Genomic DNA, 43,879 nt, shown 5'->3' with positions numbered 1-43,879 from the left:
GTCGTGGTGGCGGGGTCCGTGGTGGTGCCGGTCATGCGCGTGCCGCCCCGTAGACCTCGTAGGCCCCCGCGACTCCGCCGCCCACCGGCACGGAGGCGCCCGCGCGGCGCAGCACCGCCTCCAGCGCCGCCAGGGTGGTCAGCACCGCGTCCGTCCGGGCGTTGTAGCCCATCGTGCCGATGCGCCAGACCTTCCCGTGCAGCGGCCCGAAGGACGTGCCGATCTCGATGCCGAAGTCGGCGAGCATCTCCCCGCGCACCGCGTCACCGTTCACGCCCTGCGGGATGCGCACCGCGACGACGTTCGTCATCTTGTGCCCGACGTCGCCGAACACCTCGAGATCGAGGCCGCGGACTCCGGCGAGCATCGCCGACCCGTGCAGCGCGTGGCGGGCGACCGTCTCGTCCAGGCCCTCCTCGACGACGATGCGGGCGCACTCGCGCGCGCCGTAGAGCATCGTGGTCGCCTCGGTGTGGTGGTTGAGGCGGCGCGGCCCCCAGTAGTCGAAGATCATGCCGAGGTCGAAGTAGTTGGAGCGGACGCGGCGGGCGCTGACAGTGTCGCCCTCGTCGCGGATCCCCGCCTCGATGCTTTTGCGCGACTCGATCACCGCGACGGCCTTCTCCGAGAAGGTGACGGGAGCCGATCCGGACGGGCCGCCCAGGCACTTCTGGAGCCCCGCGGTGACCGCGTCGAGCCCGAGCTCGTCGGTCGCGAAGGCGTTGCCCGCGACGGAGGCGGTGACGTCGGTGTAGAAGAGGGCGCCGTGCTTCTCGCAGAGGGCGCCGAGCTCCTCCAGCGGCTGCGCCATGGTGGTCGACGTGTCGCCGTGGACCACGGCCAGCATCTTCGGCTTCACCCGGGCCAGGGCCTCGGCGATCGCCGAGACGGGGAAGACCTGCCCCCACTCGGCCTCGATCACGTGCACCTCCGCGCCGCAGCGCTCCGCGATCTCCCGGAGGAGGTGCCCGAACCGCCCGAAGACCGGCACGAGCACGCGGTCGCCCGGCTCCAGCATCGAGACCAGCGCCGCCTCGATGCCCGCACGGCTCGTGCCGTCGACGAGCATCGTCTTCTCGTTGCGGGTGCGGAACACCTGCCGGTACAGCTCCTGCGTCTCCGTCATCGTCGCCGTCATGAACGGGTCGTACTGCCCGACCAGCTGCGCCGACATCGCACGCAGGACGCGCGGATCCGCGTTGATCGGGCCCGGCCCCATCAGCAGGCGAGGCGGCGGATCGACGGGGAGGAACGGTGCGGGCGCGGTCATGGGCCACCTCTTCACGAGCGGGAGAGAAACAGTCGTTTCACCCGCAGAGCCTATGCGACGGACGTTTCGCCGGTGTTTCGCGGTGTGGCGGGGGTCGTCGGGGAGGGTCGCGAGACGCTGGTCGGCAGGAGGGCCGTGATGGAGGGAAGGGCCTCCGGACGGTGATCGAGGACCGGATCGTCGCCCTCACCTAGGCGTCGATCGCGATCATCTTCGGTGTGGTGTTCATCACTCAGAGCGAGCGGATCTCTGCGCGGGCCCGAGATCAGCTGCGGAAGCACGGGCAACGGGCCCGGCCTTCGGGGCAGTCGCCGTTCCTGACGGCCGCGGGCGGAGCTCTCCTCGTCGTCATCGGCGTCCTCGTGGTCCTGCTGACGGCGACGTCGGTCCTGTGCGGATCGTCCTGATCCGGTTGATCGGAGCCGGCTCGACGTCCGCTGGTGCGGCGAGCCTCCTCCACAGGGCCGTCCGGCGAGCGGGTTCTCCCGATCGGACGCAGCTGCGGCCCGCGTGTCGGTGGTCGCTGGTTCAATACGGGTATGACGGATGGGATGCGGCAGGGACTCGAGGAGGTCCGCGCCCTCGGCGACCGCGCGGCGCTGCTCGCCCGCTCGGCGGCTCCGCTCCACCTCGCCTCCGCCGAGGCGCTGCACGAGGCGTACACGGCTGCTCTGCGTCGCCCGGAGGCGTTCGCGCGCGGCGGGTCTCCCGCCGAGTCGCGCGACCTCGTGGAGCGCTCCGTCCGGGCCGAGCTCGCCGTCGCACTCGCCGTGTCCGAGCGTGTGGCCGCGCGCGAGCTCGAGCACGCCCGCCTGCTGGTCGACCACCTGCCCTGCACGCGCGCCGCGCTGGCCGAGGCGCGCGTGCGCTGGGAGGCGGGGCAGATCATCTGCGGAGTCGCGGCCACCCTGCCGCCGGCCTCCCTCCCGGAGTTCGACGAGCGCGCCGCGGGACTGGCCGCCTCGATGACGCCGACCCAGCTGCGGCGACGCCTGACCCGGCTGCGGGACGAGCTCCACGAGAGTCCTCTGGCCGACCGACACGCTCGCGCTCGGGAGGACCGGTCGGTCCGGGTCTCGCCCGAGCAGGACGGCATGGCCACGCTCTGCGCGACCCTCCCCGCTCCGGCCGCTTTCGGTGCGCTCGCGCGGCTCGACCGGATCGCCCGCGCCCTCCGCGACGGGAGCGGTGCAGCGGAGGAGCGCACGCTCGCGCAGCTGCGGGCCGACGCCCTGGTCGACCTGCTCTGCGACGGCGACGTGTCCGGCACGGCGCCGGGCGACGAGCGTCCGCGCACGTCCGCTCGCGGCATCCGGGCCGAGGTACGTCTGACCCTCGCCGCGAGCACCGCGGCCGGGCAGGACGAGACCCCCGCGGAACTGGACGGCTACGGCCTCATCCCGGCCGGCGTCGCGCGCGAGCTCCTCGGAGCCGACTCGGCCGTCACCCCGGTGCTCACCCATCCGAGCACGGGCGCCGTGGTCTCCGTCGGAGGCACGCACCGCCTCCCTCCCCCGCGGATGCGCCTCGCCCTCCAGCTGCGCGACCGGACATGCCGCTTCCCCGGCTGCACCCGGCCCGCGGCGACCGCCGAGGCCGACCACACGCTCGAGTGGCGTCACGGAGGCGCCACCGCCCTCGACAACCTGGCGTCGCTCTGCGTCGCCCACCACCACGTCCGCCACGGCGACCGCTGGACCTACACGCTCCACCCCGACGGATCGGCCGACTGGACCACCCCCACGGGCCGCCGCGTGGTCACCCGTCCACCCGATCCGCCCGCGCCGCCAGCCCCGCCGCAGCGCAGGCCGAGCTTCAGCGATGCGCCGCCCCCGTTCTGACGGCGGAAGGAGCCGCGCTCCTGCGGGCGTGCTCCAGCGGGCGTGCTCCAGCGGGCGTGCTCCAGCAGGCGTGCTCGCGCCGCGCGGGTCCGAGCCGGCGGCCTGTCTCAGCCGATGGCCGAGCCGTGGAAGCCGGTCGTCCGACGCGCCCGCCGACGAACCGGTCCACCGAGCCCGCACTCGCTGCACCCGGGCCCGTTCCACCCTCCGGGCTCGGCGCCCGTGCTCACCGCTGAGATCGCACCCGAGGACAGCGATCACCGCAGCGACTCGGGCGCGACGGCGCAGCTTCCGCCTCGGATCCACGACGAGGGACGGAGCGACGGAGGGACGGAGCGAGAGAGCGAGAGAGAAAGAGAGCGAGAGAGAAAGAGAAAGGGGCGGAGAGCGGGAGAACGGGTCACGGCGTCCGCCCCGATTCACGACGAGGGAGAGGACGAGCTCGGGGCGTGGCCCCCTCAGAGCGTGCCGGCCAGCTCCAGCAGCGCGAGATCCGACCCCCGCGGTCCCACCAGGCAGAGCCCCACCGGAGCGCCGCCGACACTCGACCGCGGCACCGACAGCGCCGGATACCCGCCGATCCCGGCGACACAGGTCAGGCCGAGCGTCGCCGTCCGCGCCGCGTCGATCGCCTCGGCCGACGCATCGAGGGCCGGCGCCACCGACGACGTCGACGGCAGGAGGAGCACCCGCCCCTCGAGCGCACGGTCGAGCGCCTCCCGGAACCCCGCGACCCGCGCCCGTGCGGCCGCCTCCGTCTGCTCGTCGACGAGCGAGGCCGCGTCGAAGCGCGCCTGCACGTCCGCCGCCAGCACTCCCGGATGCGCCGCGACCCACGAGCCGCTCGACCGCCACGCCTCCGCCGCCTGCACGAGCCGGAACGCCTCGAGCATCTCCGCCACGGGGGGCAGCTCGACCTCCTCGGTGCTCATCCTCCCGACGGCCGATCCGAACGCCGCCCGGACGGCCGCGTCCACTCCGCCCAGCAGTGCCGGCGCCACCGCGAGACTCCGCACCGGCGGGCCGGACGGCAGGCAGACCTCGGCCACCCGCCTCAGCGTGCCGAGGTCCCGCGTCAGCCACCCGACGGTGTCGAAGCTCGGCGCCAGCGGCAGCAGCCCCTCGACGGGCACTGCACCGTGGGTCGTCCTCAGCCCCCACAGGCCCTGGTAGGAGGCGGGTACCCGGATCGATCCCGCGGTGTCGGTCGCCAGCCCGACGGCTGCCTGCCCGAGCGACACGGCGGTCGCCGGTCCGCTCGACGATCCGCCCGGGATCGCTCCGGGCACGGCCGGATTGGGCGGCGTCCCGTAGCCGGAGTTCCGGCCGGCGATGCTGTAGGCGAACTCATCGGTCTGAGCGATCCCGCGCACCGACGCTCCCGCTGCGAGCAGCTGCGCGACGGCCGGAGCGGTCGCCGCCTCGATCGGCGCGGAAGCGAGGCGGGCCGGCACTCCCGCGCCGATCCGCTGGCCCTCGATCGCGAAGAGGTCCTTGACCGCGACGTCCAGTCCGTCGAGGGTCCCGGAGCCGGCGGCCGGCACGAGCGGCGCGCCGACGGCCCGCCAGACACGGGGGTCCAGCGCGGGCGAGGGCGCCTGCACCTGCGCGGCGCGCACCCTCCAGGTCCCGCCCTCGCGCGACCACAGCTGCGTGACGAGCCCGCGCCCGCCACGGGCCGGAGCGTTCACGCTGACCACGAGCGCCGTGTCCGCATCGACCGCCCGCACATGCAGCTCGACCAGCTCCCGCACCGGCGCCCCGCCGCGACGACCCCGGAAGCCGGTGATGACCGCGTGGCCGACGAGCAGTCCGGAGGCGTCGCCCCGGAGCGTCGTCGGCGCGTCCACGAACGCGTCGGCGAGCGCCGCGACGTCGTCAGCCCCGAGCGCCGCCTCGTACGCCAGAACCGCGTCCACCAGCCCGTCCGGCAGGTCACCCTCGAGCGTCGTCACCCGCGGGTCAGTCATCGAAGTCGGCCGTCCGGACGCGGGCGTGCACGCCCTTCACCAGGTCGACGACCTGCGAGATGTCGAAGTCGGTCGCCGCGCTGAGGTAGGCGTAGGCGTGAGCCGGGTCCATCCCGTAGCGGGCCGCCAGCAGCGCGATGGCCGCGCGGACGCACTTCTGCACGGCGACGTCCAGGTCCTCGTCCATCCCGGTGGGCACGAGGAACTCGCCGGTCTCCCCCATCGGCCCGAGCAGCTCCCCGAACGCCGCGATCGCCTCGGCACGCGGGACGACCTCCAGGCGCACCCGGACGCGCAGGCTCGCCTCCATCGCCGTCAGCGCCACCTCGCCGTCGCCCTGCGCGAAGTGGGGATCGCCGACGTACGCGAGCGCGCCCGGGACCTGCACGGGAAGGTAGAGGCTGGTTCCGGCGGTCAGCAGTGCGATGTCGATGTTGCCCCCGTGCGCACCGGGCGGCACGGAGTGCGGGCGCTCCTCCCCTGCGACGGCGACGCCCATGATCCCGAGGAACGGCCGGAGCGGGAACCGGGCGGCCCGCTCCCCTCCCGGCACCAGCGGGATCCCGCCGCGGAGACCGCCCTGCGCGTCCTCGTCGACGCGCGCGAAGACGCTGAACGGCCCCTCCTGCAGCGGGTACTCGCCCGGCAGCGCCCCGCGGCCGTGCCGGTTCGAGACGACTCCGTACGGCACGCGCGGCTCGGCCTCGAGGAGGGTCATCCGGAGCAGGTCCCCCGGCAGCGCTCCCCGGACGGCGATCGGCCCCGTGACCACGTGCGGCCCGTCCGTCTCGCCGTCGCGGAACGGCCCGTCCGCGGCGAGCGCGACCGCGTCGCGCAGCACCCCCTCCGGAGCGACACCGTGGCGGCCGAAGAAGGCGACCGGATCGCGGCCCTGATCCTCCAGCACGCCCTCGTGGCTGAGCGTGTCGACGACGACCTCGGCCCCCGAGTCGACGGTGAGCACGGGGGCGTCCGCCGCGCACGGCAGGCGCCCCCACAGCACCGAACCCGGCTCGGCCGGCAGGTAGTCCACCCCCGGCGGCACTCCCTCACCGGGCTGCACCGCCCACTCCGTCCACCGCATGCGCGTCCGCCTCCCGCGCGGCCCGTCCGCGCCGTCCGACCCTAACCGCGCCGTGTTTCGAGCATGTGCACGCGTGTGCCACGATTCTCCAGACCCGCCCCCGACGACAGGACTCCCGTGTTCCGACGCCTGCGCACCCGCTCCGAGGGCGCGACCCTCGGCCTGATGCTCGCCCTCACCTTCTCGACCGGCATCATCGACGCCGTCGGGTACCTCGGGCTCGACCGCGTCTTCGCCGGCAACATGACCGGCAACGTCGTCATCCTCGGCATGGCCCTCTCCGGCGCGGCCGACCTGCCCGTGGTCGGGCCCCTGATCGCGCTGGGCGCCTTCATGATCGGCGCCGTGATCGGCGGCCGGGTGCTCCGCCCGGTGAAGAAGGGCTGGACCTCGCGCTCGACCTGGCTCTTCGCGGTGGTCGGCATCCTGCTCGGCGTCCTGGCGATCGTGCTCGCGGTCGTGCCCGAGCACCCCGAGCCGCTCGCCTTCACCGTCACCGGCGCGCTGGGCGGGGCGATGGGCCTCCAGGCCGCGACCGCCCGCCACCTCGCCGTCAAGGACGTCACGACGGTCGTCGTCACCTCGACGATCACGGGCCTCGCTGCGGACTCCCGCCTGGCGGGAGGCTCCGGTCAGCCGTGGTTCCGCCGCGCGGCCGCGATCGTCCTGATCGCCGCGGGTGCCGGAGTCGGCGCGCTCGCCCTGCTGGTCGGACTCTGGCTCGGCCTGGCGATCGCCGCCGTCATCACGCTCGTCGCGACGCTGCTGGGCGAGCTCGTCGTCCACTCCCGGTACGCTCCGGCGCCCGCCGACGCCGCCGCCTGAGGCGGCGCCTTCCGGTGCCTCAGCGCGGCAGCTGCTGGCAGTGCGGGCAGAGGTGCGAGGAGCGGTTCATGAACGGCACCCGCACGATCGCCTCGCCGCACCGGGCGCACGGCTTCCCCGTCTGCCCGTAGGCGTGCAGGCTGTGCGAGAAGTAGCCGGAGGCGCCGTTCACGTTCACGTACTGCGCATCGAAGCTGGTGCCGCCCTCGGCCAGCGCCCGCTCGAGCACCGAGCGGACCTCGGCGAAGAGGCGGCGGATGCGCGCCTCGCCGAGCGACGAGCTCGGCCGCTCCGGGTGCAGCTCCGCCGCCCACAGCGACTCGTCCGCGTAGATGTTCCCGATGCCGCTCACGAGCGTCTGGTCGAGCAGCGCCCGCTTGATCCCGCTGCTCCTCCTCGCCAGCGACGCGACGACCGAGCCCAGGTCGAAGGAGGGGTCGAGCGGATCGCGGGCGATGTGCGCGACCTGCGAGGGCACGGCGCGCAGCCAGCCGCCTCCGCGGGCCTCCACGCCCGCGTAGCCGCCCGGCGCTCCGTCCGGGGTCGGCACCAGAGCGTCGACCGCCATCGAGCCGAAGATCCGCTGGTCGACGAAGTGCAGGGCGAGCTCGCCGTGCTCGGGGTGCTCGATCCCGATCCGGATGCGCGCCAGCCGCGGCAGCGCCGCATCCGCCGTGCGCAGCAGCACCTGGCCGCTCATGCCGAGGTGCACCAGCAGCGCCTCGTCGCGGCCGGCGGGCAGCCAGAGGAACTTGCCTCGCCGCACCGCCGCTTCCAGCGTGCGCCCGACGAGCAGGCGCTCGAAGGTCCCGTGCGGATGCACGTGCCGCTTCAGCGAGCGCTCGTCGACGATCTCGACGCCGGTCACCAGGGAGCCGGTGACCGCGGGAGCGAGGCCCGCCCGCACCACCTCGACCTCGGGCAGCTCGGGCACGGTCAGTCCGAGACCGCGGGAGCGGCGGGTGCGCCGGGGGCCGCCAGACGCGTCCACGCGTCGAGCGCGGCGGCCATCTCGGCCGCCTTCTTGCTCGTCCCCTCGCCGCGGGCGGTGACGAGTCCGCCGACGATCACGGTGGCGACGAACACCTTGTTGTGGTCGGGGCCGGTGGCGGCGATCTCGTAGCGCGGGGCCGGCGCACCGCGCTCGGCGGCCGCCTCCTGGAGGCTCGTCTTCGGGTCCATCGAGACGCCGAAGCGGAGCGGATCGGCCCGCAGAGGGGCGATCAGGCGCAACACCAGGTCGCGGGCCGCGTCGGGGCCGGTGCCCAGGTAGACGGCGCCGATGATGGCCTCGACGGTGTCGGCGAGGATCGACGCCTTGTCGCGGCCGCCGGTCAGCTCCTCGCCGCGTCCGAGGCGGAGGAACTCGCCCAGGCCGATGCCGCGGGCGATCTCGGCGAGCGCGACGGTCGAGACCAGGCTCGCCCGGCGCTTGGCCAGGTCGCCCTCGCTGAGGGCGGGGTACTCGGTGTAGAGCATGACGGTCACGGCCTGCCCGAGGATCGAGTCGCCGAGGAACTCGAGGCGCTCGTTGTGCGGGATGCCGCCGTGCTCGAAAGCGAACGACCGGTGCGTCAGGGCGAGCTCGAAGAGCTCACCGTCGAGGCTCACGCCGAGCGTGGCCTCCAGACGCGACCGGTCGTCGCTGGAGGGTCGTGCGGAGGTCTGGTTCACCATGGACCGCGGTCCGTTCGTCGAGGGGCGGTGCGCCCCGCGCCGTGCGGACCAGGAGCGGGATCAGACGTCGGCGACCTTGCGGCCCTTGTACTCGAGGAACAGCGCGGTGCCCGCGGAGTCCTCGACGACCTTGGCGCGGTGGGGAAGGCTGTAGACGACCTTGCCGTTCTCGATGGTCTTGACGAGGGTGGGGACCTCGGCCTTCCACTGCGAACGACGGGCGTGGGTGTTCGCGCGGGACTTCTTCCTCTTGGGAACAGCCATGATTCTCTCTTCTCTACCTCTAGTCGGATTCGGTGCGGGCGGTCGCGCCCTCACCGCTGTCTGCGGAAGCTCTGTCGGTGGAAGCTCCGGGCGCTGCGGCCCCGCCGTCCCCCTCGCTCAACCCTGCGAGCGCGGCCCACCGGGAGTCGCGCGGCGCCTCGGGTTCGGGCGTGGAGGAATCGGCCAGCCGCTCCCCCGTGACGGGGTCGAGGCCCGGACAGTCCGGCCGGCAGACCGGCTGGAACGGCAGCGACAGAACCACCGCATCCCTGACCAGAGGTTCAAGATCCACGTGGTCGTCGTGAACCTCATAGTCGAAAGCTTCGTCAGAAGAGTACGCGAAAAGTTCCTGGAACTCGACATCGACAGGCAGGGAGATGTCGGTCAGGCACCGGCTGCACTCGCCGTCGGCCCTCGCCGACACCTCGACACTGGCCAGGATCCCCTCGTGCACGGACTCGAGCCGGACGTCGAGATCGACGGCCGATCCCTTGCGGACCGCGACGATCCCCTCGCCGAACTGCTCCGGCGCCTCGAGCTCGAGGCGGTGCTCGCGCATCTCGCCCGGTCGCCTCACGAGGTCGCGCACGTTCACGGTGAACGGCGTCTTCTTGAAAGTAGTCACGACGGTCCAGCCTACCCCTCCCGGCCCCCTCCGGGGCCGGAGGGGCCGGGAGAAGCCGGGAGGGGCGGAGTCCGGGCTCAGGCGCCGCCGGCCTCCAGCGTCACGTCGATCGGCGCGTAGTCGGCACCGCTCGTGTCCACTCCCTCGTCGGCGAGCTCCGCGAGCGCCTTCTCGACGTACTCGTTCGAATAGGCGGTGGCGGGCGGGTCCGCGCTGATGATCGTCGCCCCCGTCTCGTTCTCCGTCTCCTTCGCGATGTCGACCGTCTGCTGCCACGCGGCCTCGTCGATCATCCCGACGCCGCTCGTCGAGGGCCAGATCAGCTTGTTGACCTCGTTGGTCATCCAGAGCTGGTGGCTGGTGCCGAGCGTGGATCCGGCCGCGGTGACGATGTCGGCCGCCGCCTGCGGGTCGTCCTTCGCGAAGATCCAGCCCTTGATCGAGGCCTTGATGAAGGCGACCGTCTGCTCGGCGTACGCGTCGTCGTCGGCGAGCCTGCCCGCGTCCGCCCAGATCGCGTCCTGGAGCATCGCGGTGCCCACGTCGTTCCAGCTGATGACGTTCAGATCGTCCGGCTGGTACAGCTCGCCTGTGGCGGGATTCACGGTCTCCAGGACCTGGGCGTACTCGTTGTAGGTCATCGCCTGGGCCGCGTCGATGTCGCCCGCGAGGAAGCCGTTCATGTCGAACTGCTGCTGCACCAGCGAGATGTCGTCGAGGGAGACGCCGTCCTTCTGCATGCCGGCGAACAGCTCCCACTCGTTGCCGTAGCCCCAGCTGCCCACGCTCTTCCCGGCCAGGTCGGCCGGCGAGGTGATCCCCTTGTCCTTGAAGGAGATCTGCGTGGTGGCGCTGCGCTCGAAGATCTGCGCGACGTCGGTGATCCCGGCCCCCTGCTCGATCGAGCCGAGGACCTTGGGCACCCAGGAGATCGCGTAGTCCGCGTCGCCCGAGGCGAGCACGTCCTGGGGGACGATGTCGCCGCCTCCCTCGGCGATCGTCACGTCGAGGCCCTCGTCCTCGTAGTAGCCCTGGTCGAGCGCGGCGTAGTACCCGGCGAACTGCGCCTGGGCCACCCACTGCAGCTGCAGGGTGACCGGCGTGAGGCCGCCGGAGCCGGAATCCGACCCCGGGTCGGAGCCGCCGGAGGCGCTGCAGCCGGTGAGCGCGAGGCCCACGGCCGCGAAGGCGGCGGTCGTCGTCAGGGTGATGCGGGTGCGTCTGGTCACGGGTCCTCCTGGTGCGGTCTGCGGGGTCGCCGGTGCGGCGCGCCCCGTGGTGCGGCGGTGCAGGTGGTGCTGTGGTGCAGGTGGTGCTGTGGTGCAGGTGGCGCTGTGGTGCAGGTGGCGCTGATGATGCGGGCGGTGCGGATGGTGCGTCGGGTGGAGTCGGGAATCGGGAATCGGGAGGATCGAGGAGGGTGAGGGGACGCGCGGCGCCGCGCTCAGCGCAGCCGGCTGCGGCGCAGCGCGAACGCCTCGAGCGCGGCCGTCACGCAGTAGAACGCGAGGCCGACGAGCACAGCGCCCAGGACGTAGGCGTAGGCGAGCGCGTAGTCGCTGCCCGAGGCCGCCGTCGTGATCGACTTGCCGAGCCCGCCCACGGGTCCGCCGAAGTACTCGGCGACCAGCGCCGAGATCACCGCGAGCGAGGAGGCGATGCGGAGCCCCGTGAAGACGTAGGGCACTGCTCCCGGCAGCGTGATCGTGCGGGCGGTCTGCCAGGGGGTCGCCGCGTAGGCCTTCAGCAGGTCGCGGTGCACCGGAGCGGCCTGCCGCAGCCCGCGCAGCGTCGTCACGTACACCGGCACGAACACGGCGAGCGCCGCGACGAGCTGCCTCGCGGTCTCGGCGTTCGCTCCGAACATCGTGTAGAGCACCGGAGCGAGGGCGACGATCGGCACGACGGCGGCCGCGGCCACGATCGGCGCGACCAGTCCGTCGAAGACCCGCGCGAGCGCCGAGAGCCCGGCGACCACGACCGCCAGCACCGCGCCGACCAGCAGGCCGACCAGCGCGTTGCGGCCGGTCACCGCGCTGCCCTCGGCGACGGAGCCGAGGTTCGCGGCGAACTCCCGTCCGATCGCCAGCGGCGACGGGAGCACGAACGGCTGGATCGCCAGAGCGGTGACCCCGGCCTGCCAGAGCAGGACCGCGGCGATCCCGAGCACGAGCGGCGCGAGCACGCTGCGCGCCAGCGCCGTCGTGCTCACCGGTTCTCCACTCCGCGCGGCACGGCGGCGGGATCCCCGTGCAGCAGCTCGCGCACGGCGCTCACGTCGCGGAAGAACGCCGTGTCCTCCCTGACCGCCGCGTCGCGCTCGGATGCTCCGGGGAGTCCGACCGGGAGGACGTCGCGGATCCTGCCCGGCCGCGGCGACATCACCACGACGCGGTCCGAGAGGAACACCGCCTCCGGGATCGAATGGGTGACGAAGACGACGGCGGCGCCGGTCTCGCGCCGGATCCGCAGCAGCTCCGTCTGCATCCGCTCGCGGGTCATCTCGTCGAGCGCCCCGAACGGCTCGTCCATGAGGAGCAGGCGCGGGCTCTCGGCGAGCGCCCGCGCGATGGCGACGCGCTGCTGCATCCCACCGGAGAGCTGGTCAGGGTAGGAGTCGGCGAAGTCGCCGAGCCCGACCAGCGCCAGCAGCTCGTCGACGCGCGAGCGCCGGGCGGTCGCGGCGACGCCGTGCAGCTCCAGCGGCAGGGCGATGTTCGCCCGGATCGTGCGCCACGGCAGGAGGCCCGCCTGCTGGAACGCGATCCCGTAGTCCTGGTCGAGCCTCGCCTGCCGGGCCGTCTTGCCGAACACGGCGATCGAGCCGGAGTCCGGCTCGTCGAGGTCGGCGATCAGCCGCAGCAGCGTCGACTTGCCGCAGCCGGACGGGCCGATCAGCGAGACGAACTCCCCCGCGGCCACCTCGAGCGAGACGTCCTGGAGCGCCGTGACGCTCGCGGCGCGAGCGGTGGTGAAGGTCCTCGTGACGGAGTCGACGACGACCGCGGATCCTGCAGGGCTCATGCGGGCTGCTCCCCTCGGCAGTACGGACGGAGGAGGGTGCCGAGCAGAGCGACGGCGCCGGCGGCCGCGAGGCCCACCAGCACCGCCCCGAGGATCGGCGCCCAGGGCTTGGCGGGGTCGCCTCCGGCAGCGGAGGCGAACTCGATGATCATGCGGCCGATCCCGCCGCGCAGGCCGATCGAGACCTCGGCGACGATCGTGCCGACGACGGCGCTGACCGCTCCGAGCCGGAGGGCCGGCAGCAGGTAGGGCACGCTCGCCGGCAGCCTCAGGCGCACCAGCGTCTTCCACCAGCCGACGCCGTAGACGTGCATCAGCTCGACCTGGTGGGCCGTCGGCGAGCCGAGCCCGCGGAGCGCCCCGATCGAGACGGGGAAGAACGCGAGGTAGGAGGCGATCAGGGCCACCGACATCCAGTTCTCCCAGGTCACCGGTCCGAGCTCGAGCTGCGACCCCCAGCGCCGCACCAGTGGGGCGATCGCGATCAGGGGCACCGTCTGGCTCAGCACGATCCAGGGCAGCACCGCCGACTCCGCCGTGCGGAACCGCTGCATCAGGAGAGCCAGGAGCAGCCCCACGACCGTGCCGACGACCCAGCCGACCGCGGCGATCCCGAGCGAGAAGGCGCTCGCCCCCAGGACGGCCGACCAGAGCGCCGGGGCGTTCCGCGCTCCGGTGACCGGCTCGCCGAGCCGGGCCGCGATCTCCCAGAGGTGGGGCATCGCGATGGCGCTCGTGCGCGGGAGCACCGTGACTCCTCCGACGACCACCCCGGCCTCGGGCCCGAGCGCCTTCCAGCCCTCCCACACGAGCGCGAGCAGGAGGAGCCCGCCGGCGCCGAGCACGAGCCCGCGCGCGAGGGCCGGTCTCATGCGCGGGCCACGATGTGCTCGCGCAGCTCCGGGATGACCCGCTCGCCGTACACGCGCAGCGTCTCCTCCTTGTTGTCGTGCTGGAGGTATCCCGCGAACTGCGTCACGCCGATGTCGGCGAGCGCCCGGAGCTTCTCGATGTGCTCGTCCGCCGTGCCCAGCACGCAGAAGCGCTCCACGATCTCGTCCGGCACGAAGGCGGTGTGGCTGTTGCCCGCGCGGCCGTGCTCGTTGTAGTCGTAGCCCTCGCGCCCGGCGATGTAGTCCGTCAGCGCCTGCGGCACCGCTCCGGAGGAGCCGTAGCGGCCCACGATGTCGGCCACGTGGTTGCCGACCATCCCGCCGAACCAGCGGCACTGGTCGCGCATGTGCTCCCGGTCGGTGCCGATGTACATCGGCGCCGCGACGCAGAACTGCAGCGACTCGGGATCCCGGCCGGCGTTCGCCGCCGCCTCCTTGACGGCGCCGATCATCCAGCGCGCGATGTCCACGTCGGCCAGCTGCAGGATGAAGCCGTCGCCGACCTCGCCCGCGAGCTTCAGGGCGAGCGGGCCGTAGGCGGCCACCCACATCTCCAGGGACGAGCCCCGGCTCCACGGGAACTGCAGCGTCTGGCCGTTGTACTCGACCGGACGGCTGTTGGCGAGCTCGCGGATGACGTGGATCGACTCCCGCAGCGTCTTGAGCGTCGTCGGAGCTCCTCCGGTCACCCTCACCGCCGAGTCGCCGCGTCCGATCCCGCACACCGTGCGGTTCCCGTACATCTCGTTGAGCGTCGCGTGCAGCGAGGCGATGACCGTCCAGTCGCGCGTGGCGGGGTTGGTGACCATCGGGCCGACCGTGATCCGGTGCGTCCTCTCGAGGATCTGCGAGTAGATCACGTAGGGCTCCTGCCAGAGAAGGTGCGAGTCGAAGGTCCACGCGTAGTCGAAGCCGTGCGTCTCCGCGAGGACGGCGAGCGCGACGGTGCGCGAGGCGGGCGGGTTGGTCTGGAGGACGACTCCGAAGTCCATGGGGTTCCTTCTGCTCGATCAGGTGCTGGCTCGGATCGGGTGCCGGCTCAGATCAGGTACTGGCTCAGACCGCGCGGGATGTACGCCCCGTCGCCCTTCGTGCCGACGTAGGAGCCGTCGTCGACGACGACCCTGCCGCGGGAGATCACCGTGTCGACGTGGCCGTCGATCTCGAAGCCCTCCCAGGCCGAGTAGTCCATGTTCATGTGGTGGCTTCGGCCCTCGCCGATCCCGATCGAGGTGTGCCCGCTCGGGTCGTAGACGACGACGTCGCCGTCGGCCCCGGGCTGGATGACGCCCTTCCTCCCGTACATCCCGAACATCCGCGCCGGGGTGGTCGAGGTGAGCTCGACCCAGCGCGGCAGGGAGATCTGCCCCGACACCACGCCCTGGTACATCAGGTCGATCCGGTGCTCCACCGAGCCGATGCCGTTGGGGATCTTCGAGAAGTCGCCGATCCCCATGTCCTTCTGGCCCTTCATGCAGAAGGGGCAGTGGTCGGTCGAGACCATCTGGATGTCGTTGGTGCGCAGCGACTGCCACATGTGGTGCTGATGCCCCTCCGCCTTCGAGCGCAGCGGCGTGGAGCACACCCACTTCGCACCCTCGAAGCCCGGAGCGCCGAGCTGCTCCTCGAGCGAGAGGTAGAGGTACTGCGGGCAGGTCTCCCCGAAGACGTTCATGCCGCGGTCGCGGGCCTGGGCGATCTGCTCCACCGCCTGCTTCGCGGAGACGTGCACCACGTACAGCGGCGCGCCGGTGAGGTCGGCGATCATGATCGCCCGGTGCGTCGCCTCCTCCTCCGCCTGCCAGGGGCGAGAGGTGCCGTGGAAGTACGGCGCGGTGTTCCCGGCGGCGAGGGTCTGCTTCACCAGTTCGTCGATGAGGGCGCCGTTCTCGGCGTGCATCATCATCATCGCGCCGTTCTCCGCGCCCTTCTGGAACGCCCGGAGGATCTGCCCGTCGTCCGAGAGGAACACGCCCTTGTAGGCCATGAACAGCTTGAAGCTGGTCACCCCCTCGCGCATCAGCTCGTCCATCGCGACGAGCGAGGAGTCCTGCACGTCCGAGAGGATCTGGTGGAAGCCGTAGTCGATCGCGCAGTTGCCGGCCGCCTTCTCCTGCCACGCCTGGAACCGGTCGACGACGCTCTCGCCCGGGTACTGCACCACGAAGTCGACGATCGACGTCGTGCCGCCCCAGGCCGCGGCGCGCGTGCCGGTCTCGAAGGTGTCCGAGGCGGAGGTGCCGCCGAACGGCATCTCCATGTGCGTGTGCGCGTCGATCCCGCCCGGGATCACGTACTTGCCGCTCGCGTCGATCACCCGGTCGACGTGGGCCGCCAGATCGAAGCCCAGCAGCGTGGAGCCGGGGGCGAGGACGGCGGCGATGGTCTCGCCGTCGATCAGGACGTCTGCGGCTCCGGTGCCGGTCGCGTTGACGACCGTCCCGCCGGTGATGAGGGTCTTCATCGGTCTTCCCCGTCTCGGTCTGCGGTCACGGCTTCGGAATGCTGGTGTACGACTCCGGCCGGCGGTCCCGGTAGAACTGCCAGTCGTCGCGCATCTCCTGCACCATGTCCATCTCGAGGTCGCGGATCAGGATCTCCTCGGCCTCGCCCGAGCCCCGCTCGCCGACGAACTCCCCCCGCGGATCGATGATCTGGCTGGTGCCGTAGAAGTCGACCGCGAGGTCGCCGTACTCGTTGTCCTCCCGGCCGACGCGGTTGGGCTGCAGCACGAAGTAGCCGTTCGCCACCGCGGCCGCCGGGCCCTCGACCTCCCAGAGGCGGTTCGACAGGCCGGGCTTGGTGGCGTTGGGGTTGAAGACGAGGTGGGCGCCGTTCAGGCCCAGCTCCCGCCAGCCCTCCGGGAAGTGGCGGTCGTAGCAGATGTGGACGCCGACCTTGCCGACCGCGGTGTCGAAGACCGGGAAGCCGAGGTTCCCGGGCCGGAAGTAGAACTTCTCCCAGAAGCGGTCCAGGTGCGGGATGTGGTGCTTGCGGTACTTGCCGAGGATCGTCCCGTCGGCGTCGACCACGACCGCGGTGTTGTAGTAGACGCCGGTCTGCTCCTCCTCGTAGATCGGGAGGATCATCACCACGCCCAGCTCCTTCGCGAGGGCCGCGAAGCGCTGCACGATCGGCCCGTCGGCGGGCTCGGCGTAGCGGTAGTACTTCTTGTCCTGGGTGATGCCGAAGTACGGGCCGTAGAACAGCTCCTGGAAGCAGACGATCTGCGCGCCGTCGGCTGCGGCGTCCCGGGCCATCCGCTCGTGCTTGTCGAGCATCGACTCCTTGTCGCCGGTCCAGGTCGTCTGGGTGATCGCTGCGCGGACGATGGTCATCGGTACCTCCATGCTCGGGCGTCCCTGTCCGGCTCCGGTGTGCTCCGCCGGGCGGTGCGGAGCCGGGGACGTGGACCCACTGTGGTCCCCGCCGGGCCCGAAGGCAATGACGGACCGTCCGGCTCCGGGGACAGGGCTTCATCGTCGGGGTTCGACGTTTCCCCGGTGTTTCCGGCGCGGATCCGCAGCATTAAGGCTCGCCGGGGGAGGAATCCGTCGGTGCCGCTAGCGTGGGCGGATGCGCATCACGATCCTGGCCGGAGGCGTCGGCGGCGCCCGCTTCACCTCGGCGGTCCGCGAGCACCTCCGCGATCTCGAGGCCGCCGGCGGCGAGGCGAGCGAGATCACCGTCGTCGTCAACACCGGCGACGACATGTGGCTCACCGGCCTCAAGGTCTGCCCCGACCTCGACTCGATCACCTACGCGCTCGGCGGAGTGAACGACACGGAGCGCGGCTGGGGGCGGGCCGGCGAGAGCGAGCGGGTCTCGGCCGAGCTCACCGCCTTCGGTGTCGGCTGGCCGTGGTTCACCCTGGGCGACCTCGACCTCGGCACCCACATCGCCCGCAGCTCGATGCTGCGCGACGGCCTCACCCTCTCGGAGGCGACCGCCCGGATCACCGCCCGCTGGCCGCTGGGGGTCCGCCTGCTGCCGATGTCGGACCAGGACGTCGAGACCCACGTCGAGGTCGAGTTCCCCGGCGAGGGCGTGCGGCTCCTCCACTTCGAGGAGTGGTGGGTGCGGCTGCGCGCGTCCGCGCCCGCCCGCCGGTTCGTCCAGCAGGGGGTGGAGAGCGCCCGCCCCGCCCCGGGCGTGCTGGAGGCGATCGCCGACACCGACGCGGTGCTCGTCGCCCCCTCCAATCCCGTCGTCTCGATCGGCACGATCCTCGGCGTCCCCGGGATCGCGGACGCCCTCCGCCGGACCTCCGCACCCGTCGTGGGCGTCTCCCCCGTCATCGGAGGCGCGGTGGTGCGCGGCATGGCCGACGCCTGCCTCGCCGCGATCGGCGTCGAGACCTCCGCCGAGGCCGTCGGCCGGCACTACGGAGCCCGGAGCGGGGGCGGCCTCCTCGACGCCTGGCTCGTCGGCGAGGAGGACGCGGACGCGGTCCCGGCGCTCGAGTCGGCGGGGCTCCGCGCCCGCTCCGTGCCGCTCTGGCTGACCGGCCGGGACGCCTCCGTGCGGCTCGCCGCCGACGCTCTCGCCGCCGCGCGGGGCTGAGCGGAGCCTCCTCCCGGGGCCGCGCACCGCGTGTCGCAGCGCGGATGCGGTCACGCCTCCCACGGGGCGCCCCGTTCCCTTGTACGGTCGGAGGCGGACGAACTCCCCGATTCACCCCCGCATCGGATCCGGAGCCCCTCGGTCGCGCGCCCGACCGCGTCCTCACCACGTCTCCGAGCCCTGCGGAACCGCGTGCCGTCCCGTCAGGAGGACACCATGGAGCCCAGCTCGAGGATCAGCACCGAGCGGATCGAGCCCGACATCGTGGTGATCCGCCCCGTCGGCCGGCTCGACCTGTCCACGGCGTGGGAGCTCGAAGCGGTCCTCCAGCGCGCGCTCGAGGCGGGAGAGGTCCGCGTGGTCGTCGACCTGGCGGCCGTCGAGTTCCTCGACTCGTCCGGGCTCGGCGTCCTCGTCGCCGGACTCAAGGAGGCGCGGAAGGCGGGCGGCGAGCTGCGCGTGGCCGCCGCCGGCGAGCAGCCCGCCATGGTGCTCGGCCTGTCCAACCTCGACCGCCTGCTCGGGAGCGCCGAGACCGTCGAGGAGGCCTACCGTGCCTGAGCGCTCCTTCGTCGTGCGCACGCCGCCCGAGGACGGCGTCACCGCCGTCCACGAGGCGCTCGAGGAGCTGTGGCTCGAGGAGCCGGGCGTCGCGCCGGTCGACCGGATGTCGTTCGAGACCGCGCTGGTCGAGCTGACCTCGAACATCGTCCAGCACGCCCGGTCGTACCGGCACATCATCTGCCTGGTCGAGATCCGCGTCGACGCGACCGAGCTGCGCGCCTCGCTCAACGACTCCGCCGAGGAGGCGCCCGCCGAGGTCGCCGACCCCCGCGACATGCCGGACGAGTGGGACGAGGCAGGCCGCGGGATCCCGTTCATCCACGCCCTCGTCACCGAGTTCTCCTACCGCCGTGTCGACGGGCAGAACCTCTGGGAACTCGCCCGGACCCGCACGTGAGCGAGCCGACCGAGCGCGCCCGCCTCGCCGCGATCGCCGAGCTCGGGATCGGCCTGAGCACCCCCCAGGAGCGCTTCGACAGGATCACCCGCATCGCCCGCCGGCTCCTGCGCGTCCCCCTCGCCGAGATCAACATCCTCGAGGAGTCGACGCAGTTCACGAAGTCGCCCCAGCGCTCGGCTCGGGCGAGCAGGATGCTGCGCGCCGACTCGATGTGCGACGTCACGGTCCAGCAGGGCGACATCCTCGTCGTCGAGGACGCCACCGCCGATCCGCGGTTCGCCGACCGCGGAGTCGTCACCGGATCCCCTCACGTGCGCTTCTACGCGGGCCGCCCGCTCGTCGTGGGGGACGGCCTCCGCGTCGGCACGATCTGCATCATCGACAGCGAGGTGCGCGGCTTCTCGGAGGAGGAGCGCGAGATCCTCGAGGACCTCGGCCGGTGGGCCGAGCGGGAGCTGCGCGAGATCGCCTTCTCCGGACGCGCGAGCGAGACGCAGGAGCGGCTCCGGCCCCAGCGCCTCGACCTCGGCGAGTGGAGCCTCGACTCGCTGACCACGCCGCTGCACGACGTCGCCGGCGACTACACGGCGTGGCGTCGCAGCGGGGACGACCTCTCCCTCGAGCTGGTCGACGTGATGGGCAAGGGGGTGTCGGCGGCGATCGTCGCCTCCGCGATCCGCTCCGCGTTCCAGGCGCGGCCGGAGCTCCCTCCCGCGGCAGCCGTCGAGGCCGTCAACCGCCAGCTCCTGCCCGATCTGACAGCGACCGGGATGTTCGCGACCGCGCTGATCGCCCGGGTCGACCTCGCGAGCGGCGCCGTCGCGTTCGTGGACAGCGGCCACGGCCTCACCCTCCTGCTGCGCGCCGACGGCACCACGGAGCGGCTCGCCTCCACCGGCGTCCCGCTCGGCATCGCCGCCGACGTCTCCTGGGAGGAGGAGCAGCGCGTGCTCGCCCCCGGCGACGCGCTCTTCTCCTGCAGCGACGGCCTGCTCGACGTCTTCGGCGGGCGCCTCGACGCGCTCGACCGTCTCGCCGAGCTGGTGCGGAGCAACGACGACCCCGCTCTCTTCGAGCGTCTGCATGCTCTCGCAGACGACGCGCACGACGATGTGACAGCGTTGGTGCTGCGGCGCTCCGCAGCGCCCGCCCCCTCCTGATCCTGATCGAAAGGACCTCCCCCATGCCTGGTGCACTCGTCCTCGCCGGCGGCGGCCTCGCCGGAATCGCCTGGGAGCTCGGCGTCCTCCGCGGCCTCGCAGACGCCTCCCCCGAGGCGGCCCGCCTCCTGCTCGATCCGTCGACGACCTTCATCGGCACCTCCGCGGGCTCCGCGGTCGCCGCGCAGCTGAGCACCGGCACCGGCCTCGACGAGTCGTACGAGGCCCAGCTCCAGGAGGAGTCCCCCGAGATCGGAGCGGACGTCGACGGTGAGCGCCTCCAGGCCCTCTTCGCCGCGGCCGTCGAGGGCGCGACCTCGCCCCAGGACGCGCGGCGCCGCATCGGCACCCTCGCGCTCGAGGCCGAGACGCTCCCCGAGGACACGCGCCGGGCCGTCATCTCGGCCCGCGTGGGCGACGCCGACTGGCCCGAGCAGCGTCTGCTCATCACCGCGGTCGACACGGCCACCGGTGAGCTGCGCGTGTTCGACCGCGAGAGCGGTGTCGGCCTCGTCGACGCGATCTCCGCCAGCTGCGCCGTCCCCGGGGTCTGGCCTCCCGTCAGCATCGACGGCGTCCGCTACATGGACGGCGGCGTGCGCTCCGGCAGCAACGCCGACCTCGCCGCGGGAGCCGACTGGGTCCTGATCGTCACTCCGCTGCCCGGAGTCGGCACGCCCGGCGCGGGCCTGATCCCGACCGGCGAGCTCGACGCCCTCGCGGACTCGCGGGTCGAGGTGGTCTACGCCGACGAGGAGTCGGTGCGCGCCTTCGGCCCGAACTCGCTCGACCCGGCCGTCCGCGCCGCCTCCGCCCGCGCCGGACGTGCTCAGGGCGCCCGTCTCGCCTCGCGGATCGCCGCGCTGGTCGGCGCCGAGTAGCCGGTCTCAGCGCCGCACGCTGTAGCGCGTGAAGACCGTGCCGTCGGCGAAGCGGTGCTCCTCGCGCAGGTCGAGGCGCGCGTGGAACCCGCACGGGAGGAAGTGGGTCCCGCCGCCCACCGCCACCGGCACCGTGTAGACCTGCACCTCGTCGACGATCCCGGCGAGCAGCGCGTGCCGGGCGAGGGTCGGCCCGCCGATCGAGACGTCGTGGTCGGCGGCGCTGACCTGCGCGGCGACGACGACCGGGTCGAACCCGCCCTCGACGCGGGTGCGGCGGGTCTCGGCCGACTCCAGTGTCGTCGAGTACACGACCTTGTCGGCCGCCCGCCACATCTCCTGGAAGTCGCGGATGAACGCGAACTCCTCCGCGAGGGCCCAGGTCTGCTCCCACGCGCGCATGACCTCGTACATGCGCCGCCCGTACAGGTACGTGCGCACCCGCCCCTCGCGCTCCGTGATGAAGCGGTGCACGGCGGGTCGCGGCTCCGCCCAGGCGAATCCGCCGTCCGCGTCGTTCACGTAGCCGTCGAGCGACGCGATCGAGCTGTAGATGAGCGCGCCCACGTCGGCCTCTCTCCGTAGCCGGCTTCGGGACCGCCCACGGGCGCGACCGTAGGCCTCCCGCCTCCGTCCGGCAATGTCCGCCGGGTCCTCTGGCGCGGATCGACGGACCGATGCCGCTCCCGACGACGCTCCCGGCGGTCGGCGCCCCCTCCCGGACCGCGTACCGTGGTCGTGCCGCAGGGAGCGGCCGTGAAGGGTTCGGGATGAAGATCAGCCAGCTGCGCCACTTCGTGGCGGTCGCCGAGGAGCTGCACTTCGTGCGCGCTGCCGAGCGCCTCGGCATCTCGCGGCAGAAGCTCGACTCCTCCGTCGCCGCCGTCGAGCTCGACCTCGGCAAGCCGCTCTTCGAGCCCGGTGCCGCCGCCACGACCCTCACCGCGGCCGGGCGGCAGCGCCTCGCCTCGGCCCGCGAGGAGCTCGCCGCGCTCGGCGACGAGCCGGAGGCGGCCCCGAAGACGGGAGGCAAGGCCAAGGCCTCCAAGGGAACCGGGCGCGCCCCGATCGTCAAGGGCCAGCCGAAGCCCTACAAGCGCCGCCAGTCCCGCTGACGCGCAGTGTCCGATCGTCGGAGGTGGTGGGCCCTACCGGGCTCGAACCGATGACATCCACGGTGTAAACGTGGCGCTCTACCAACTGAGCTAAAGGCCCCCGTCGCGGGAGCACCCGCGGACGATCGACTCGATCCTACGGCAGGCGGAGCGGCCCCCTGCGGGCACTAGCCTCGGCACATGACCGCCGACAGCGACTCCCGGGCGAGGCGGCGCGCCGAGAGCCGCTGGCCCGCCTCCGCCGCGATCCTGGTGGCCGTCGCCCTGAACGTGGCCGGCCACAGCGCCGACACCTCGGTGGTCCGCCTCGTCGCCGCCGGCATCACGCTCGCGCTGCTCGTGCCGCTGTTCGTCGTCAACCCGCACCGGCTCGACAGCGAGACGCGCTGGTCGCGCGGGGTCTCCATCGCCCTGGCGGTCGCGATCGCCGTGGCGAACCAGGTGAACGTGGTCGCCGTGGTGATCGACCTCGTCGACGGGACGGCCGACGGCCCGCCGCTGCTGCTCACCGCGCTCCAGGTCTGGGTCACCAACGTCGTCGCGTACGCGCTGCTGTTCTGGGAGCTCGACCGCGGCGGTCCGGTCGCCCGCGGAACGCTTCCCCGCACCGAGCTGCCGGCGGCCGACTTCGCCTTCCCGCAGGACACCTACCGCGACACCGCGCCCGAGGTCGCCGCGACCTCCTCCGAGCGCGCCGACTGGCGGCCCGGCTTCGTGGACTACCTCTCGGTGTCGACGACGAACACCATGGCGTTCAGCCCGACCGACACGATGCCGCTGTCGAGCCGGATGAAGCTCCTGATGATCGCCGAGGCGTTCACCGGATTCGTCCTGCTGGCCCTCGTGATCTCGCGGGCCGTCAACATCCTCAGCTGACGACCGGGGCGGTCCGCCTCCGGAGGGTCAGACGTGCGCGGGGGCGAGCGCGTCGATGGCGGCGCGGTAGGCGTCGATCGAGCGAGGCTCGCCCGGGGCGGTCATGAACGTGTCCCGGATGACGCCGGCCTTGTCGATGAGGAAGGTCGCGCGGGTCGCGTAGCCCTTCGCCTCGGTGAACACGCCGTACTGCTTGGCGACGTCGCCGTGCGGCCAGAAGTCGGAGAGGAGCGTGAAGTCGTAGCCCTGCTTCTCGCCCCAGGCGCGCAGCGTGTGCTTGGAGTCGACCGAGATGCCGATCAGCTCCACGTCGGCGTGCTCGAAGAGGGAGAGGTTCTCGCGTAGCGCGCAGAACTCGCCCGTGCAGGTGCCGGAGAAGGCGAGGGGGAAGAACACCAGGGCGACGTTGCGCCGCCCGTGGAAGTCGCCCAGCTGGATGCGCTCGCCGTACTGGTTCGCGAGTTCGAAGTCGGGAGCCAGGGTCAGCTTCTCGAGAGCCATCGGTCCGATGTCCTTCCGTGCGCACGAGAGTCGCGCGAGCACGAGGGGCAATGCTAGACCCGCTCCGCGCAGACTCCAAGGAACGGCCCGTCTCCCCCGATCACGGGCCGGTCGACGCGTCCCGTCTGGCGCTCTCCTACAGTCGTCGGCGCACATCCCTCGTGGATCACCACAGTGCGATTCCAGGTTCGGGGCACGGGAATCGCTAGGCTGACGGAGGTGCCCGCGCGCGGCTCGTCATCCGAGCCCCGGATCCGCGGATCCGCACCGCTTCATGAGAGTGATGTCTCGGGCACGATCTGCCCCCAGAGAGAGGTCGAGGGTGACTGTTAACGATCAGGACCCGTATTCCGTCGGTCACGTGGACTCGGACCCCGAGGAAACGTCGGAGTGGAACGAGTCGCTCGATGCGCTCGTCGAGGAGCGGGGCCGGGGTCGCGGGCGCGACGTCATGCTCAGCCTCCTCAAGCGCTCCAAGGAGCTCCACCTCGGCGTGCCGATGGTGCCCACCACGGACTACATCAACACCATCGCGCCCGAGAACGAGCCCGACTTCCCGGGCGACGAGGACGTCGAGCGCCGCTACCGCGCGTGGATCCGCTGGAACGCGGCCATCCTCGTGCACCGCGCGCAGCGTCCCGGCATCGGGGTCGGTGGCCACATCTCGACGTACGCGTCGAGCGCCTCGCTGTACGAGGTCGGCTTCAACCACTTCTTCCGCGGCCAGGACCACCCGGGCGGCGGCGACCAGATCTTCATCCAGGGCCACGCCTCCCCCGGCCCGTACGCGCGCGCCTTCCTCGAGGGACGCCTGAGCGAGCACCAGCTCGACGGATTCCGCCAGGAGAAGTCGCACCGGGGCGGCGGGCTCTCCAGCTACCCGCACCCGCGGCTCATGCCGGAATTCTGGCAGTTCCCGACCGTCTCGATGGGCCTCGGCCCGATCAACGCGATCTACCAGGCGCAGGCGAACAAGTACCTCACCAACCGCGGCATCAAGGACGCCTCCGACCAGCAGGTCTGGGCGTTCCTCGGCGACGGCGAGATGGACGAGGTCGAGTCGCGCGGTCAGCTCCAGGTCGCCGCGAACGACGGCCTCGACAACCTGAACTTCATCGTCAACTGCAACCTCCAGCGCCTCGACGGACCCGTCCGCGGCAACGGCAAGATCGTGCAGGAGCTCGAGTCGTACTTCCGCGGCGCGGGCTGGAACGTCATCAAGCTCATCTGGGGCCGCGAGTGGGACGACCTGCTCGCCCGCGACACCGAGGGCGCGCTGCTCGACCTGATGAACAAGACGCCCGACGGCGACTTCCAGACCTACAAGACGGAGGACGGCGCCTACGTCCGCGAGAACTTCTTCGGCCGCGACCCGCGCGCCAAGAAGCTCGTCGAGGGCTACTCCGACGAGCAGATCTGGGGCCTGCGCCGCGGCGGCCACGACTACCGCAAGATCTACGCGGCCATGAAGGCCGCGACGGAGCACAAGGGCCAGCCCACCGTCATCCTCGCCCACACCATCAAGGGCTACGGTCTCGGCCGCAGCTTCGAGGGCCGCAACGCGACCCACCAGATGAAGAAGATGACGCTGGACAACCTCAAGTCGTTCCGCGACACCATGCGCATCCCGATCACGGACGCGCAGCTCGAGGAGAACCCCTACCTCCCGCCGTACTACCACCCCGGTCAGAACGACGAGGCGATCGAGTACCTGCAGGAGCGCCGCCGCGCGCTCGGCGGCTACCTCCCCGAGCGCCGCTCGAAGTACACGCAGCTGAACCTCCCCGAGGACTCGGCGTACGCGGTCGGCAAGAAGGGCTCCGGGACGCAGGAGATCGCCACCACCATGGCGTTCGTCCGCATCCTCAAGGACATCCTCCGGTCGAAGGACTTCGGCAACCGCGTCGTCCCGATCATCCCGGACGAGGCGCGCACCTTCGGCATGGACGCGTTCTTCCCGAACGCGAAGATCTACAACCCGCGCGGCCAGCACTACACGTCGGTCGACCGCGAGCTCCTCCTGGCCTACAAGGAGAGCCCGCAGGGTCAGATCCTCCACGTCGGCATCAACGAGGCGGGCGCCCTCGCGGCGTTCACCGCGATCGGCACCTCGTACTCGACGCAGGGCGAGCCGCTCATCCCGGTCTACGTCTTCTACTCGATGTTCGGGTTCCAGCGCACGGGCGACGCGATCTGGGCGGCCGGCGACATGATGTCGCGCGGCTTCATGATCGGCGCCACCGCAGGACGCACCACGCTGACCGGCGAGGGCCTCCAGCACGCGGACGGGCACTCCCCGATCCTCGCGGCGACCAACCCCGCCGTCGTGAGCTACGACCCGGCCTACGGGTACGAGATCGCGCACATCGTGCAGTCCGGTCTCGAGCGCATGTACGGCGGGAAGCACACCGACCCGAACGTCATGTACTACATCACGGTCTACAACGAGCCGATCGTGCAGCCGAAGGAGCCGGAGGACGTCGACGTCGAGGGCATCGTCCGCGGCATCCACCGCATCTCCTGGGGCCAGTGGGACGGGCCGAAGGCCCAGCTCCTCGCCTCGGGCGTCGCGGTGCCGTGGGCGATCGAGGCGCAGAAGCTCCTCGCCGAGGACTGGGGCGTCTCGGCGGACGTCTGGTCGGTCACCTCGTGGAACGAGCTGCGCCGCGACGGCATCAAGGCCGAGCAGCACAACTTCCTCCACCCCGAGGACGCCGAGCAGGTGCCGTACGTGACGCAGAAGCTGGCCGACGCGAAGGGCCCCTTCGTCGCCGTCTCGGACTTCTCGCACCAGGTCCCCGACCAGCTGCGCCAGTTCATCCCGGGCGACTTCGCGACGCTCGGCGCGGACGACTTCGGCTTCTCGGACACCCGTGCGGCGGCGCGGCGCTACTTCCAGATCGACGGCCCCTCGGTCGTCGTGCGGACGCTGCAGCTGCTCGCCAAGCGCGGCGAGGTCGACCCCTCGCTCGCCGTCCAGGCGATCGAGAAGTACCGCCTCCTCGACGTCAACGCCGGCACCACCGGCAACGCGGGCGGCGAGAGCTGACGGACGAGTCCGTGCTCTCGCAGGAACCCGCACCGTCGAGTGCGCGGGGTCCTGCTCCTGCGGCGGAGCGTCCGGCCACCCGGCCGGGCGCTCCCCGCACGAAGGAGCAGACCCTCGCCTGGCTGCGCACCCTCGCCGGTGAGCTCTCGACGCAGACGATCAAGCGACTCGAGGACACGCTGCCCTGGTACGGCAGCATGCCCCCCGGTCGGCGCTCGGCGGTCGGCCTCGTCGCCCAGGCCGGCATCACCTCGTTCATCTCGTGGTTCGACGACCCGTCGGCCACGCCGTGGATCGCGGCGGACGTGTTCGGAGCCGCTCCCCGCGAGCTGCTGCGCTCCGTCTCGCTGACGCAGACGCTGCAGCTGATCAAGGTGACGGTCGAGGTCGTCGAGGACCGGATCAAGAACGGCGGGGAGGACCTCCGCGAGGCGATCCTCCTCTACTCGCGCGAGATCGCCTTCGCCGCGGCCGACGTCTACGCGCGCGCCGCCGAGGCCCGAGGTCTCTGGGACGCGCGCCTGGAAGCGCTGGTCGTCGACTCGATCCTCACGGGCGAGGCCGACGACGAGCTGCCCAGCCGGATCGCCGCCCTCGGCTGGCACGGCCACGGCGAGGTCGCCGTCCTGGTGGGCACCGCTCCCAAGATGCTCGACGTCGACCAGCTGCGCCGCACGGCCCGGCACATGGACGCCGACGTGCTGATCGGCGTGCAGGGCAGCCGGCTCGTCCTGGTCATCGGCCGCGCCGAGCCGAGCGAGAACGCCACGGAGGAGACCGGCCCGCCGGTCGCGTTCCTCGAGATCGCGGAGGCGCTCGAGCCCGGCTTCGGGACCGGCCACCTCGTCCTCGGCCACGAGGTGCCGACCCTGGTCGAGGCGTCCCGCAGCGCCCGCGCGGCCCTCGCAGGGTTCGCGGTCGCCCGCTCCTGGCGGAACGCGCCGCGACCGGTCAACGCCGACGACCTCCTTCCCGAGCGCGCCCTCGCCGGCGACCCGCTCGCCCGCCAGAGCCTCATCACGCAGATCTACCGGCCCCTGCAGAAGCACTCGACCGAGCTTCTGACCACGCTGTGGGCCTACCTCGACAACGGCCGCTCCCTCGAGGCGACCGCCCGCGAGCTGTTCGTGCACCCGAACACGGTGCGCTACCGCCTCAAGCGGGTCGCCGAGGTGATCGGCTGGGACGCGACGGGCGCCCGCGAGGCGCTCATCCTCCAGTCCGCCCTCATCCTCGGCTCCATGAGCGACCCGGACGGCGCCGTCCGCCGGAAGCCGTCCCGACGCTGAGGCCCTCCGCTCGCCGAACCCCTCCCGCCCCTGAACACTTGTAGACCCGCGACAAGCTCTTTGTGCTTTGTCAGTGGCTCCACGCGCCGCACGTGCGAGCGCAGATCGGAAGACTGAATACCGTGATCGTCGTCGTCGCCCCGGGTCAGGGCTCCCAGACCCCCGGATTCCTCGCCCCCTGGCTAGAGATCCCCTCCGTGGCCGAGCAGGTCGCCGCGCACTCGGAGGCGGTCGGCATCGACCTCGCCGCGCACGGCACCGTCTCGGACGCGGACACCATCCGCGACACCGCGGTCGCCCAGCCCCTGATCGTCTCCGCGGGACTCGTGAGCCTCGCCGCCCTCCTCGAGGGCGGACGGCGCGAGCGCATCGCGGGCATCGCCGGCCACTCCGTCGGCGAGATCACCGCGGCCGCCGGAGCCGGGGTCCTCACCGAGGCCGACGCGCTGGTGTTCGTCCGCGAGCGCGCCCGTGCCATGGCCGCTGCGGCCGCCGCCGAGCCGACCGCGATGAGCGCGGTCCTCGGCGGCGACGAGCAGGCCCTGATCGCCCGTCTCGACGAGCTCGGCCTCGAGCCGGCCAACTACAACGGCGGCGGGCAGATCGTCGTCGCCGGCGCGGTCGACGCGCTCGAGGCACTCAAGGCGGAGCCGCTCCGCGGGACCCGCGTGATCCCCCTGCAGGTGGCCGGCGCCTTCCACACCCGTTACATGGCGCCCGCCCGCGACTCCCTCGCCGGCGTCGCCGCCGGGCTGACCCCCTCCGACCCGACGCTCCGGCTCTGGACGAACCGCGACGGGTCGGTCGTCGACTCCGGTGCCGCGTTCCTCGAGCTGCTCGTCGGCCAGGTCGCCTCCCCCGTCCGCTGGGACCTCTGCATGGCGGCCTTCGCCGACGCGGGCGTCACCGGGATCATCGAGCTGGCACCCGCCGGCGCGCTGGTCGGCCTCGCCAAGCGCGGCCTCAAGGGCGTGCCGAGCATCGCCATCACGACCCCCGACGACGTGGACGCCGCCCGCGCCTTCCTCGACGAGCACGCCGCCTAGCAGGAGAGACCCCATGACGACCCCTTCCCTCACCCAGTCCAGCGGCAGCGCGTACACCCGGATCCTCGGCATCGGCGCGGCACGCGGCGACCTCGTCGTCCCGAACGACGACCTGATCGAGCCGATCAACTCCTCCGACGAGTGGATCCGCCAGCGCACCGGCATCATCGAGCGCCGCCGCGCCTCCGCCGACATCCACGCGGTCGACCTCGCGACCACCGCCTCCCTCGAGGCGATCGAGAAGGCGGGCATCCGCCCGGACCAGATCGGCGTCGTGCTCGTCTCCACGATCAGCAACACCGTGCAGACCCCGTCGCTGGCCGCGCTCCTCGCGGACCGCATCGGCGCGAACCCCGCCCCGGCGTACGACATCTCGGCCGCCTGCGCCGGCTACACCTACGGCATCGCCCAGGCCGACTCCTTCATCCGCTCCGGCCTGGCCGAGTACGTGCTCGTCGTCGGAGCCGAGAAGCTGTCCGAGCTGGTCAAGTCGACCGACCGCAGCATCTCCTTCCTCCTGGGCGACGGCGCGGGCGCCGCGGTCGTCGGCCCCAGCGACACCGCCGGCATCTCGAAGACCGTCTGGGGATCCGACGGCTCCAAGTGGGACACCGTCGGCATGGACAACCCGCTCGCGGCCTACCGCGACGGCACCGCCGAATGGCCCACCCTCCGCCAGGACGGCCCGTCGGTCTTCCGCTGGGCGGTCTGGGAGATGGCCAAGGTCGCCAAGCAGGCGCTCGCGGAGGCGGGCGTCCAGCCCGAGGACCTCGCCGCGTTCATCCCCCACCAGGCGAACATGCGCATCATCGACGAGCTCGCGAAGCAGCTGAAGCTGCCCGAGACCGTCGCTGTCGGCCGCGACATCGAGACCACCGGCAACACCTCCGCCGCGTCGATCCCGCTCGCCACCCACCGCCTGCTCGAGGAGCACCCGGAGCTGCACGGCGGACTCGCGCTGCAGATCGGCTTCGGCGCCGGACTGGTGTTCGGCGCGCAGGTCGTGGTGCTCCCGTGACCGGCGCGACCCCACCCCTAAACTGACCTACGGTCACTGACGAACACCCGAAGAACCCCCAAGGAGAGAACCATGGCACTGTCCAACGAAGAAGTCCTCGCCGGCCTGGCCGAGCTTGTCAACGACGAGACGGGCATCGCCACCGACTCCGTCGAGATGGACAAGTCGTTCACCGACGACCTCGACATCGACTCCATCTCGATGATGACCATCGTCGTCAACGCCGAGGAGAAGTTCGACGTGAAGATCCCCGACGACGAGGTCAAGAACCTCAAGACGGTCGGCGACGCGGTCCGCTTCATCGTCAAGGCGTCCGAGTAGTCGTCGCCCGCGCACCCCGTCCTCGTGGCGGACACCCCGGCCGGCGATCGTCGGCCGGGGTGAGCCCGGCACCCACCCACACGGAACAGAGAAGCTCGTCATGACCAAGAAGATCGTCGTCACCGGAATCGGTGCCAGCACTCCCCTCGGCGGGACCGCCCGGGAGTCCTGGAACGCACTCCTCGCCGGCGAATCAGGCGTCCGCTCCCTCGAGCAGGACTGGGTCGCCCAGTACGACATCCCGGTCACCTTCGCCGCCCAGGCCAAGGTCCGCCCGGAGGAGGTGCTCTCCCGCCCCGAGGCGAAGCGCCTCGACCCCTCCAGCCAGTTCGCGCTCATCTCGGCCCGCGAGGCCTGGGCCGACTCCGGCATCACCGACGTCGACCCGCTCCGCGTGGGCGTCGACTACTCGACCGGCATCGGCGGCCTCTGGACCCTCGTCGACGCGTGGGACACCCTCCGCGAGCGCGGACCCCGCCGGGTCCTCCCGATGACCATCCCGATGCTCATGCCCAACGCGGCCGCCGCCGCCATCAGCATGGCCATCCCCTCCCGCGCCTACGCCCGCACCGACGTGTCGGCCTGCGCCTCCAGCACCGAGGCCCTCGCGAACGCCTACGAGCACATGCAGCTCGGCCTCGCCGACGTGGTCGTCGCCGGCGGCACGGAGTCGGTCGTCCACCCGCTCCCGATCGCCGCCTTCGCGTCGATGCAGGCCCTCTCGCGCCGCAACGACGACCCGGCGACCGCCTCGCGCCCCTACGACGTCTCCCGCGACGGCTTCGTCCTCGGAGAAGGCGCCGCGACGCTCATCCTCGAGACCGAGGAGCACGCCCTCGCCCGCGGAGCCCGCATCTACGCGGAGCTCGCCGGCGGCGCCGTCACCAGCGACTCGTACCACATCACGGCGCCGGACCCCGAGGGCTCCGCCGCCGCCCGCGCCATGATCGGCGCCCTCGAGCAGGCCGGAGCCGCGCTCACCGACGTCACCCACGTCAACGCCCACGCGACGAGCACCCCGGTCGGCGACATCGCCGAGTACCGCGCCCTGCTGCGCGTCTTCGGCGACCACCTCCCGAACATCGCCGTCTCGGCGACCAAGGCGTCCACCGGCCACCTCCTCGGCGGCACCGGCGCGCTCGAGGCCATCTTCACCGTGCTCGCCCTCCACGAGCGCACCGCACCCCCCACCATCAACCTCTTCGAGCAGGACCCCCAGATCCCCCTCGACGTCGTCACCAGCCCCCGCGCCCTCGGCGACGGACCGCTGGTCGCCATCTCGAACTCGTTCGGGTTCGGGGGGCACAATGCTGTTGCCGCTTTCCGGACGGTGTAGCGGGGCGTAGCCCCACTCCACCGTGCGGAAAGCGGGCTGCGCCGCTCCTTGCGCGGCGCAGGCGCGTCCGCTGGGGAGGGGGGCGGGGTTTCCGAGGGCCGGTGCGGTGCGGCGACGGTGATCCGCTGGAACGCGGATCCCCGGATACGCCTCGTGCCGCGAGGGATCTGCGCCGCCGTCTGGTGCGGGCTGGTGAGCACGCCGTGCTGGTGGGGAGCGCGGGCTTCGCCGCGGCTCGGGTCGGATGCTCGGATCAACGAAGCTGTCCGGGTGGGAGCGCGGGCTTCGCCGCGACTCGCGTCGGATACTCCGATCGCGGAAGCTGTCCGGGTGGGAGCGCGGGCTTCGCCGCGACTCGGGTCGAAAGCTTCGGTTCAAGCAGCTGTGCTCGAGGGGAGCGCGGGCTTCGCCGCGACTCGGGTCGGATGCTCGGATCAGGGCGGCTGCGCTCGTGGGGAGCGTGCGACTCGCCATTACTCGGGCCGTCGGCGTCGTGCGCGACAGAGGTGCGGGCGGGTCCACGAGTCTTCCGACGCCCTCCGCCGGAACGCGGTGCTCCGCCCACCGTCTGGTCGACGTGCCAGCGAGCGGCAACCGTGAGGCGACGACGCGCCTTCGAGGCGGACCTCTGCCGGAACGGGGGGTCCGCTGGCCGCCTGGTTCAGGGAGGCGGGAGCGAACGATTGCCGCGAGGCGTATCCGCCGATCCGCGTGCCAGCGGATCGGCGTCGCCGGACGCCGGCCGCTCCACGGAACCCGACCACCCGACCGAGCCGACTGCGCGACGCCGCGCGAGGAGCGGCGTCGAATGAACTCAGCCGACCCCGTGCATCCAGACGACGGGGGCGAAGTCGCCGCCGTAGCGGAAGGGCTCGAGCTCGTCCTCCCAGGCCTGGCCGAGGGCGAGGCGCAGCTCGCGGTGCAGCTCGATGGGGTCGGCGCCGGCGAGCTCCATGGCGGAGCGGATGCGGTCCTCGGGCACGACGGTGTTGCCCGCGCTGTCGGTCTGGGCGTAGAAGATGCCGAGCTCGGGCGTGTGCATCCAGCGGCCTCCGTCGACGCCGGGCGAGGGCTCCTCGGTGACCTCGTAGCGGACGTCGGCCCAGCCGCGGAGAGCGGAGGCGATGACGGCACCGGTTCCGACCGGGCCCTCCCAGGCGAATTCGGCGCGCAGTGTGCTGCGGAGCACGGGCTGCTCGATCCAGGCGAAGTTCACGGCACGACCAAGAGCGCGACCTGTCCCCCACTCGAGGTGGGGGCAGAGCGCGCGGGGGGCGGAGTGCACGAAGAGCACACCCCGAGTCTGCTGCGCCACCATGGTGTCCTCCGTTCGTCCCGGTGCGTCTTCCCCAACGACCCGGACCACGGAACACTCTGCGGTGCGCCTTCTTCGATTATGACGGTGGACGTGCCACCACGCCCGATCATGCAGGAGCGGCGGACCTCCGTCAAGGCGGCTCGCCGCGCCTGCTCGACCGGCCGTGGGCGGCTCCTGCCTATACTCAGGTCGTCCGCGCCGCCGGACGCCGCACACCGCCAGACGCCCGCCGGGAGGAGCACCGTGTCCGTCCGCGACGGCCTGCTCGCCCTGCTCACGCTCGGCCCCGCCTACGGCCTCCAGCTGCACGCCGAGCTCCTCGACCGTGCCGCGCACCGGCCCCGGGTCAACGTCGGCCAGATCTACTCGACGCTCGAGCGCCTGCGCGAGCGGGGCCTCGTCGTCTCGGCCGGGTCCACCGACGACGGCCTCCCCCTGCACGCGCTCACCGGCGAGGGCCGCGCGGAGGCGGCCGCCTGGCTGACGGGTGGCGGAGCGTCCCCGGAGGAGGACTGGGACGACGTCCTCGACCGGGTGCTGCTGGCCTCGAGCCTGTCCGGCGCCGACCTCGCCGCCGTCCTCGACGCGTACGAGAGCTCGCTGCCCGCCACCGCCGACGAGCAGGCGGAGGAGGAGGACGCGCACCCGCAGCGCCGCCTCGCCGCGATCGCCGCCCGCGTGCGGGAGGAGGCCCTGCGGCGCCTCCTCGAGGCGGCCCGCGACGAGCTCACGGGCGACGGGCCGGGACGGGGCGTCCGCGGATACGCTCTCGAGCGTCCCCGCCGGGGCCGTCGAGCCTCGAGCTAGGACGAGACAGGCGCGGGTGCCGTCGCCTAGGGTGGTTCGCATGTCCCGCACCCCCCTCGGTCTCCGCGTCCCCTCCCGGGCGCGCCGGCGCCTCGTCGCCGCCGGAGCGGGCACGGTCCTCGTCCTGTGCGCCGCCCTCGCCGCCCCGCTCTCCGCGTCCGCCGCCTACGACCCGTCCGACTATCCCTCGTGGTCCGATGTCGAGGCCGCGAAGTCGAGCGAGAGCGCCACCGCCGCCGAGGTCGACCGCATCACCGCCTTCCTCGCCGACCTGCGCGACCAGGCCGCCGCCCTCACCGACGCCGCCATCAGCCGGGCCGCCGAGGCGGACGCCGCGCAGAGCGCTCTCGACGAGGCGACCCAGCGCGTGAGCGCCCTGGAGGAGCGCGCCTCCGCCGCCCGCTCGGACGCCGACGCAGCGAAGGAGCAGGCCGGCCGTCTCGCCGCGCAGCTCTACCGCAACGGCGGGACCGATGCGACGCTCAACCTCCTCATCGGCGGCGACGAGTCGAGCGAGCTGCTCTACCGCCTCGGCACCATGACGCAGCTCACCCAGCAGACCAGCCGGCTCCAGACCGCGGCGCAGTCGACCGAGAACCAGGCCGTCTCCCTCGCCGCTCAGGCCGAGCAGGCCCGGGGCGAGCGCGTCTCCCTCGCCACCGCCGCGGCCGACGCGCTCTCGGTCGCCCGCTCCGCTCAGGCCGAGGCCGACGCCAAGGTCGCCGACCAGGAGAAGTACAGCCAGGAGCTCTACACCCAGCTCGCCTCGCTCAAGAACACCACCGCCGAGATCGAGCGGGAGTACGCCGACGGCCAGGACGCGAAGTCGGCGTTCGAGGAGCAGCAGCGCCTCTCCCGCCTCGCCGCCGAGGCCGAGGCCGCCCGCCAGCGCGCCGCGTCGGCTCCCGCCGCGGCCGCGGCTCCGGCAGCGCCCTCCAACAGTGGAGGCGGCGGAGGCGGCCCGGTCGAGCTCGGCGACGACGACCCGACCGGCGCGCGCAACAGCTCCGCCAAGACCATCGCCGCCCTCGGCACCTACGCCGGACGCACGGACGGCCTCTCCCCCGCGCAGGCCCAGGCCTACGCCCGGACCGCCGTCGGCCGCTTCGGCTGGGGCGCCGACCAGGTCGACCGGTGCCTCATCCCGCTGTGGAACGGCGAGTCGGGATGGCGCTGGAACGCGCTGAACCGCTCCTCCGGCGCCTACGGCATCCCGCAGGCCCTCCCGGCGAGCAAGATGGCCAACTCGGGAGCCGACTACCAGACGAACGCGGCGACGCAGGTCGACTGGGGCCTCTCGTACATCAAGAGCGCCTACGGCTCGCCCTGCAACGCGTGGTCGAGCTGGAACAACCGCTCGCCGCACTGGTACTGATCCCGCGTCTCACTTCGCCTGGTCGTAGGAGTCGACGACGGCGACGGTGACCGGGAAGTCGACCTCGCCCACTCCGAAGAGCGAGCGTCCGGCGCGCACCGCCGCCTCGCGGACGATCGCGGCGACCCGCTCGCCGACGTCGGCGGGAGCGTGCACGATCACCTCGTCGTGCAGGAAGTAGACGAGGTGCGCCCGGCCGACCGCGCCGCCCTCGGCGCGCAGTCGCGCCCGCAGCTCGCCCATCCAGCAGAGCGCCCACTCGGCCGCGGTCCCCTGCACCACGAAGTTGCGGGTGAAGCGTCCCCACTCGCGCGCTCGCGCCGCATCGGCCGAGAGCCCCTCGGGGCCGGGAGGCGAGCTGCGCCCGAGCCACGTCGAGACGCTCTCGCCGCGCTCCCCCGCCCGAGCCGCCGCCTCGACGTGCGCGACCGAGCGCGGGTAGGCACGGGCGAGCCTCGGGAGCAGCCGTCCGGCCTCCCCGCTCGTCGCCCCGTACATCGCCCCCAGCATCGCGACCTTCGCCCTCGGCCGGTCGGGGACCACGCCGGCGTCGACGATGCCCTGGTAGAGGTCGCGGCCCCGCCCGGCGGCGGCCATGGCCGAGTCGCCCGAGAGCGCGGCGAGGATGCGCGGCTCGAGCTGCGCGGCATCCGCGACCACGAGGCTCCAGCCCGGATCCGCGGTGACCGCGGCGCGGATCTGCCGCGGCAGCTGCAGCGCCCCTCCGCCCGAGGTCGCCCAGCGGCCGGTGACGACGCCGCCCACCACGTACTCCGGCCGGAACCGTCCGTCGCGCACCCACGCGTCGAGCCATGCCCAGCCGTTGGCGATGAGCAGCCGGGAGAGCTTCTTGTACTCCAGGAGGGGCGGCACCGCGGGATGCTCGAGGGACTGCAGCTCCCAGGAGCGCGTCGACTCGACCGGCAGCCCCGCGCGCCGCAGCGCCTTGAGGAGCTCGGCCGGCGAGTCGGGGTTGAGCTCGGGCGCGCCGAGCTCGTCGCGCAGACGGACGGCCAGCGCCTCCAGCAGGGCCGGGCGGCCGCCGAAGAGCGGGCGGGGGCCGAGCATCCCGGTGAGCACCCGGTCGTGCACATCGGCGCGCCACGGCAGCCCCGCGTGGGCGATCTCGCGAGCGATCAGGGCGCCGACGGACTCGGCGGCGAGCAGCAGGCGGAGCCGGCCGGCCTCGGCGGCGCCGGAGAGCGCCTCCTCCTGCCGGGCCAGCTCGAGGACGGGGTCGAGCTCGTCGGAGCCGCCCGCCGCCTCCTCGAATCCGATCAGCGTGTCCTGCGCGGCGGGAGCCGCGGCTCCCGCGTCCCACGGGTCGAGGGGCGAGCGCGCGAGAGCCGATGCGGCGGCGGAGACCGAGCGGCGGAGGATCGCGCGGGCCAGCCGGAGGTCGTGGCACCGGGCGACGACCACGCCGGCCGACAGCAGTGCGGGGTACCAGCGCGCGGTGTCGTCCCAGACCCAGCGCGGGCGCTCCGGCTCCCGCTCCCGGACGAACGCCGCCAGCTCGGCCGGGCCCCGGCCGCTCCCGGCCTCGGCGACGCCGACGGGGTCGACCGCCCGCCACGCCCCCGTGGGGCCGCCGACGAGTGCGAGGAGCATCGGGCCATTCTCCCCCGTGGCGGACACGGAGGCCGCCGTCGCGGGGACGGCCGGGCCCCCTCTCGCTGAAGGAGTCACGGCGACGGCCGCGAGGGCGGGTAGCCGGGGAAGGGCTTCTCCTGCGCTGTCGGCGGCTGATGGGCCCACAGGGCGGCCGCGATGGTGTCCATCGAGCGGGAGTAGCCCACGAGCGTCCGCCTCTCCGGCTCCGCCGCCCAGGTCACCGCGCGGAACCAGGTCTCGCGGTACGGGCCGGTCTCGATGCGGCGCACCAGGCCGATCCGGCCGGTGCGCAGGGCGTCGACCATCACCCACTCGTCCTGCCCGCTGCTGCGCAGCATCTGGAGCGGACTCCACTCGATCATCGCGCCTCCCACCGGTCGATCCGCGGCCGTGGCGAGCACGAACGCCGCGGCGTACACTCGCAGACTATCGAACACATGTTCGAACGGCCAACCGGGTCCGGCGAGTGAACGGGAGCACGACGATGGCGGTGATCGACGAGACGGCGCTGGTCTCGACCGACGGCGAGGGAGTGCCGATCGCGCTCGAGTGGCGGGGCGGGAGCTACCGGGTGACCGACCGGCCGACGGTGTGGACCTGCACGAGCGAGTGGTGGGCGCCCCTCGAGGGGTTCCCGCCGACGTTCGGGCGCACACCGGTGAGCATCGGCGGCTGGCGCTTCCAGGCGACGGACCTCGCGACCGGCGGCGCGTTCGTGCTCGACGTGGTCGCGTCGACGGAGCCGCAGTGGAGCGTGGTGCGGATCTACGAGTAGTGCCGGCGCGAGGCCGGCCGGGCGGCTACTTGTCGGCCGACCAGGGCGCCCGCGTCATGGCGATGAGAGCCGCGACTCCGGAGACGAGGCCGACACCGGCGATGGCGGACACGACGAGCCAGAGAACGAGTTCCATGCCACCAGTCTACCGAGCCCCGGAGCGGATCCTCTCCTCCCCGCTTCCATCCCCCGGCTGTGGAATAGCCTGGGCAGAGTGACCGACGCCCCCACCCGCGCGAGTGTCGGACTGCGCTCGGAGCGCGGCCCGATCCTGCTGTCCCTGATGATCTCGACCGCTCTGGTCGCCCTCGACGCCACGATCCTCTCGACGGCCGTGCCGTCCATCGTCGCCGACCTGGGGGGCTTCGAGCAGTTCCCCTGGCTGTTCTCGATCTACCTGCTGGCCCAGGCCGTCTCGGTCCCCCTCTACGGCAAGCTCGCCGACGTGATCGGGCGCAAGCCCATCATGCTGATCGGCATCGCCCTGTTCCTGGTCGGCTCGCTCCTGTGCGGCCTCGCCTGGAGCATGCCCGCGCTGATCGCGTTCCGAGCCCTGCAGGGCCTGGGGGCCGGAGCGATCCAGCCGATGGGCATCACCATCGCCGGCGACATCTACACGGTCGCCGAGCGTGCGAAGACCCAGGGCTACCTCGCGAGCGTCTGGGGCATCTCCTCGGTCGTCGGGCCGACCCTCGGCGGCGTGCTCTCGGACCTGGGCGCCTGGCGCGGCATCTTCCTCGTCAACATCCCCCTGTGCCTCCTGGCGGCGTTCCTCCTGATCCGCAGCTTCCGCGAGACCACGCGGGGCGAGAAGCAGCGGATCGACGTGGCGGGCGCCTCCGTGCTCGCCGTGGGCACCGCGCTGCTCATCCTCGGGCTGCTCGAGGGCGGCAGCGCCTGGCCGTGGCTCTCCCCCGCCGGAGTCGGCGTGTTCGTCGTCTCGGCCCTCGCGTTCGCCGGCTTCGTCGCGATCGAGCGGCGAGCTGCCGCCCCGGTGCTCCCCCTCTGGGTCCTCACGCGGCGCGTGCTGATCTCGACCAGCCTGGTCTCGGTGACCGTCGGCGCGATCACGCTCGGCGTCACCTCGTACTTCCCGACCTTCGCGCAGGGCGTGCTCGGCAGCTCCGCCCTCGGCGCGGGCTTCGCCGTCGCGGCGATGACGCTCGGCTGGCCGGTCGCGGCGAGCCTGTCGGGCCGGCTCTACCTGCGCATCGGCTTCCGCAACACGGGCTTCCTCGGAGCGGGGCTCGTCGTGATCGGCACGGCGCTGACCGTCCTGCTCGGCGCCTCCTCGACGCTGTGGGAGATCGCCGGCTTCTGCGTGCTGATCGGCGCCGGCATGGGGCTCGTGGCGACTCCGACGCTGATCCGGGCGCAGTCGAGCGTCGACTGGAACGAGCGCGGAGTGGTCTCCTCGACCAACTTCTTCGCCCGCAACATCGGCAGCGCCGTCGCCGTGGCCGTGTTCGGCGCGATCGTGAACGCGAAGGCGGGCGGCGGCGTCCCCGCACCGGCGGACCTCGCCGAGGGCACCCGCTTCGTCTGCATCGCGCTCACGGTCCTCGCCGTGGGCATGCTCGCCGCGGTCTGGGCGATGCCGAAGGAGGGGCGCACCGCGCCCGGAGAGGATCGGGCGGCGGAGGCCGAGCCCGACGCGGCCCGGCCGGACGCGGCCCAGCCCTAGCCGTCAGGCGGCGCCGTCGGTTCTCGTCGTCAGCCGGAGCGGCGCGCCGCGGCCGTCGCTCGCAGGCGGTCGCGGTGGGTGCGGCGCACCCGGTGCGTCCAGCGCTGCAGGGACGACCCCATCCCGGGGTGCCGCGCCAGCGTGTGCAGAGCGCGGTCGAACCGGCGGAGCATGTCGGCGAAGGCGCCGAAGGGGCGGGCCGAGATGCCGACCTCGAGGTGGCGGTCGAGCACGATCCGGTGCCGGAGTCCCAGGTGCACGCTGATCTCGACGTCGTCGTGCACGTAGGCGTCGTGCCGGTGCATCTCCTCCGCGATCTCCTCCCACGCCGACCGGCGGACGGCGCAGTTGGAGCCGAAGAGCGGCCAGTTGGCCAGCGCCGACCCCATCAGCACGAAGTAGGCGTCCATGTAGGCGACCCGCGCGATCACCCGGGCGATCGGGCCGAGCTCGTCGAAGCGTCCGGGACCGGTCACCGCTCCGACCTCGGGATCGGCGAAGTGGCCGGCCAGGCGCGCCAGCCAGTCGGGTCCCGGGCGGGAGTCGGCGTCGAGCCGTGCGAGGACGTCGCCGTGCGCCTCGTCGAAGCCGTGCGCCGTGCTCGCCGGGATCCCGGCTCCGTCGTGCCGCACCACCCGCGCGCCCGCCGCTCGCGCGACGGCGGCGCTGTCGTCGGTGCTCCCGTCGTCGACGACGACGATCTCGAACGGAGCGAGCGTCTGCTCGCGGAGGAGCTCGAGCAGCTGCTCGAGGTGGCGGGCGTCGTCCTTCACGGGGACGACGACCGAGATGCGCCGGTGATCCATCCGCCCAGTCAACGCGATCGGGGCGCTCAGCGGGGACACCGCCACGCGTCTCGCGCGAGCCCGGACCTGTCAACCGGCTCCCGAGCGCGCCGGATCCGCTGATGGGATCGACCCGTGTCCGCCGGATCGGCGGCCCGATCGAGACAGGAGACGACATGACCCAGGGACCTCGAGACTTCCAGCCCACCCGTGCACTGGTGACCGCTTCTGACTCCGGCATCGGCCGGGCGACCGCGGTGGCACTGGCCGAGGCGGGCATGGACGTCGGCATCACCTGGCACAGCGACGAGGAGGGCGCGCAGGGCACGGCGGAGGAGGTGCGCTCCCTCGGCCGGCGCGCCGAGATCGCGCGCCTCGACACGACGGATCTGGAGGGCGCGGGCGACGTGATCGACGACCTCGCGGATCGACTGGGCGGGCTCGACGTCGCCGTCAGCAATGCGGGCGGAGGCGGAGGCGAGCCCTTCCTCGAGCAGAGCCTCGACAGCTGGCGCTCGACCGTCGCCCTGAACCTCGACGGAGCGTTCGTCTGCCTCCAGCGCGCCGCGCGGCGCATGGCGGCCCAGGGCACGGGCGGCAGGATCATCGCGGTCACCAGTGTCCACGAGCACCAGCCGCGGGTCGGCTCCGTCGCCTACACCGCTGCCAAGCACGGGCTGGGCGGCCTGCTGAAGGTGGCCGCACTCGAGCTCGGCTCCCTCGGCATCACCGTCAACGCCGTCGCCCCCGGGGAGATCGCGACGCCGATGAACGACGCCGAGGATGTGGACCCCGTCACGATCGACCGCCCCGGCATCCCCCTCGGCCGCCCCGGCGACGCCCGCGAGATCGCGGCGGTGGTCGCCTTCCTGGCCTCTCCCGCCGCCTCCTACATCACCGGATCCTCGTACGTCGTGGACGGCGGGATGCTGCAGATGGGGCCGCAGGCCGGCTCCCACCTCCGGCAGGACGACTGGCGCGAGGCCTGAGCCGCCGACCACGGCGCCCGCCCGCCGGGTACTCTCGAAGAGGTGCTCCGGCGGGCGGGGCGCCTGCTCCGGGATGTAGGTGACGCACGTGTGGTTCCGGCGTCGACGCAGGTTCAAGATGGAGCCGTACGACCCCGATGAGAACCCGTCGCGCGAGCCCGCCTCCGTCGAGGAGGCCGCCGAGGAGGGCCTGATGCTCGCGCAGTACGCGAGCCGGATGGCCGTGAAGAACCGTGTGCTGATGGACGGCCTCGGTGCTGACGTCCCCTTCGACTCGGGCCGCTACTCCGTCGTCGCCGCGGAGGAGCTCGAGAAGCTGGCGCGCGAGTCCGAGGCAGCCGCCGAGCGCCTGCGCGGCATCGCCGCCGACGTGACCTCGGTGGGCGGCCGCTCCGACCACGTGCACGACTACCGCTCGGCCGACGTCGACAACCTCGACCACCGCGAGCGGCTCTCGCTCCTGGTCGCCGACTCCCTCCACAGGCGGGCGCAGGACGAGGAGTACCTCGCGACGCTCGTCGACGACGCCCGTCAGGACGCGTGGCGCGAGCTCGCGCAGTCGATCGAGGAGACCCTCGACCGCACCTCGCGGATCGACCCGGACGACGAGGAGTACCGCCGCGACCGCTCGGTGCGGATGGCGCTCGTGGTCGTCGACGACCTGGTCAAGCTGGCGGAGGAGCGCGGCGTCAGCCTCGAGGACTGACGGGCTCGTCGTGGGACGCCGGGACGGGGCTCAGGCCCAGCCGGCGCGGAACGACTCGGTCGCCTCGGCGGAGCGCTCCCGGACCGACTCCAGCAGCTCCTCCATGGTGGAGCTGCGGAGGAACGCGAGGCGGTCGAGCTCGGTGACCGGTGCGACGCCGGCGAGCTGCCAAGCGTGCGCGGCCGGATCCTCGGCGAGCTCGACGACCGCGCCGTAGCGCTGCTCGACGAACTCGCTCGCGACCGCCAGTGCCGTGCGGACCGCCGACTCCGCCGCAGCCAGCGCGGGGGCGTGCTTCTCGTCCCACTCCAGATCGGGCAGCAGGCGGACCTCGGCGCGCGGGTACGGGTCGTCCTCGTACCAGCGGACGACCTCGAAGCGCTCCTCGCCCACGGAGTCGAGCGTGACGAACGACTCCGCCCCGTCGATGTTCAGGATGCGCGCGCGGGCGCCGACCGCGAACCGCTGGTCGCCGCCGCCCACCTCCTGGCCGCGCTCGATGAGCACGACGCCGAACGCGAGGGTCTCGTCCTCGAGGACGTCGCCGAGCATCCGCAGGTACCGCGGCTCGAACAGCCGGAGCGGGAGCGGCATGTGCGGCAGGAGCACGGAGCCGAGCGGGAACATCGGAAGATCAGGCACAGGATCAGGCAATCACGTCGAGCGGGGAGCGGCCAGTACGGGCGCGGCGCGTCGGGACGTGCTAGCGCATCGCGCCACCGTGTCGTCCGCTCGCGGATGCTCGCCACGCCCCGGACGATCTCCGACGGCCCGGACCCACCCGCGAGGCGCCCACTCGGACTGGGAGCATGGATCTCGCTGACCTCCGCGCCGTCGTCCGCGCGGACCTGGCCGCCAAGGGCCACGCCTCCGACCGGCTCACCGTCCTCGTCCTCCGACTCGGGCAGTACTCGAGCTCTCGGAGGACCCGGCTCCCCCTCCACCTCGTCTACCGCCTGGTCGATCTCGTCTGGACCCGCATGATCGTCGGAGCCGAGCTGCCGCCGGCCGCTCAGGTCGGGCCCGGCCTGCGGCTCCCCCACTGGGGCCGCGGCGTGATCCTGCACCCGCGCACGGTCATCGGGAGGAACGCGTTCATCTACCACGGCGTCACCATCGGCGAGTCGAAGGGTCGGACGCCCGTCATCGGCGACGACGTCTACATCGGCGCCCGCGCGACGATCGTCGGGGACGTGACCGTCGGCGACCGTGTGCGGGTCGGAGCCGGCGCCGTCGTTGTCCGCGGCGTCGCATCCGACTCGTCCGCGGTCGGCGTGCCGGCGAGGACCGCGTCGGCGCCGTCCTGAGGCACGGCCCGTCGGCCTGACGGGGCCGGACCGTCCGCTCCGACGAGACCGGCATCAGGTGGAGGCCCGACCCGGCGCTGGAGAGGAGGAACCACCGCGGGTGGAGCGGAGTAGGGCGTACGGGACTTGAACCCGTGACCGACGGATTATGAGTCCGCTGCTCTGACCGGCTGAGCTAACGCCCCGCGGCGGCCGTCCGAGCGGCCGTCAGGTGGCGGCGGGTGCGGACGCTGCGTCGGAGGCCGGATCGGCCACCGGCTCCCCACGATACAGGCTCTCGAAGGTGCTGATCGTGCGGTTGATGTCGTGCGCGGCGACGATTTGGAGGGAGGCGCGCTTCATCGCCTCGAGGTCCTCCTGGTCGGCCGTGAGCACGGCGGTGAGGCGGTCGGCGAGGGCCTCGGCGCTGCCCGGCGCGAAGAGGTAGCCGTTCTCGCCGTCGTGGACGAGGTGCGGGAGGGCCATCGCGTCGGCGGCGACGACGGGGAGGGCCGAGGCCATCGCCTCCATCGTCGCGATGCTCTGCAGCTCGGCGATGGACGGCATGGCGAACACGGTGGCGCGGGTGTACGCCTCCTTGAGCTCGGCGTCCGAGACGTAGCCGGTGAAGCGGACGCGGTCGGCGATGCCGAGGGTCGCGGCGAGCTGCTGGAGGTTGCGCATCTGGTCGCCGCCGCCGACGATCTCGAGCTTCGCGTCGAGCGCCGGATCGAGCAGGGCGACGGCGCGGAGCAGGACGTCGATGTGCTTCTCGCCGGTCACGCGGCCGACGAAGAGGATCGAGTCGCCGGCGCGGGCCGAGAAGTCGGGCGTGTAGTTGTCGGCGTCGATGCCGCAGGAGATGGCGTGGACGCCCCGGAGGCCCGTGTACTTCTCGAGGAACTGCGCGGCCTTGCGGGTCGGCGTGGTGACCGCCTCCGCCCGGCC

At 72.7% G+C, this 43,879-nt stretch carries 44 protein-coding genes and 2 tRNA genes (1 of these 46 running past the window's edge); 22 read left to right on the top strand and 24 right to left on the bottom strand.

Annotated features, from left to right (window positions below; translation table 11 throughout):
- Positions 1-31: 31 nt before the first annotated feature.
- Positions 32-1,270 carry an alanine--glyoxylate aminotransferase family protein gene (locus C5C30_RS08860; RefSeq protein WP_258065856.1) on the bottom strand — a complete coding sequence of 413 codons (1,239 nt, stop codon included), beginning with the start codon at positions 1,268-1,270 and terminating at the stop codon, positions 32-34.
- Positions 1,271-1,821: 551 nt separating this feature from the next.
- On the opposite strand from C5C30_RS08860, the gene C5C30_RS08850 reads away from it, so the two are divergent.
- Entirely contained in the window at positions 1,822-3,111 is a 1,290-nt protein-coding gene (locus C5C30_RS08850) for an HNH endonuclease signature motif containing protein (RefSeq protein ID WP_181131518.1), read from the top strand.
- 458 nt (positions 3,112-3,569) lie between these two features.
- Here C5C30_RS08850 and C5C30_RS08845 read toward each other — a convergent pair whose 3' ends face one another.
- Entirely contained in the window at positions 3,570-5,081 is a 1,512-nt protein-coding gene (locus tag C5C30_RS08845; RefSeq protein ID WP_104333555.1) for an AtzH-like domain-containing protein, read from the bottom strand.
- Positions 5,074-6,165 (bottom strand): acetamidase/formamidase family protein, encoded by a 1,092-nt coding sequence (locus tag C5C30_RS08840; protein WP_104333554.1) that lies wholly within the window; start codon positions 6,163-6,165, stop codon positions 5,074-5,076. The genes C5C30_RS08845 and C5C30_RS08840 overlap by 8 nt, the downstream gene beginning before the upstream one ends.
- Before the next feature lie 117 nt (positions 6,166-6,282).
- Here C5C30_RS08840 and C5C30_RS08835 point away from each other — a divergent pair, with 117 nt between their 5' ends.
- Positions 6,283-6,990: a YoaK family protein gene (locus C5C30_RS08835; protein WP_308471021.1), complete on the top strand. Its 708-nt coding sequence runs from the start codon at positions 6,283-6,285 to the stop codon at positions 6,988-6,990.
- Positions 6,991-7,009: 19 nt separating this feature from the next.
- Here the strand turns inward: C5C30_RS08835 and mutM are convergent, their stop codons facing one another.
- The 11 genes from mutM to C5C30_RS08780 form a co-directional block, all read right to left on the bottom strand.
- Complete coding sequence (gene mutM / locus C5C30_RS08830; protein WP_104260999.1) at positions 7,010-7,924, bottom strand: bifunctional DNA-formamidopyrimidine glycosylase/DNA-(apurinic or apyrimidinic site) lyase; 915 nt, start codon at positions 7,922-7,924, stop codon at positions 7,010-7,012.
- 2 nt (positions 7,925-7,926) lie between these two features.
- The gene (gene rnc / locus C5C30_RS08825) at positions 7,927-8,667 is read right to left on the bottom strand and encodes a ribonuclease III (protein WP_104250952.1); all 741 of its coding nucleotides are present in this window, start codon (positions 8,665-8,667) and stop codon (positions 7,927-7,929) included.
- Positions 8,668-8,727: 60 nt separating this feature from the next.
- Positions 8,728-8,931 (bottom strand): 50S ribosomal protein L32, encoded by a 204-nt coding sequence (gene rpmF, locus C5C30_RS08820; RefSeq protein ID WP_104223482.1) that lies wholly within the window; start codon positions 8,929-8,931, stop codon positions 8,728-8,730.
- A 19-nt stretch (positions 8,932-8,950) separates the two neighbouring features.
- Positions 8,951-9,490: a DUF177 domain-containing protein gene (locus C5C30_RS08815; RefSeq protein WP_104226701.1), complete on the bottom strand. Its 540-nt coding sequence runs from the start codon at positions 9,488-9,490 to the stop codon at positions 8,951-8,953.
- A gap of 143 nt (positions 9,491-9,633) precedes the next feature.
- The gene (locus tag C5C30_RS08810) at positions 9,634-10,785 is read right to left on the bottom strand and encodes an ABC transporter substrate-binding protein (protein ID WP_258062721.1); all 1,152 of its coding nucleotides are present in this window, start codon (positions 10,783-10,785) and stop codon (positions 9,634-9,636) included.
- Positions 10,786-11,000: 215 nt separating this feature from the next.
- Positions 11,001-11,768 (bottom strand): ABC transporter permease, encoded by a 768-nt coding sequence (locus tag C5C30_RS08805; protein ID WP_104234206.1) that lies wholly within the window; start codon positions 11,766-11,768, stop codon positions 11,001-11,003.
- The gene (locus C5C30_RS08800; RefSeq protein ID WP_104226661.1) at positions 11,765-12,580 is read right to left on the bottom strand and encodes an ABC transporter ATP-binding protein; all 816 of its coding nucleotides are present in this window, start codon (positions 12,578-12,580) and stop codon (positions 11,765-11,767) included. The genes C5C30_RS08805 and C5C30_RS08800 overlap by 4 nt, the downstream gene beginning before the upstream one ends.
- Positions 12,577-13,452: an ABC transporter permease gene (locus C5C30_RS08795; RefSeq protein ID WP_104333553.1), complete on the bottom strand. Its 876-nt coding sequence runs from the start codon at positions 13,450-13,452 to the stop codon at positions 12,577-12,579. Before C5C30_RS08795 ends, C5C30_RS08800 begins: the two co-directional genes overlap by 4 nt.
- Positions 13,449-14,465: a TIGR03842 family LLM class F420-dependent oxidoreductase gene (locus C5C30_RS08790; protein ID WP_104333552.1), complete on the bottom strand. Its 1,017-nt coding sequence runs from the start codon at positions 14,463-14,465 to the stop codon at positions 13,449-13,451. Before C5C30_RS08790 ends, C5C30_RS08795 begins: the two co-directional genes overlap by 4 nt.
- Positions 14,466-14,512: 47 nt before the next feature.
- Positions 14,513-15,937: a dihydropyrimidinase gene (gene hydA, locus C5C30_RS08785; protein WP_104226664.1), complete on the bottom strand. Its 1,425-nt coding sequence runs from the start codon at positions 15,935-15,937 to the stop codon at positions 14,513-14,515.
- Between the two features lie 25 nt (positions 15,938-15,962).
- On the bottom strand, positions 15,963-16,811 hold the full coding sequence (locus tag C5C30_RS08780) for a nitrilase-related carbon-nitrogen hydrolase (protein ID WP_104223476.1): 849 nt from the start codon (positions 16,809-16,811) through the stop codon (positions 15,963-15,965).
- 238 nt (positions 16,812-17,049) lie between these two features.
- Here C5C30_RS08780 and cofD point away from each other — a divergent pair, with 238 nt between their 5' ends.
- From cofD to C5C30_RS08755, 5 genes are all read left to right on the top strand, one after another.
- Positions 17,050-18,036: a 2-phospho-L-lactate transferase gene (gene cofD / locus C5C30_RS08775; protein ID WP_104333551.1), complete on the top strand. Its 987-nt coding sequence runs from the start codon at positions 17,050-17,052 to the stop codon at positions 18,034-18,036.
- Positions 18,037-18,252: 216 nt separating this feature from the next.
- Positions 18,253-18,597: an STAS domain-containing protein gene (locus C5C30_RS08770; RefSeq protein ID WP_104223474.1), complete on the top strand. Its 345-nt coding sequence runs from the start codon at positions 18,253-18,255 to the stop codon at positions 18,595-18,597.
- The gene (locus C5C30_RS08765) at positions 18,590-18,997 is read left to right on the top strand and encodes an ATP-binding protein (RefSeq protein WP_104247525.1); all 408 of its coding nucleotides are present in this window, start codon (positions 18,590-18,592) and stop codon (positions 18,995-18,997) included. The genes C5C30_RS08770 and C5C30_RS08765 overlap by 8 nt, the downstream gene beginning before the upstream one ends.
- Positions 18,994-20,160, top strand: a complete 1,167-nt coding sequence (locus C5C30_RS08760) for a PP2C family protein-serine/threonine phosphatase (RefSeq protein WP_181127411.1) — start codon at positions 18,994-18,996, stop codon at positions 20,158-20,160. Before C5C30_RS08765 ends, C5C30_RS08760 begins: the two co-directional genes overlap by 4 nt.
- 23 nt (positions 20,161-20,183) lie before the next feature.
- Positions 20,184-21,041, top strand: coding sequence for a patatin-like phospholipase family protein (locus C5C30_RS08755; RefSeq protein WP_104333550.1), 858 nt, complete (start codon positions 20,184-20,186; stop codon positions 21,039-21,041).
- A gap of 6 nt (positions 21,042-21,047) precedes the next feature.
- Here the strand turns inward: C5C30_RS08755 and C5C30_RS08750 are convergent, their stop codons facing one another.
- Positions 21,048-21,608 (bottom strand): dihydrofolate reductase family protein, encoded by a 561-nt coding sequence (locus C5C30_RS08750; protein ID WP_104226668.1) that lies wholly within the window; start codon positions 21,606-21,608, stop codon positions 21,048-21,050.
- A gap of 203 nt (positions 21,609-21,811) precedes the next feature.
- On the opposite strand from C5C30_RS08750, the gene C5C30_RS08745 reads away from it, so the two are divergent.
- Complete coding sequence (locus C5C30_RS08745) at positions 21,812-22,156, top strand: LysR family transcriptional regulator (protein ID WP_104333549.1); 345 nt, start codon at positions 21,812-21,814, stop codon at positions 22,154-22,156.
- Positions 22,157-22,180: 24 nt separating this feature from the next.
- Here C5C30_RS08745 and C5C30_RS08740 read toward each other — a convergent pair.
- A tRNA-Val gene (locus tag C5C30_RS08740) sits at positions 22,181-22,256 on the bottom strand.
- An 80-nt stretch (positions 22,257-22,336) separates the two neighbouring features.
- Here C5C30_RS08740 and C5C30_RS08735 point away from each other — a divergent pair.
- Positions 22,337-23,032 (top strand): hypothetical protein, encoded by a 696-nt coding sequence (locus C5C30_RS08735; protein WP_104333548.1) that lies wholly within the window; start codon positions 22,337-22,339, stop codon positions 23,030-23,032.
- 27 nt (positions 23,033-23,059) lie between these two features.
- Here the strand turns inward: C5C30_RS08735 and C5C30_RS08730 are convergent, their stop codons facing one another.
- Positions 23,060-23,533, bottom strand: coding sequence for a peroxiredoxin (locus tag C5C30_RS08730; protein ID WP_104238203.1), 474 nt, complete (start codon positions 23,531-23,533; stop codon positions 23,060-23,062).
- 322 nt (positions 23,534-23,855) lie between these two features.
- On the opposite strand from C5C30_RS08730, the gene aceE reads away from it, so the two are divergent.
- From aceE to C5C30_RS08700, 6 genes are all read left to right on the top strand, one after another.
- Complete coding sequence (gene aceE / locus C5C30_RS08725; protein ID WP_104223467.1) at positions 23,856-26,582, top strand: pyruvate dehydrogenase (acetyl-transferring), homodimeric type; 2,727 nt, start codon at positions 23,856-23,858, stop codon at positions 26,580-26,582.
- A gap of 122 nt (positions 26,583-26,704) precedes the next feature.
- On the top strand, positions 26,705-27,871 hold the full coding sequence (locus C5C30_RS08720) for a CdaR family transcriptional regulator (RefSeq protein WP_181027189.1): 1,167 nt from the start codon (positions 26,705-26,707) through the stop codon (positions 27,869-27,871).
- A 122-nt stretch (positions 27,872-27,993) separates the two neighbouring features.
- The gene (locus C5C30_RS08715) at positions 27,994-28,917 is read left to right on the top strand and encodes an ACP S-malonyltransferase (protein WP_104226672.1); all 924 of its coding nucleotides are present in this window, start codon (positions 27,994-27,996) and stop codon (positions 28,915-28,917) included.
- Positions 28,918-28,930: 13 nt separating this feature from the next.
- Complete coding sequence (locus tag C5C30_RS08710) at positions 28,931-29,935, top strand: beta-ketoacyl-ACP synthase III (RefSeq protein WP_104247521.1); 1,005 nt, start codon at positions 28,931-28,933, stop codon at positions 29,933-29,935.
- Between the two features lie 72 nt (positions 29,936-30,007).
- Positions 30,008-30,256, top strand: coding sequence for an acyl carrier protein (locus C5C30_RS08705; protein ID WP_104223463.1), 249 nt, complete (start codon positions 30,008-30,010; stop codon positions 30,254-30,256).
- Between the two features lie 100 nt (positions 30,257-30,356).
- The gene (locus C5C30_RS08700) at positions 30,357-31,592 is read left to right on the top strand and encodes a beta-ketoacyl synthase (protein ID WP_104226673.1); all 1,236 of its coding nucleotides are present in this window, start codon (positions 30,357-30,359) and stop codon (positions 31,590-31,592) included.
- Between the two features lie 814 nt (positions 31,593-32,406).
- Here C5C30_RS08700 and C5C30_RS08695 read toward each other — a convergent pair.
- On the bottom strand, positions 32,407-32,910 hold the full coding sequence (locus C5C30_RS08695; protein ID WP_104226674.1) for a DUF3145 domain-containing protein: 504 nt from the start codon (positions 32,908-32,910) through the stop codon (positions 32,407-32,409).
- 243 nt (positions 32,911-33,153) lie between these two features.
- Here C5C30_RS08695 and C5C30_RS08690 point away from each other — a divergent pair, with 243 nt between their 5' ends.
- Together C5C30_RS08690 and C5C30_RS17650 are read left to right on the top strand one after the other, a co-directional pair.
- Positions 33,154-33,717: a PadR family transcriptional regulator gene (locus C5C30_RS08690; RefSeq protein ID WP_181129978.1), complete on the top strand. Its 564-nt coding sequence runs from the start codon at positions 33,154-33,156 to the stop codon at positions 33,715-33,717.
- 40 nt (positions 33,718-33,757) lie between these two features.
- Positions 33,758-35,092 (top strand): hypothetical protein, encoded by a 1,335-nt coding sequence (locus C5C30_RS17650; protein ID WP_104269256.1) that lies wholly within the window; start codon positions 33,758-33,760, stop codon positions 35,090-35,092.
- A gap of 9 nt (positions 35,093-35,101) precedes the next feature.
- Here C5C30_RS17650 and C5C30_RS08680 read toward each other — a convergent pair whose 3' ends face one another.
- Both C5C30_RS08680 and C5C30_RS08675 read right to left on the bottom strand, forming a co-directional pair.
- Positions 35,102-36,703, bottom strand: coding sequence for a bifunctional 3'-5' exonuclease/DNA polymerase (locus C5C30_RS08680; protein ID WP_104333547.1), 1,602 nt, complete (start codon positions 36,701-36,703; stop codon positions 35,102-35,104).
- Positions 36,704-36,777: 74 nt separating this feature from the next.
- The gene (locus C5C30_RS08675) at positions 36,778-37,125 is read right to left on the bottom strand and encodes a hypothetical protein (protein WP_104333546.1); all 348 of its coding nucleotides are present in this window, start codon (positions 37,123-37,125) and stop codon (positions 36,778-36,780) included.
- Positions 37,126-37,172: 47 nt separating this feature from the next.
- Between C5C30_RS08675 and C5C30_RS08670 the strand changes: the two genes are divergently transcribed.
- Positions 37,173-37,481, top strand: coding sequence for a hypothetical protein (locus C5C30_RS08670; protein ID WP_104226677.1), 309 nt, complete (start codon positions 37,173-37,175; stop codon positions 37,479-37,481).
- A 283-nt stretch (positions 37,482-37,764) separates the two neighbouring features.
- On the top strand, positions 37,765-39,165 hold the full coding sequence (locus C5C30_RS08665; RefSeq protein ID WP_104250985.1) for an MDR family MFS transporter: 1,401 nt from the start codon (positions 37,765-37,767) through the stop codon (positions 39,163-39,165).
- 29 nt (positions 39,166-39,194) lie between these two features.
- Here the strand turns inward: C5C30_RS08665 and C5C30_RS08660 are convergent, their stop codons facing one another.
- Entirely contained in the window at positions 39,195-39,971 is a 777-nt protein-coding gene (locus C5C30_RS08660; RefSeq protein ID WP_104223456.1) for a glycosyltransferase family 2 protein, read from the bottom strand.
- A 155-nt stretch (positions 39,972-40,126) separates the two neighbouring features.
- Here C5C30_RS08660 and C5C30_RS08655 point away from each other — a divergent pair, with 155 nt between their 5' ends.
- Both C5C30_RS08655 and C5C30_RS08650 read left to right on the top strand, forming a co-directional pair.
- Entirely contained in the window at positions 40,127-40,939 is an 813-nt protein-coding gene (locus C5C30_RS08655; RefSeq protein WP_104273352.1) for an SDR family oxidoreductase, read from the top strand.
- Positions 40,940-41,057: 118 nt separating this feature from the next.
- The gene (locus C5C30_RS08650) at positions 41,058-41,645 is read left to right on the top strand and encodes a hypothetical protein (RefSeq protein WP_104223455.1); all 588 of its coding nucleotides are present in this window, start codon (positions 41,058-41,060) and stop codon (positions 41,643-41,645) included.
- Between the two features lie 30 nt (positions 41,646-41,675).
- On the opposite strand, the gene C5C30_RS08645 is transcribed toward C5C30_RS08650, so the two are convergent.
- Positions 41,676-42,287, bottom strand: a complete 612-nt coding sequence (locus C5C30_RS08645; protein ID WP_244229436.1) for an LON peptidase substrate-binding domain-containing protein — start codon at positions 42,285-42,287, stop codon at positions 41,676-41,678.
- Between the two features lie 167 nt (positions 42,288-42,454).
- Here C5C30_RS08645 and C5C30_RS08640 point away from each other — a divergent pair, with 167 nt between their 5' ends.
- On the top strand, positions 42,455-42,952 hold the full coding sequence (locus C5C30_RS08640) for a DapH/DapD/GlmU-related protein (RefSeq protein ID WP_104333545.1): 498 nt from the start codon (positions 42,455-42,457) through the stop codon (positions 42,950-42,952).
- Positions 42,953-43,063: 111 nt separating this feature from the next.
- On the opposite strand, the gene C5C30_RS08635 is transcribed toward C5C30_RS08640, so the two are convergent.
- Both C5C30_RS08635 and C5C30_RS08630 read right to left on the bottom strand, forming a co-directional pair.
- Positions 43,064-43,137, bottom strand: a tRNA-Ile gene (locus C5C30_RS08635).
- 22 nt (positions 43,138-43,159) lie between these two features.
- Positions 43,160-43,879, bottom strand: partial view of a glycosyltransferase gene (locus tag C5C30_RS08630; protein WP_258063521.1) — the 3' portion only. The gene runs 525 nt beyond the window's last position; the window shows 720 of its 1,245 coding nt (coding positions 526-1,245); its start codon lies off the right edge, out of view; the stop codon is at positions 43,160-43,162.

It is taken from the genome of Rathayibacter sp. AY2B5, from assembly GCF_002931645.1.
GTDB lineage: Bacteria > Actinomycetota > Actinomycetes > Actinomycetales > Microbacteriaceae > Rathayibacter.
Note: the sequence above shows the minus strand (reverse complement) of the source record. Positions and strands in the feature narration are given on the sequence as shown.

Coding starts and splice junctions, on each gene's coding strand:
- hydA (WP_104226664.1), bottom strand. CDS start 15,937: ATGAAGACCCTCATCACCGGCGGGACGGTCGTCAACGCGACCGGCACC.
- cofD (WP_104333551.1), top strand. CDS start 17,050: ATGCGCATCACGATCCTGGCCGGAGGCGTCGGCGGCGCCCGCTTCACC.
- C5C30_RS08770 (WP_104223474.1), top strand. CDS start 18,253: ATGGAGCCCAGCTCGAGGATCAGCACCGAGCGGATCGAGCCCGACATC.
- C5C30_RS08655 (WP_104273352.1), top strand. CDS start 40,127: ATGACCCAGGGACCTCGAGACTTCCAGCCCACCCGTGCACTGGTGACC.
- rnc (WP_104250952.1), bottom strand. CDS start 8,667: ATGGTGAACCAGACCTCCGCACGACCCTCCAGCGACGACCGGTCGCGT.
- C5C30_RS08730 (WP_104238203.1), bottom strand. CDS start 23,533: ATGGCTCTCGAGAAGCTGACCCTGGCTCCCGACTTCGAACTCGCGAAC.
- C5C30_RS08745 (WP_104333549.1), top strand. CDS start 21,812: ATGAAGATCAGCCAGCTGCGCCACTTCGTGGCGGTCGCCGAGGAGCTG.
- C5C30_RS08815 (WP_104226701.1), bottom strand. CDS start 9,490: ATGCGCGAGCACCGCCTCGAGCTCGAGGCGCCGGAGCAGTTCGGCGAG.
- C5C30_RS08800 (WP_104226661.1), bottom strand. CDS start 12,580: ATGAGCCCTGCAGGATCCGCGGTCGTCGTCGACTCCGTCACGAGGACC.
- C5C30_RS08680 (WP_104333547.1), bottom strand. CDS start 36,703: ATGCTCCTCGCACTCGTCGGCGGCCCCACGGGGGCGTGGCGGGCGGTC.
- C5C30_RS08790 (WP_104333552.1), bottom strand. CDS start 14,465: ATGGACTTCGGAGTCGTCCTCCAGACCAACCCGCCCGCCTCGCGCACC.
- C5C30_RS08795 (WP_104333553.1), bottom strand. CDS start 13,452: ATGAGACCGGCCCTCGCGCGCGGGCTCGTGCTCGGCGCCGGCGGGCTC.
- C5C30_RS08755 (WP_104333550.1), top strand. CDS start 20,184: ATGCCTGGTGCACTCGTCCTCGCCGGCGGCGGCCTCGCCGGAATCGCC.
- C5C30_RS08840 (WP_104333554.1), bottom strand. CDS start 6,165: ATGCGGTGGACGGAGTGGGCGGTGCAGCCCGGTGAGGGAGTGCCGCCG.
- rpmF (WP_104223482.1), bottom strand. CDS start 8,931: ATGGCTGTTCCCAAGAGGAAGAAGTCCCGCGCGAACACCCACGCCCGT.
- C5C30_RS08845 (WP_104333555.1), bottom strand. CDS start 5,081: ATGACTGACCCGCGGGTGACGACGCTCGAGGGTGACCTGCCGGACGGG.
- C5C30_RS08710 (WP_104247521.1), top strand. CDS start 28,931: ATGACGACCCCTTCCCTCACCCAGTCCAGCGGCAGCGCGTACACCCGG.
- C5C30_RS08700 (WP_104226673.1), top strand. CDS start 30,357: ATGACCAAGAAGATCGTCGTCACCGGAATCGGTGCCAGCACTCCCCTC.
- C5C30_RS08640 (WP_104333545.1), top strand. CDS start 42,455: ATGGATCTCGCTGACCTCCGCGCCGTCGTCCGCGCGGACCTGGCCGCC.
- C5C30_RS08650 (WP_104223455.1), top strand. CDS start 41,058: ATGGAGCCGTACGACCCCGATGAGAACCCGTCGCGCGAGCCCGCCTCC.
- C5C30_RS08660 (WP_104223456.1), bottom strand. CDS start 39,971: ATGGATCACCGGCGCATCTCGGTCGTCGTCCCCGTGAAGGACGACGCC.
- C5C30_RS08780 (WP_104223476.1), bottom strand. CDS start 16,811: ATGACCATCGTCCGCGCAGCGATCACCCAGACGACCTGGACCGGCGAC.
- C5C30_RS08705 (WP_104223463.1), top strand. CDS start 30,008: ATGGCACTGTCCAACGAAGAAGTCCTCGCCGGCCTGGCCGAGCTTGTC.
- C5C30_RS08665 (WP_104250985.1), top strand. CDS start 37,765: ATGATCTCGACCGCTCTGGTCGCCCTCGACGCCACGATCCTCTCGACG.
- C5C30_RS08735 (WP_104333548.1), top strand. CDS start 22,337: ATGACCGCCGACAGCGACTCCCGGGCGAGGCGGCGCGCCGAGAGCCGC.
- C5C30_RS08860 (WP_258065856.1), bottom strand. CDS start 1,270: ATGACCGCGCCCGCACCGTTCCTCCCCGTCGATCCGCCGCCTCGCCTG.
- C5C30_RS08695 (WP_104226674.1), bottom strand. CDS start 32,910: ATGGTGGCGCAGCAGACTCGGGGTGTGCTCTTCGTGCACTCCGCCCCC.
- C5C30_RS17650 (WP_104269256.1), top strand. CDS start 33,758: ATGTCCCGCACCCCCCTCGGTCTCCGCGTCCCCTCCCGGGCGCGCCGG.
- C5C30_RS08850 (WP_181131518.1), top strand. CDS start 1,822: ATGCGGCAGGGACTCGAGGAGGTCCGCGCCCTCGGCGACCGCGCGGCG.